At 66.8% G+C, this 46,114-nt stretch carries 44 protein-coding genes; 19 read left to right on the top strand and 25 right to left on the bottom strand.

Annotated elements, in window-relative coordinates; all coding sequences use genetic code 11:
• Positions 1-505: aminotransferase class IV (locus VFQ05_14980; protein HET9328068.1), on the top strand; the 505-nt coding region annotated here is incomplete at its 5' end.
• A 31-nt stretch (positions 506-536) separates the two neighbouring features.
• Here VFQ05_14980 and VFQ05_14975 read toward each other — a convergent pair.
• A complete protein-coding gene (locus VFQ05_14975; GenBank protein ID HET9328067.1) occupies positions 537-1,250 on the bottom strand; it encodes a DUF998 domain-containing protein in 714 nt (237 codons plus the stop codon).
• A gap of 239 nt (positions 1,251-1,489) precedes the next feature.
• Here VFQ05_14975 and VFQ05_14970 point away from each other — a divergent pair, with 239 nt between their 5' ends.
• The 9 genes from VFQ05_14970 to VFQ05_14930 all read left to right on the top strand — a co-directional run bounded on the left by VFQ05_14970 (position 1,490) and on the right by VFQ05_14930 (position 11,468).
• The gene (locus VFQ05_14970) at positions 1,490-2,713 is read left to right on the top strand and encodes a DUF1611 domain-containing protein (GenBank protein HET9328066.1); all 1,224 of its coding nucleotides are present in this window, start codon (positions 1,490-1,492) and stop codon (positions 2,711-2,713) included.
• 30 nt (positions 2,714-2,743) lie between these two features.
• The gene (locus VFQ05_14965; GenBank protein ID HET9328065.1) at positions 2,744-3,613 is read left to right on the top strand and encodes an alpha/beta hydrolase; all 870 of its coding nucleotides are present in this window, start codon (positions 2,744-2,746) and stop codon (positions 3,611-3,613) included.
• A gap of 64 nt (positions 3,614-3,677) precedes the next feature.
• Positions 3,678-4,601, top strand: coding sequence for a PHB depolymerase family esterase (locus VFQ05_14960; protein ID HET9328064.1), 924 nt, complete (start codon positions 3,678-3,680; stop codon positions 4,599-4,601).
• Positions 4,598-5,707, top strand: coding sequence for an efflux RND transporter periplasmic adaptor subunit (locus tag VFQ05_14955; protein HET9328063.1), 1,110 nt, complete (start codon positions 4,598-4,600; stop codon positions 5,705-5,707). Before VFQ05_14960 ends, VFQ05_14955 begins: the two co-directional genes overlap by 4 nt.
• Positions 5,704-7,539: a 7TM domain-containing protein gene (locus VFQ05_14950; protein HET9328062.1), complete on the top strand. Its 1,836-nt coding sequence runs from the start codon at positions 5,704-5,706 to the stop codon at positions 7,537-7,539. Before VFQ05_14955 ends, VFQ05_14950 begins: the two co-directional genes overlap by 4 nt.
• Positions 7,536-8,504, top strand: coding sequence for a phosphatidylglycerol lysyltransferase domain-containing protein (locus VFQ05_14945; GenBank protein HET9328061.1), 969 nt, complete (start codon positions 7,536-7,538; stop codon positions 8,502-8,504). Before VFQ05_14950 ends, VFQ05_14945 begins: the two co-directional genes overlap by 4 nt.
• Positions 8,501-9,478, top strand: a complete 978-nt coding sequence (locus VFQ05_14940) for a phosphatidylglycerol lysyltransferase domain-containing protein (protein HET9328060.1) — start codon at positions 8,501-8,503, stop codon at positions 9,476-9,478. The genes VFQ05_14945 and VFQ05_14940 overlap by 4 nt, the downstream gene beginning before the upstream one ends.
• Entirely contained in the window at positions 9,475-10,647 is a 1,173-nt protein-coding gene (locus VFQ05_14935; GenBank protein ID HET9328059.1) for a YheC/YheD family protein, read from the top strand. The genes VFQ05_14940 and VFQ05_14935 overlap by 4 nt, the downstream gene beginning before the upstream one ends.
• Complete coding sequence (locus VFQ05_14930) at positions 10,644-11,468, top strand: hypothetical protein (GenBank protein ID HET9328058.1); 825 nt, start codon at positions 10,644-10,646, stop codon at positions 11,466-11,468. The genes VFQ05_14935 and VFQ05_14930 overlap by 4 nt, the downstream gene beginning before the upstream one ends.
• Here the strand turns inward: VFQ05_14930 and VFQ05_14925 are convergent.
• Both VFQ05_14925 and VFQ05_14920 read right to left on the bottom strand, forming a co-directional pair.
• A complete protein-coding gene (locus VFQ05_14925; GenBank protein ID HET9328057.1) occupies positions 11,458-12,909 on the bottom strand; it encodes a T9SS type A sorting domain-containing protein in 1,452 nt (483 codons plus the stop codon). The genes VFQ05_14930 and VFQ05_14925 overlap by 11 nt on opposite strands.
• A gap of 291 nt (positions 12,910-13,200) precedes the next feature.
• On the bottom strand, positions 13,201-14,148 hold the full coding sequence (locus VFQ05_14920; GenBank protein ID HET9328056.1) for an NAD-dependent epimerase/dehydratase family protein: 948 nt from the start codon (positions 14,146-14,148) through the stop codon (positions 13,201-13,203).
• A gap of 137 nt (positions 14,149-14,285) precedes the next feature.
• Here VFQ05_14920 and VFQ05_14915 point away from each other — a divergent pair, with 137 nt between their 5' ends.
• Positions 14,286-15,446: a DUF2911 domain-containing protein gene (locus VFQ05_14915; protein HET9328055.1), complete on the top strand. Its 1,161-nt coding sequence runs from the start codon at positions 14,286-14,288 to the stop codon at positions 15,444-15,446.
• A 16-nt stretch (positions 15,447-15,462) separates the two neighbouring features.
• On the opposite strand, the gene VFQ05_14910 is transcribed toward VFQ05_14915, so the two are convergent.
• Complete coding sequence (locus tag VFQ05_14910; GenBank protein HET9328054.1) at positions 15,463-15,906, bottom strand: TerB family tellurite resistance protein; 444 nt, start codon at positions 15,904-15,906, stop codon at positions 15,463-15,465.
• A 140-nt stretch (positions 15,907-16,046) separates the two neighbouring features.
• On the opposite strand from VFQ05_14910, the gene VFQ05_14905 reads away from it, so the two are divergent.
• Positions 16,047-16,733 (top strand): hypothetical protein, encoded by a 687-nt coding sequence (locus tag VFQ05_14905; GenBank protein ID HET9328053.1) that lies wholly within the window; start codon positions 16,047-16,049, stop codon positions 16,731-16,733.
• Here the strand turns inward: VFQ05_14905 and VFQ05_14900 are convergent.
• Positions 16,730-17,377 carry a hypothetical protein gene (locus VFQ05_14900; GenBank protein HET9328052.1) on the bottom strand — a complete coding sequence of 216 codons (648 nt, stop codon included), beginning with the start codon at positions 17,375-17,377 and terminating at the stop codon, positions 16,730-16,732. The two genes, VFQ05_14905 and VFQ05_14900, sit on opposite strands and share 4 nt — an antisense overlap.
• Complete coding sequence (locus VFQ05_14895) at positions 17,374-18,288, bottom strand: SDR family oxidoreductase (GenBank protein HET9328051.1); 915 nt, start codon at positions 18,286-18,288, stop codon at positions 17,374-17,376. The genes VFQ05_14900 and VFQ05_14895 overlap by 4 nt, the downstream gene beginning before the upstream one ends.
• Before the next feature lie 88 nt (positions 18,289-18,376).
• Between VFQ05_14895 and VFQ05_14890 the strand changes: the two genes are divergently transcribed.
• Positions 18,377-19,180 (top strand): hypothetical protein, encoded by an 804-nt coding sequence (locus tag VFQ05_14890; GenBank protein ID HET9328050.1) that lies wholly within the window; start codon positions 18,377-18,379, stop codon positions 19,178-19,180.
• The gene (locus VFQ05_14885; GenBank protein ID HET9328049.1) at positions 19,164-19,691 is read left to right on the top strand and encodes a hypothetical protein; all 528 of its coding nucleotides are present in this window, start codon (positions 19,164-19,166) and stop codon (positions 19,689-19,691) included. The genes VFQ05_14890 and VFQ05_14885 overlap by 17 nt, the downstream gene beginning before the upstream one ends.
• Before the next feature lie 3 nt (positions 19,692-19,694).
• On the opposite strand, the gene VFQ05_14880 is transcribed toward VFQ05_14885, so the two are convergent.
• The 8 genes from VFQ05_14880 to VFQ05_14845 all read right to left on the bottom strand — a co-directional run bounded on the left by VFQ05_14880 (position 19,695) and on the right by VFQ05_14845 (position 28,033).
• On the bottom strand, positions 19,695-20,786 hold the full coding sequence (locus VFQ05_14880) for a YCF48-related protein (GenBank protein ID HET9328048.1): 1,092 nt from the start codon (positions 20,784-20,786) through the stop codon (positions 19,695-19,697).
• Positions 20,787-20,790: 4 nt separating this feature from the next.
• Positions 20,791-21,234, bottom strand: coding sequence for a phosphate-starvation-inducible PsiE family protein (locus VFQ05_14875; GenBank protein HET9328047.1), 444 nt, complete (start codon positions 21,232-21,234; stop codon positions 20,791-20,793).
• A 761-nt stretch (positions 21,235-21,995) separates the two neighbouring features.
• Positions 21,996-23,096 carry a DJ-1/PfpI family protein gene (locus VFQ05_14870; GenBank protein ID HET9328046.1) on the bottom strand — a complete coding sequence of 367 codons (1,101 nt, stop codon included), beginning with the start codon at positions 23,094-23,096 and terminating at the stop codon, positions 21,996-21,998.
• A 167-nt stretch (positions 23,097-23,263) separates the two neighbouring features.
• A complete protein-coding gene (locus VFQ05_14865) occupies positions 23,264-24,040 on the bottom strand; it encodes a LytTR family DNA-binding domain-containing protein (protein ID HET9328045.1) in 777 nt (258 codons plus the stop codon).
• Complete coding sequence (locus tag VFQ05_14860) at positions 24,037-25,098, bottom strand: histidine kinase (GenBank protein HET9328044.1); 1,062 nt, start codon at positions 25,096-25,098, stop codon at positions 24,037-24,039. The genes VFQ05_14865 and VFQ05_14860 overlap by 4 nt, the downstream gene beginning before the upstream one ends.
• An 80-nt stretch (positions 25,099-25,178) precedes the next feature.
• Complete coding sequence (locus VFQ05_14855; protein HET9328043.1) at positions 25,179-26,384, bottom strand: hypothetical protein; 1,206 nt, start codon at positions 26,382-26,384, stop codon at positions 25,179-25,181.
• Between the two features lie 145 nt (positions 26,385-26,529).
• Positions 26,530-27,051 (bottom strand): hypothetical protein, encoded by a 522-nt coding sequence (locus VFQ05_14850; protein HET9328042.1) that lies wholly within the window; start codon positions 27,049-27,051, stop codon positions 26,530-26,532.
• A 241-nt stretch (positions 27,052-27,292) separates the two neighbouring features.
• Positions 27,293-28,033: a hypothetical protein gene (locus VFQ05_14845; protein ID HET9328041.1), complete on the bottom strand. Its 741-nt coding sequence runs from the start codon at positions 28,031-28,033 to the stop codon at positions 27,293-27,295.
• Between the two features lie 104 nt (positions 28,034-28,137).
• Here VFQ05_14845 and VFQ05_14840 point away from each other — a divergent pair, with 104 nt between their 5' ends.
• Complete coding sequence (locus VFQ05_14840) at positions 28,138-28,623, top strand: META domain-containing protein (protein HET9328040.1); 486 nt, start codon at positions 28,138-28,140, stop codon at positions 28,621-28,623.
• 28 nt (positions 28,624-28,651) lie between these two features.
• Here VFQ05_14840 and VFQ05_14835 read toward each other — a convergent pair whose 3' ends face one another.
• The 6 genes from VFQ05_14835 to VFQ05_14810 all read right to left on the bottom strand — a co-directional run bounded on the left by VFQ05_14835 (position 28,652) and on the right by VFQ05_14810 (position 35,096).
• Positions 28,652-29,089 carry a hypothetical protein gene (locus tag VFQ05_14835; GenBank protein ID HET9328039.1) on the bottom strand — a complete coding sequence of 146 codons (438 nt, stop codon included), beginning with the start codon at positions 29,087-29,089 and terminating at the stop codon, positions 28,652-28,654.
• A gap of 88 nt (positions 29,090-29,177) precedes the next feature.
• Positions 29,178-29,705, bottom strand: coding sequence for an SRPBCC family protein (locus VFQ05_14830; GenBank protein HET9328038.1), 528 nt, complete (start codon positions 29,703-29,705; stop codon positions 29,178-29,180).
• A 249-nt stretch (positions 29,706-29,954) separates the two neighbouring features.
• Complete coding sequence (locus VFQ05_14825) at positions 29,955-30,425, bottom strand: universal stress protein (GenBank protein ID HET9328037.1); 471 nt, start codon at positions 30,423-30,425, stop codon at positions 29,955-29,957.
• Between the two features lie 149 nt (positions 30,426-30,574).
• On the bottom strand, positions 30,575-31,552 hold the full coding sequence (locus VFQ05_14820; GenBank protein ID HET9328036.1) for a DNRLRE domain-containing protein: 978 nt from the start codon (positions 31,550-31,552) through the stop codon (positions 30,575-30,577).
• A complete protein-coding gene (locus VFQ05_14815) occupies positions 31,552-34,314 on the bottom strand; it encodes a multicopper oxidase domain-containing protein (GenBank protein ID HET9328035.1) in 2,763 nt (920 codons plus the stop codon). Before VFQ05_14815 ends, VFQ05_14820 begins: the two co-directional genes overlap by 1 nt.
• An 8-nt stretch (positions 34,315-34,322) precedes the next feature.
• Positions 34,323-35,096, bottom strand: coding sequence for a DNRLRE domain-containing protein (locus VFQ05_14810; protein ID HET9328034.1), 774 nt, complete (start codon positions 35,094-35,096; stop codon positions 34,323-34,325).
• A gap of 186 nt (positions 35,097-35,282) precedes the next feature.
• Between VFQ05_14810 and VFQ05_14805 the strand changes: the two genes are divergently transcribed.
• From VFQ05_14805 to VFQ05_14795, 3 genes are all read left to right on the top strand, one after another.
• Positions 35,283-36,053, top strand: coding sequence for a response regulator transcription factor (locus tag VFQ05_14805; protein HET9328033.1), 771 nt, complete (start codon positions 35,283-35,285; stop codon positions 36,051-36,053).
• A 320-nt stretch (positions 36,054-36,373) separates the two neighbouring features.
• Positions 36,374-36,853: a hypothetical protein gene (locus VFQ05_14800; protein HET9328032.1), complete on the top strand. Its 480-nt coding sequence runs from the start codon at positions 36,374-36,376 to the stop codon at positions 36,851-36,853.
• Between the two features lie 169 nt (positions 36,854-37,022).
• Positions 37,023-38,351, top strand: coding sequence for an aminotransferase class V-fold PLP-dependent enzyme (locus VFQ05_14795; GenBank protein ID HET9328031.1), 1,329 nt, complete (start codon positions 37,023-37,025; stop codon positions 38,349-38,351).
• Between the two features lie 22 nt (positions 38,352-38,373).
• On the opposite strand, the gene VFQ05_14790 is transcribed toward VFQ05_14795, so the two are convergent.
• The 5 genes from VFQ05_14790 to VFQ05_14770 form a co-directional block, all read right to left on the bottom strand.
• A complete protein-coding gene (locus tag VFQ05_14790; GenBank protein HET9328030.1) occupies positions 38,374-41,016 on the bottom strand; it encodes a M1 family metallopeptidase in 2,643 nt (880 codons plus the stop codon).
• Positions 41,017-41,059: 43 nt separating this feature from the next.
• The gene (tadA, locus tag VFQ05_14785) at positions 41,060-41,551 is read right to left on the bottom strand and encodes a tRNA adenosine(34) deaminase TadA (protein HET9328029.1); all 492 of its coding nucleotides are present in this window, start codon (positions 41,549-41,551) and stop codon (positions 41,060-41,062) included.
• Between the two features lie 4 nt (positions 41,552-41,555).
• A complete protein-coding gene (locus tag VFQ05_14780; GenBank protein HET9328028.1) occupies positions 41,556-42,284 on the bottom strand; it encodes a hypothetical protein in 729 nt (242 codons plus the stop codon).
• Between the two features lie 175 nt (positions 42,285-42,459).
• Complete coding sequence (locus tag VFQ05_14775) at positions 42,460-44,415, bottom strand: tetratricopeptide repeat protein (protein ID HET9328027.1); 1,956 nt, start codon at positions 44,413-44,415, stop codon at positions 42,460-42,462.
• A 109-nt stretch (positions 44,416-44,524) separates the two neighbouring features.
• Positions 44,525-45,799 (bottom strand): nucleoside recognition domain-containing protein, encoded by a 1,275-nt coding sequence (locus VFQ05_14770; GenBank protein HET9328026.1) that lies wholly within the window; start codon positions 45,797-45,799, stop codon positions 44,525-44,527.
• 112 nt (positions 45,800-45,911) lie between these two features.
• On the opposite strand from VFQ05_14770, the gene VFQ05_14765 reads away from it, so the two are divergent.
• The coding region (locus tag VFQ05_14765; GenBank protein ID HET9328025.1) for a hypothetical protein at positions 45,912-46,114 on the top strand (203 nt) is incomplete at its 3' end.

Here is a 46,114-nt window from a genome sequence, read left to right as displayed (position 1 = left end):
CGGCTCGTACGTGAACTCCGCGCTGGCCAAGACGGACGCCGTGCTCGCTGGGTTCGATGAGACCCTGCTGCTCAACGAGGCCGGCCACGTGTGCGAAGGCTCGGTCGAGAACGTCTTCATCGTCCGGCGCGGCGAGCTGGTGACGCCGCCGATCACCGACGACGTGCTGGAGGGCATCACGCGCGCCACGCTGATTCAGCTCGCGACCGAGCTGGGTTACCGCGTGGTCGAGCGATCGGTCGATCGCACCGAGGTCTATCTCGCGGACGAGGCGTTCTTCTGCGGCACGGGGATTCACCTCACTCCCATCACCCGCGTGGATCACCGGCCGATCGGCAACGGGACGACCGGTCCCATCACGACGGCCATCCGCGATCTTTTCTTCGACGTCGTCCGCGGCCTCTCGGCGCGCCATCGAGAGTGGTGCCGCCCGGTGTTCGAGAAGGCCATTCCGTACAGCGCGTCTGACGTCGTCGGGCTTCCGAACTTGGCGGAGACTCGCTAGAGACTCACCTGGTTCCAGGCGATCCGACGTTCTAGCCGCGCGCGTCGCCTGGATCCTGCGCGATCCGCCGCATGCGCCACGCAATCAGGAACGTGCAGATGAACCAGAACGTGACCATCGCGCGCTGGAAGAGTCCTGCCCAGGGCCGCAGAGGTCCCTCTTCCGCCTCCGCCGTCCCTCCGTAGACGCCGAACATCAACAGCAGCAACGCCCCGGCGCTGGCAGCGAGCATATCCAGCGGTTTCCAGCGATGGTCATCGGACATCGGCCCACGGATCGCGATGAGCCCTGCTCCAGCGCTCAGGATGGTCATGAATGCGGCGATCGTGTGTCCGATCGGCTCGGTGGGCTGGCCGCTGGTGCTGTCGAGCTGCCAGGGGATGACCCCCATCAGAACGACACCGAGTCCCGCCAGGCTATGGAGCCATGGACCGAGGTTGGGGCGTAACGCCCCACTCAATCCCCTCGCGAACAGAATATAAAGAGCCCCGCAGAGCATCATGGTGGCGTTCTGCATCCAGCCCATGTCGAGTGTCGACAGCTCGCCGATGGGCTGGCGGATCTGATCGAAGCCTCCGCCCGACAACATGATCTGGAGATTGTGCAGGGCGATGAAGAGAACGGGCGCCGCAAGCCCCGCATAGGCGCCAAGCCGAATTTCGCCCCGATGGACGGAGGTCTCGGCCTTCTCCGATTCCAGCTCCATCCCCCCGTGCATGGAGGGCTCGGCCTTTTTCATTTCCATGACTGACCTCCTGAGGGAGCAATCGTGCTCTATATAAATCCTAAGTCGTTGGGGTGATCCCTGTCGTCACGACATTGATCTGTAGCGAGTCACCATCTGATTGCTGGAAACACTGTCTAAATCACTCTTCTAAGGTAATTACCTGATGAAACCCGGCAGCCCACCCAGACTAGTGTGTAGATACAGAAAGGGACGTTTACCCGTCCTCCCCAACGTGCACTCACAACAGGTAGACGTCGATGATGAACGAGGCCGCATCCCAGACTTTCACAGGAGCCCCCGAAGGCATCGCGCCCGACTCGCCGCGTCTGCGGCACGCGTCCTGGGCCTCGACGACCCGACGAGTTCGTGGGCCGCTGCGGATCATCCAGAACCCAGCGCCTCCAACGCCCGGGGATCTGTTCCTTGCGCGCGTGGACACGCTGGGTTTCCACAGCGCGCTGCAGCTCCCCGATGGCCGTCGCAAGAAGCTCTTCGTGGGGGACGAGATCGTCGTCGCCTACGCGAACCGGTATGCGCCCAACCAATTCGAAGCGGTCGTGCCCCGGAGCTTCGGCCCCTGCCAGCTCGTCGCGGGAGGTGGCGTCGCTGCCCGCGTGCTGTCGTGGAACGGGAAGATCACCAAGGAAGCCACGCACATCACGCCGCTCGCCTGGGTCGGCGGCGAGAGCGGATCGCCCGCCAACCTGCGGGATTACGCGCTCCCGACCCTCGAGCGCATTCCGACTCCGCGGCCGAGGACCATCGTCGTGTGCGGCACGTCGATGGACTCCGGCAAGACGCAAACCGCGGCATTCCTTTGTAAGGGTCTCTCGCTCGCCGGACTGCGGGCGGGCTACGCCAAGATCACGGGCACCGGCTCGGGCGGCGACACCTGGCTCCTGAGAGACGCGTGCGCCGATCCGGTGCTCGACTTCACCGACGCCGGTCTGGCTTCCACGTACCTCGAGCCCGCGCGGGAAATCGAGCGAGTCTTCACCACGCTGGTCGGCCACCTGGCCCTGTCGAACGTCGATGCCATCGTGCTCGAGATCGCCGACGGCGTGCTCCAGGCCGAAACGGCGGCCCTGCTCAGATCCTCTTTGTTCGCGGCGAACGTCGACGGCGTCATTTTTGCCTGCGGCGATGCCATGGGAGCGCTCGCGGGCGAGAGCTGGCTGCGCAGGAATCGCCTGCCGCTCATCGCGCTAAGCGGTGTGATGTCGAGCTCTCCCTTGCAGAGCCGTGAGGCGGTGAAGTCGACCGGCCTCCCCGTTCTTACACGTGAAGATCTGCTTCGGGGACAGACCGCGCTGGGATTGCTGTCTGCGACCGAGCGGTACATGAGGGCGCACACACCGAGAGAACACCGAGTCAAACCCCGCGCGGTGTCGCCAAACGCGGACGATGCGGGCATCGATCTCCGAGTGGTGGTCTCTGAGCCCTCGTTCGAGGCGGCGCCCCGAAAGGAGATGACCGGCTGATGCGCCCAGCCTGGACAACTGGAGGCTATCGTGATCAAGGAAGCGGCCGTCAAGGACGCGCCCGTCAACCACAACGGAGCGCTACCCACCCGTAAAGTCGTTCACTGCGTGCGGCAGGATGGATCCGCACAGTCCTACTTCATCTACGTGCCGGGCAGCGGCGGCGCCGAGGCGCCGCTGTTCGTCGTCGTGCACGGAATCTCCCGGAACGCCCAGGCCCAGGCGCAGGGTTTTCAGGAGCTGTGCGAGCGGTACGGCGTGGTGATGGTCGTGCCCGTGTTCGGAGTGGAGTCACGGGACTATCAGAGGCTCGGGCGCTCCGGCCGTGGTCCACGCGCCGATGCCGCGCTCGATGCCGTCGTCGAAGAGGTGGCGCTGCGAACCGGGTGCAAGGCGTCGTCGTTCCATCTATTCGGCATCTCGGGCGGCGCCCAGTTCGCTCATCGCTACGCCCTGGCTCACCCGCACCGCGTGGCCGGCCTCGTGGTGGTGGGCTCGGGTTGGTACACGTTCCCGAATCCGCGCGCGCGCTTCCCCTACGGCATCCGCAGGAGTCCAGAGCTGCCGGGAGTCCGCTTCGACCCCGAGGAGTTCCTGCGAGTCCCGATCACCGTGATGGTCGGCGAGAAGGACACGAACACCGAGAAGGTGAGGAACACCCCCCGGGTCAATCGGCAGCAAGGGAAGAACCGCCTCGAGCGGGCGCAGCGCTGGGTCGAGGCCATGCGCGAAGCCGCGACGAGCCGCGGACTGGAACCGCTGGTGAAGCTCGAAGTGATTCCGGACGGACAGCACGACTTCACGAGTCTCATGGCGGGAGGTTTGGGCGAGAAGTGCTTCGGCCACTTGTTCAAAGGGCCCATCCCCTCGCGCCTGACCAAGGCTTCACGACGTGGCTGAGGATCGAGAACAGCAGGAACGACGCGGTGACGGCGCGGCTCTCACGAGCCGGGGGAGCCCATGGGTGACGCGGACGGTCGCCTGGGGCGCCCTGGCCCTGGCGCTCGCTCTGGCCACATCGTGCGCCCAGCAGCGGTCCGCCACCACGGCCGAGTTCACCGCCACGGAGCGCGAACCGGAGCGCGGACGGGTCCTGCGGCGGACTCTGCGGGCGGATCAAAGCCACGAGTACCTCCTGTACGTGCCCGCTCGGGCGGCTCCCGGCGGACCGATCTTCGTCACCGTGCACGGCATCTCGCGGAACGTGGAGGAGCACGCCACGCTGTTCGCGCCACTTGCCGAAGAACACCAGGCGGTCCTCATCGCTCCGTACTTCACTCGTGATCGGGACGATGATTATCAACAGCTGAGCAAGGGCCGCGCGGGCCGGCGAGCCGACGTCACGCTGGACGCGATCATCAAGGAAGTCGCGACGGCGACGGGCGCCAATGGCCAGAGGTTCTACCTGTTCGGATTCTCGGGTGGAGCCCAGTTCTCCCATCGCTACGTGCTCGCACACCCCGAGCGTGTCATCGCCGCCGCGATCGGAGCGGCCGGCTGGTACACGTTCCCCGACGATCGCAAGCCCTACCCGTACGGCCTGGGGCCCAGCGCGGAGCGCTCCGGTCTGCGTTTCGACGCCGCGCGCTTCCTGCGCGTCCCCATCACCGTGCTCGTCGGCAAGGACGACATCGAGGGTGGCGAGAGCCTGAGGCGCAACCCGACCGTCGACGAGCAACAAGGAACGACGCGGCTCGAGCGCGCGCGCCGGTGGGTCGAGGCCATGAACCAGGCCGCGCGGCAGCGCGGACTCACCCCTCACGTGACGCTCCAGGAGGTGCCCGGCATCGAGCACTCGTTCCGGGAGTTCATGCGCGACGGCGAGCTCGGCGAGCGCGTTTTCACCGCCCTCTTCGGATCCTCTTCGTCCGTGGGAGTCAAACCATGAAACCCGACACCGGACTCGAGCCCATCAAGCCCATTCCACTCAAGCCGCCAAAGAGGCGAAAGCGCAGCCGGCGCAAGCGTGAGATCGCCGTGCGGAAGGGGCGTGAGCTCGTCGTGCGGGACAACGTCATGCTGGCGCCGTTCGAGGACCTCGTGCGTCCGCGGCCGCGGCGAGCCATGCGCGGCCTGGTGGCGGTCCTGATCGTGCTCGGCATTGCCGCCCTTCTGATTCCGATCTTCCTTTGGGGCAGTTACGCGTCGAGCTACGTGACGTCGAACAACGCCACGGTCAAGGGATCGATCACCCAGGTCGGCACCCAGCTCGAAGGCGTCGTGGCCAGCGTCGAGGTGGAAGCGGGTGAACACGTCAAAGCCGGACAGGTGCTGGCCCGCTTCGAGGATCGACAGCTCCAGGCCAGCGTGCTCAGGGCGCAGTCGCGGCTGACCGAGGCCAATGCCCGTTCGGTGTCGGCGGACGCCCGCATTGCCGCGGCAACGAGCCAGGCAAATGAAGCCAAGATCCGTCACGATCAGCGGGTCCCGCTCGCCAGGAACCAGGTGATCTCACAGGCCGAGATGCAGGAAGCCGTGACGCGGCTGGAGACCACGATGGCCATGGAGAGAACGGCCATCGCCGATCACCACGCCGCCGCCGCCGAGGTCACCACGGCCCAGGCGGAGCTGGCGCTCGCTCGCGCCGACCTCGAAGCCGCGGTGATTCGCGCTCCGGCCGATGGCTATGTCGTGCGCCGGGTGGCCGAGCCGGGCGCCGCGGTGGTGGTGGGGCAGCCGGTCATCGCGCTCTGGATCGGCAAGCAGGTCTGGGTCGAGGCCTGGGTGGACGAGGACGATCTGGCGGGCGTCGCCGTGGGCAACAAGGCCAAAGTCACCATCAACTCGTTCCGCGGTCGCGAGTTTCACGGAAGGGTGGAATCGATCGGCGTCTCGACCGACTTCGAGCTTCCCGACGTGACCCTGCCGCAGTCGCGAACCGAGCGCATTCGGACGTCTCCGGTCGTCCCGGTTCGCATCCGGCTCGATCAGGCCGAGGGATTGTTCCCGGGGCTCTCCGCCGTCGTCGCCATCGAGCGGACGAGGACGAAATGAAGAGCCTCCCGGTGGCCGCGCGCGCTCAGGCCAGTCCGGGAGCAAGCGACCGTGAGCGACGCATTCTGTCGCACGCGGAGCTGGCGGTCCTGATCGTCATCGCCATGCTCCCACTGCTCTCCATTGCGCTACGGATTTCGGCGCTTCCCGGCGGGTTCGACGGCTTTGCCTGGATCGGGGGCCACCTCAACCAATTGTTGTCCCTGGACGACGTGCCCTCGAGCCAGCGCGATCACATCATCTATCTGCTCCTCATCCCGACCTCCGCGCTCATCGTCACCGTGGCCCGCCTCACGCTGGGGCTCAAGGTGCTGGCGTTTCGCTCGATTCTCATCTCGGTCGCGTTCCACCAGAGCGGCCTCCTCGCCAGCTTCCTGCTGATCGGTCTCGCGATCGTGGCCATCCAGATCCTGCGGCCGTGGCTCCAGCACATCGATCTTCCCAAGTATGCCCACCTGTCCATGATCCTGTGCACGATGTCGGCGTTGATGCTCGTCGCGATCCTGCTGGGCCCTCTGATGCGGGCCGACATTGCATACGGGATGGTCGCGTTCCCCGTGATCGCCCTGGGGTTCCTGGCAGAGGGCGTCGCCAAGACATCCGATCGGGACCATTTCATTCGCGCGTGCTGGATCGCGGCCAACACGATCGCGATCGCCCTGCTGATGGCGCTGGTGTACTGGATCCCGGCGGTGCGGAGCTTCGTGCTGCGATTTCCCGAGATCGTGCTCACCGAGGGCATCGGCGTGGTGTTCATCGCGAAGTACCTCGACCTCCGGCTGCTCGAGCACTGGGACGCGCGCCTGATGAGCACCCTGCGAGCACGAGCCTGGCTGGGAGCGAAGCAGCGCGTGGCGGTGATTCGCAATCGTATCGCGCCGGGGACTCACTCGCGTCACACGCTGCGGTCGGTGCAGAAGATCGTCGATGCGCTGCGCGAGGCCAAGTACCAGGTCAAGGTCATGGAGGGAGACGAATCCCTGCCGCGCGAGCTGCGCCAGTTCTTTCCCGTGAATCCCGCCACCGGCGAGCGGGAGGGCGTGGTGCTCAACCTGGCGCATGGCAGCCGGGGCGACGCCAGCACGACGCACGTTCCCGCCATCCTCGAGGTGTTCGGCGTCGCCTACAGCGGGCCGACCCCGCTCGGCCACGCGATGGCGTTCGATCGCGTGGCGTCCAAGGTCCTCATGCGCCAAGCCGGGATTCCGACGCCCACGTTCCACCTGCTGCCGACGCAAGGGCCGCGGGAAGAGCCGGTCGACCTCGTCTATCCGGCGATCGTGGTCCCTCGCCACGAGCTGGATGCGAAGTCCACGATCGTATCCGACACCAAGGAACTTCGGGCCGCGGTGCGCAACCTCCGCCATGCCGGTGTGGAGGAGGCGTTCGTCGAGCACTACGTGGGCGGGCGCCACATCGCGGTCGCGCTGCTCGGGAATGACCCGGTCGAGTGCCTGCCTCTGGTCGAGCTGGACTCGAAGGGCAGCAAGACTTGTCCGGCCCGGCTCAAGGAATCGATCGCCGCGCGGGTTCGCGACCATGCGCATGCCGCTTTCCGGGCCTGTGGCTGCCGGGACTATGGGCGCGTGGACGTTCGCATCGACGAGGCCGGAGAGCTATGGGTGACCGAAGTGCGCACGCTCGGAATCCTCGCCGGCCAGGGGACCTTCGTTCGCGCCGGAGCCCAGGCCGGCTACTCACTCAGCGCGCTGATGGCCCGCATCGTCGAGGTGACTCGAGCGCGCGCGCAGGCGCAGCGCAGATCCCCCCAGGCGAACCCGCGTAAGGCGTCCTCCTACGCCCACTCATCCGACCCGGTGGAGTCGCCATGATTCAAGCCATCGAGTTCCTGACCTCGGCCATCAAAGGCGGACGCAAGGCCCCCGGCACCCTGGACGGGCTGCGGATGCTCGGCCTCGAAGACCTGCCGCGCTGGAAGAAGGCTCTCGAGCAGGGGCAAGCATCGGGGTATGGCTGCTATTTCCCCTACGTCCTCATCCATCACCGCAAAGGACGGAGCGCCGTCCTGATCACCGAGGATGGCGGCTGCCTTTGCAGTTTCATTCTCCGCCAGAAGGAGCGCGGCAGGCACCTGGATCTCTATCTGCCTCCGATCCCCATGGACGTGAACGTCACCCGTCGGTGCCTCGAACGTGCGAACGACTTCAATGGCGACCGCTCGGCGCGCATCCTGCGAATCGACGCGCGCGACGCCCCTGTCGTCGCGGGCATTCCGGGCCTCCAGGTCCGTAAGCGAAGGTCACAGTACCTCTACGCGCCACGAGACTTCGGCGATTTGCAGGGCAACAAATACCGGGCCGTGCGCTATCACGTGTCTCGGGTGCAGCGTCTGGAGGGTCTTCGGGTCCTCCCCTATGACACCCGCTTCGCCGTCCCATGTCAGGAGCTGCTCGAGAAATGGGCGGAACACCACCGCGCCAGACACGGGACTTCAGGTGACGCAGGAATGTCGAAGCGCGCGCTCGCTCTGACCGGCTTGATCCAGAGTCCCGATCTCCTGGGCCAGGTGATCCTGATCGGCGAACGGGTGGTGGGGTTCGCTTTCGGAGGCGAGCTGCGCCCGGGACTGGGCTGCTTGTTCGAGGCCAAGACCGATCACGACATCCCAGGACTATCGCAATTCCTCTACTACAGCTTTCTCTCCAAGTGGATGGACGGCTTCGATCTGGTCAATGGCGGATCCGATGCCCGCCGCAAGGGGCTCAGGCAACTCAAGGACAGTCTTCGACCCGCCGCGATGCACGTCGAGTATCGCGGCCGCCAGGAGGTGTCATGACCCATGTGGGCGTGCGAGATGGCGTCCTTCAGAGCCTGACGCAGGGTGGCCCCGGCGGCGCGGACCCCGGCCGTCTCGAGGTGCTCCGGGAGATGGATGCCGCGGATCTGCCGCGCTGGAAGAAGGCGCTCGAACAGTGGAAGCCGTTGGGCTTTGGTTATTACTTTCCGTACGTTCTCGCCCATCAGGGCACGAAACGGAAAGCCGTGCTGGTGGCCGAGGATGGCGGATGCCTGTGCAGCTTCATCCTGCGCGAGCGCCGAAAGGGCGCCCACCTCGACGTGTACCTGCCCCCGATGCCGATGGACGTGAAGGTGGCGCAGCGCTGCCTCGAGCGCGCGAACGAATTCAATGGCGACCGCTCGGCCCGCATCCTGCGGATCGACGCGAGGGATGCGGCGCAGGCTGCCAAGATCCCGGGGGTGAGCATCCGCGAGCGCAGGAAGCAGTACATGTATGCGCCGAATGCGTACGCCGACTTGAGCGGCGGGAAGTACCGGGCCCTGCGCCGTCAGCTGGCCAGGACCCAGCAGCTCCAGGAGCTCGAGACGGCTCCCTATTCGGAGCGTTATGCCAGCGATTGCCGGACGCTGCTTCAGCGATGGGCGGAGCGGCATCGCAGCACGCACGGAACTTCGGGAGACGCAGGCCTTTCGAGGCGCGCCCTCGGGCTGGCGGACGTGCTCTCCGCTCCGGATCTGACCGGCGAGGTGTTCCTGCTGGGCGGCCGAGTGGTCGGGTACTGGCTCGGGGGAGAGATTCGGCAAGGCCTCGGGTGCCTCCTCGATGCGAAGAGCGATCTCGACGTACCGGGACTTGCATACTTCCAGCGCTACCGGTTTCTCACGACGCACGGCGGGTTCGAGCGGGTGAACGACGGATCGGATGCCAGGCGCCCGGGGTTGCGCCAGCTGAAGGACAGCTTTCGCCCGGTGGAGATGCACACCGAATACCGCGGCAGGCAGGCGCAATGACGCACATCGGCGTGCTCTGCAATCTCGATACTTCCGCGGACCCGCGCCAGCAGCTCAGCACTTCGGTGCTCAATCGCGCGTATCTCATCAGTCAGCTGCTGGAGCCGGAGGGCATCCGGCTCTTCCTGTACTCGCCGAAGGACGTCACTCCAGACGGCGAGGCGCCGGGTTTCGTGCTCCACGAAGGACTTCCGGTCGCGGGGCATCGGTCCGTGCCACGCGTGAACGCGAACTGGACGTACGCCACGCGCCGGCTGCTGCGAGCGGGGATGGGATATCAGCCGTTCAAGCGGTGGATGCGCGAACGCGGGCTCGAAGCGTACGTCCCCTACGAGTTCTCGGAGCTGGTCTCCAACAAGCTGCGGACTTACGAAGCGGTTCGCGCCTGGGATGAGTCCCTCCATCCGCACACCGAGGAGTTCACGACCTCGCCGGCGCAGATCGAATCCTTCCTGGAGCGGTCGAAGCTCGTCTTCATCAAGCCCCGCGCGGGACACAAGGGCAATCGGATCTTCGTGCTCCGGAACGGCGGCGCGCGGCTCGCGCTCGAGTACTACGACAGCAGGGGACGCAGGTCGTTCCCGTGCATCACGCTCGACGCGGTCCTGACACTCGTCGATACCGTGACCCGCAAGGAACGCTATGTGGTGCAGGTGGGCATCGAATCCCTGCGTCACGCGGGCGCGGTCTTCGACGTCCGGGTCGTCATGATCCACGACGGCCGGGGCTGGCACGACCTGTTCGAGACGCGACTGGCGCCCCCTGGCAGCGTGCTCTCGAACGTCTACCAGGGCGGCACCATCCATGCGACCCCGGAGCTGCTTGCGTCCACGGTAGGCCCTCGCAATGGCCGCTCGGTGGAGAATCGGTTGCGGCAGATCGCGCACGGCCTGGCCGCCCACTTCGAGTCGCGTTACCCCGGCGCACTGCCGGAGATCGGCTTCGACTTCGTGCTCGATCCTGATCACGTGCCGCATCTCGTCGAGGTCAATGCCAAGCCGGGGATCGCCGGCATCGGCTCCGAGCGGAGGGTCTTCGACTGGACCCCGGACGAGAAGCCGCTGCACGAAATGTGGACGCTCCCTCACATGAAGCATCTGGCGGATTTCCTGCGTCACCGGGTCGACCCTGGCCGGCCGGTTCCCGACTTCCAGGAGGCGAGGTCATGACTCCGCAGACGTCCTCAGGACCTGGCCTCTCCCGTCACGTGCTGCGGTCCGACCCGGGCGTCTCCTATCTGCTCCACGTGCCTGCCGTGCTGAGTCCCGAGCCGCGGCTCGTCGTCTCGATTCACGGCGCGTCGCGCAACGTGGACGTGCATGCCCGGCTGTTGTCCGTGTACGCCGAGATGCACGGAGCGGTGCTCGTGGTCCCGTACTTCCCCGAAGCGACTTTTGGCGACTACCAGCGACTCGGACGAATCGGAAGAGGCAAGCGCGCGGACCTGGCGCTCCACCGCATCGTCGCGGAGGCCGCCGCGTTCACGGGGAGCCTCGCCGTGCGCATCCACCTGTTCGGGTTTTCCGCGGGAGCGCAGTTCGCGCATCGCTACGCCATGGCCTATCCCCAGCGCGTCGCGTTCGCCGTCATCGTCGACGCGGGGCGATACACCATGCCGAACCCTGCGGAGAAGTTCCCGCGGGGAATTGGGTCGACCCGGAAGCTGCCGGGCCTGCTCTTCGATCCCGGCGCGTTCCTGCGCGTCCCGATGAAGGTTTACGTCGGCGCGGATGACAGCGCCATCAACGGCTCGGGCCCGCGCAGGAAACCCAGGCCCGACCGTGAGCCGCGCGCGATGCGCGCGCAGCGCGCACGGCACTGGGTCGACGCGATGAACGAGGCCGGCCGGGCGCTCCACTTGGAGTCGCAGATCGCCTGCGAGGAGCTGCCCGACCGCGTCCGCTCGTTCCGAAGCTCGGTGCTCCGCGCCGGACTCGCGGAGCGGGCATTCGAGGCGATGTTCGGCCCGCCCCTGGTCACTACCGAGTGACCAGCACCTTCTGCTCCACCTGCCGCTCGCGGTCCCGGGCCCTGACGAGGTAGAGGCCGCTCATACTCCGGACGCCCAGCGCGCTCCAATCGAGCCGCCAGGCGCCGGCGCTCACCATCGCCGTTCGCGCCGCGAGCTTGCGTCCAGCGATGTCGTAGACCTCCACTTCGACTTCCTCGCTGTTCCATCCCTCGCCGGACAGCCGGGCATTTCCGGCGAGCGGGTTGGGATGAATCCGGAAGCTCGCACCCCTCCTGTCCGGCCGTGGAAGAGGTGACGCCTGGACCGGCGCGCCCTGCAGGACGCTCTGCGCCGCAACCGCCATGGGTTGTGCGCTGTGGCCGACGTTGGGGACGTCGATTCGCCGCCATCTGGACAGCGGGTTGGTGGCGAGACCCTTGCTGATCATGTAGCCCGCCCGCTCGTAGCGATTGAGTCCTTGTGCGTCCGCGCGAGCGGTGGTGCGCAGGTCCTCGTCGCGCACCGTGTCCGCCGTTCCGACCATGATGATCATGTTCCGATTGGTCCACGTCATCAGATCCTGGTGCGTGAACGACAGCGGGGCGTTATCGACTCCGTATGGACAATCGATCACCAGGTCGGGGGCGGTGTACCAGCCGGAGCCCGCCGCGATGGCCGTCCGCACCGGCGCATTCGGCTCGTACAGCATGAAGCGGTGGACGTGCTGGCCGCCCCCCGAGAATCCCCACATGTCGAACAGGGGATCCGCGATGACGAACCCGCCGCGAGCGCGCTGGTGGATCGCCAGGTCGATCGAGAAGGTCCAGCGCTCCTGCGGATTCAGGACGCCGTCGCAGTCCTCGCCGCTGAACACGTTACCCATGTGGTACATGCCCTCGGTCGGCCAGTTGACCTCATCGTAGTAGGGACAGAGCACGATGTAGTTGTGGCTGCTGGCCCAGCTGCGCCAGTAGTCGGCGTAGCTGGACGCCGTGCGGCTGTTGCCGTGCATCGCCAGGAGGATGCGGGTCGAGGGGCTCAGCGTCGACGGGATGACGGTGTACACACGAACGTCCGGATTGCCCGCGCTGCGATAGGTGAACCACGTCTTCGTGTTGGCGGGAAACACCTGGACCGTGGCGACATCCTGGACGCCCTGGTCCGCCGCGTTGACGTAGTAGATGGTCTCCGAGCCGCTGACCGAGGTCAGTGAAAAGCTCGCTGTGAGCCCGGTCCTGGACGCGATGCCGTTCGTTCGCGTCCGTGTGCCGGTGCTGCTGATGGTCTCACGGTCCAACGACCAGGTGATCGTTCCTCCCACAATGCTCGAGTTGAACGTGAACGTGTGAGTGCCGGACAGGCGCATATCCGGGCCGTCGACGATTCCTGGGAGGATCGGCGCGGCGGTCAGGGGGGCAGAATGCAATGCGGCGAGCGTGGAAATGGCAAGCATGAGCCAGCTGCGTTCGGGAGTACGCATTGGGGGCTCCTTGCGAATGGTGCAGCCGCGGCCGTGGTGGGATTCGAAACGGCGGCCAAAGAGGGACCATGCGGCTCGAAAGGCGCGCGTGCGACCGGCACACGCCTCGGGGGTGTTTACAGGAACCTTGGTGCTCCTGGCAAGTCGCTTGCCGAAAATTGACCGGGGAATTGTCGCGACGTGAGGTGCGGTTGACGCACGATGATCAGCTTCTTGACCGGCTCTCGACCTCTCGCGCTCGCTTTCACGAAGTAGATTCCGGTCTCGGCAAAAGGTTTCGAGAGTTTGCGCTCACCGGGCCTGAGCGGAGTAATGCTGCATGGCCCACTCCACGGTCGCGCGCACCCCACTTTCCAGCGGCGTGGCCACCGCTTGCGCGCCAAATCGCTCGCGGAAGCGCCGGTCGCTCACGACGAACGGCTCTTCCCACTGATAGCTCATTTCCGCGAGCTCGCGCAGCAGCGGCACGAATACGCCGAGCGCCGAGAGCATCCAGCCCGGCATGCGCTGAATCTTCAGCTCACGTCCCAGGACCGCGCCGATGCTGCGCACCATGCCGGCCGTCGTGTCGGCGGGCGCGCACGGCAACATCCACGCGCGGCCCAGCACATCGTCCGGAGCCTCGCCGAGCTGGGCCAACGCAAGCGCAACATCCGGGAGGTAGTGATAGGTGTGCGGCGTATCCGTGCGGATCAGGAGCTGCGCCAGGCCCTTCGACAGCGCCTTCGGCCAGAATGGATCGCCGAAATGCGACATGGTGGCGCCAGGCCCGTAGAAGTCGGAAGCCCGGCCGATCACGACGTGCGCATTCCCCTTGCGATGCGCATCGAGGTAGCGCTCGCCGATCTTCGCACGGATCTCGCCCTTTCGGCTCGATGGCGCGATCGGTGACTCCTCGTCCAGCTCGCGACCCTTGGGTCGGCCATACAGGTACAGGTTGTCGATCGCCACGAGCCGCGCGCCCGAGCGCGCCGCCGCGCCAATCAAGCCGTCGGCGATGCGCGGAAGCTCACGGGCCCAAACCGATGTGAAGTAGAGCGGGTTGACGCAGTGGTAGATCGCAGCCGCCCCTTCGGCGGCCTTCGCGGTGAAACCCCCGTCGGTGACGTCCCCCTTCAGCGATTCCGTTCCATCCGGCGCGCTGCCCGATCGATGAGCCAGCCGCACGCGATGGCCGCGCGCCAACAGCGTGCGCGCCAACGCGGTGCCGACCTGACCGGCCCCAAAGACCACGTGCATGGGATCCTCCCTTCCGCTCTCAGTCTGGGGGGGCGAGCCAGGGAACGGTAATCGCCGTGATCCCCCCGGAGGATCGGTGTATCCTGTCCGGCGCTTTTCCCATCCGCACTCGTCATCCCATTGTGAGGCCCTCGACGATGTCGATCCGTACGTCCTTGACTCCGCTCGCCCTGCTCCTCCTGGCCGCACCAGCCTTCGCCCAGCAATCCGGAAGCTTCGTGGTCCGCCTCGGCACCGATACGACCAGCGTCGAGCGCTACACGCGCACGGCCAAGCGCATCGAGGTCGAGCAGGTCGGCCGCGTGCCTCGCGTTCTTCATCGCCGATTCATCTACGATCTCGGGCCTTCGGGTGAGACCACCAAGGCTTCGCTGACGGTGACCGTGCCGGGATCGGCCGCGGGTGCTGCGCCATTCCAGCAGATGGACGCCAATCTCGTGGGCGATTCGGTGATCACCGTCATCCGCCAGGACACGACCACACGCACGGTACGCGTTGGGGTGCCGAAGGGCACGATGATCGCCAGCAATGCGGTGCCCTGGGGACTCTACGACGGCGCCACCATGAAGCTGGCCGCCCAGAAGGGAGACAGCCTGCGGGTGCCGCTCTATCAACTCGGCTCCACGAGCATGACCTCGCTCTCGGTGCGGCGGCTCGGCAAGGACTCGATGATCGTGGAGACGATGAACGACCGTTACCACGCGCGCGTCGATGCCCAGGGCCGGATCCAGGGCGTGCGGTTCATCAGTGGCACGCAGGGGTACGGCGTGACTCGCATCCAGAAGGCCGACGTGCCGGCGATGGCCAGCGCCTGGGCGGCGCGCGAGAAGGCCAGCGGACCGGTGGGCCAGCTCTCCACCCGCGACAGCACCGTGGCCACGGTGGGCGGCGCCTCCTTGTGGGTCGACTACAGCCGCCCGTCCAAGCGTGGGCGCAACATCTTCGGTGAGCTGGTGCCCTACGGGAAGGTGTGGCGCACCGGCGCGAATGCGGCCACGCAGTTCCGCACCGACAAGAGTCTGCAGTTCGGCAGCGTGACTCTTCCGGCCGGGATGTATTCGCTGTTCACGATCCCGGGGCCCAACGAGTGGACGCTGATCATCAACAGCGAGACCGGCCAGACCGGCACCGCGCACAAGCCCGAGCGCGACGTCCACAGGATTCCGATGAAGGTGAGCGCGACGTCATCGCCAGTCGAGCGATTCACCATCTCGGTCACGCCGGCCGGGAGCGGCGGCGTGCTGGCCATGGAGTGGGACTCCACGCGCGCGGAGGCGCCGTTCACGGTGGTGCCGTAAGACGCCGACCCGGCGCTCAGGAGCCGGCGCGCTCCACGCGGCGCCGCGCTTCGGCGAGGTATCCGGGCTTGAGGTCGAGCAGGTTGGCCAGCTTGCGAGCAAGCTGGCTCTCCTGCTCGGCGAGCCGGCCGTCGGCGTGAATCACGCGCCACATCAGCTCGGCCAGCACCATGCGCTGTCCTTCGTCGTAGTGCTGGACGACGACGCTCGTGAATTGGTGGAGGTCGACGGCTTCGCGGCGCGCCGCGTCGGCCTCTGCCATCAGCGTGCGGGCGGTCTCGACCTCGATGTCGAAGTGGCGGATCGCCACTTCCTCGATGTGACTCCGTTCCTCGGCGGTGAACTCCTGGTCTGCGTGCGCCAGCTCGAGGAGCAGCGCGCAGGCGGCGACCTGGAGCCGTCGAGATGGATCTTGCGGGGGACCGGCGCTCTCCGCGCGGCCCGAGAGCAGGGACTTCAAGGCCTCGAGCATCGCCGAACAGTCTGCCTGCTCGAGCCTTGGACGCCAAATCCGGCCATTTCCGAGTGAGCGGACGTGGACTAGAATCCCTGCCGCCTTTCGATTCCACACGTCTTGTCGCCCCTCATCGGGAGATCCGAATGCGCCGCCTCTCATCGCTCCTCGCCGCCATCCTCGCACTCTTCGTCATGACCTCGAGCGCCCTCGCCGGGGCCCGTTTCGGCCTCTCCGGCTTCACGGGGTTCCAGGGCTATCAGATGGGTCAGATCAACGACGCCATCAAGTCGATCGAGGAAGCCTTGTCCGAGACGGCTGACCGAGCCGAGATCGACAATCTGACCGGCGCCTGGAGCTATGGCTTCGCGGCCCACGCCGACGTCACACCGAATTGGCGCGGCTACATCGAGTTCGAGCGCCTGGCCGACAAGACCGGCTTCGGAAACAACCTCGGCGCGTTCCATCTCGAGCCGGATGCCAACGTGATCATCCTCGGCGCCACCTATTTCTTCCCATCGATGACCAAGCAACGCTTCGGGGTGGGTGGAGGTGTGGGTCTCTATCAGTTCGGCGGTGATGCGAACGCCACCCTCAGCTGGTACACGAGCACCGCGACCGGCTCCGTCGATCTCGGCGGCAGCACGACCGGCTACCACGCGCGCGGCGAATACGAGCTGGCGCTCTCTCCCGCCTGGATGCTCGACGCGGCGCTCGGCTACCGCTGGGCTCAGGGCGACATGCAGGTGAACGGCCAGGATTCGGGGAGAGATCTCGACTGGTCCGGTCTCATGACCCGCATCGGGTTCACGCTCATCGTGGCCGGCAATTAGAACTCGTAGCCGGCCGCGAACGCGAAGGTCTCGTCTTCGGGACGGTCGAGGTTGAACCAGTAGAAGCCGAGCCATCCCTTGGCGCGCGACAGCTCGATCATAGGTCCGCGCTGGATGTCGAGCCCGGTCTCGTACGTCTTGGCGCGCTGGGCGACGAAACCCAGCCTCCATCCCTCGGTCACGCCGAAGGTCCCTTCGACCCATGTGTAGACGAAGCTCGCTTCCGAATCCTCGAGGTCCACGATGACCTCGGACTCGGTGGAGAAGGCGAGCCCGCGCCAGGCGAGGTCCAGCTTCAGGCCCGGAGCGATGGCGTCCGTTCCGCCCAGGACCAGCCCGATGACGGGCACGACCGTCGCCGACTCGTCGCCGCCGAGCTGGAACGTCCTTCCGACGAAGATCGAGCCCGTGTCGAGATCTTCGTAGTTGTATCTGGCTTCGAGATGCAGGGCGCCGCGATCCGCCTCGAGGATCGGAGAGAGGAACACGTCGTCATCCGGTGGAGCGAAGACGAACGCCGAGGCGCCAACGGTCCATGCGCCCGCTTCGGCGCCGGTGGCGAAGAGCAGCGTGAGAAGCGCGAGTGCTGCTCCGCGGCACGATCGAAGCGATCCGTGCGGCTGGGCCGCAGAGGGCAGCATCACGCCGGGCGGCTGCTCCCCTGGAGCTCCGCCCATGCGCCTTCGACGTAGTCTCGAAACGAGTGGAGCTGCACGGGCTCGGGCATGCGCGCGAGAAGCGGGCCCATGTCGATCCTGTCCCCTCGGGTGGCGCCTTCGTGAGCGATGATCAGGAGAGAAGAGAAGCTCGGATTGAACGGCCGCAACCCGGACGCGAGCAGCGTCATCACCGCCGCCGGCATCCGACGCACCGCGAACTTCCGTCCCGTCACCTGCTCGCACACTCGCAACGCGTCCAGGGGCGTCATCGCCTCGGGGCCGCCGAGGACCATGTCGGTTCCTCTGAGCGCCTCGTGCTCGAGCGCAGCCACGGCGAAGCGCGCCACGTCTCGAAGATCGATGTAGGTCTGCTGAACGGTTCCCGAGCCGAAGATCTGGGCCTTCGCGGCGGCGAGATCCCAGCCCACGGCGGGCCCGAGATGGATCTGCATGAAGGCGCTGGGTTGCAGGATGGTCCACGCCATGCCGGAGCCACGCACCGCGTTTTCCACTTGCCGCTTGAATGCGACGAACGGAGCGCGCGAGGAGAGGCTCGGGCCGACCGAGGTGTAGACGAAGTGCTGAACGCCGGCTTCCCGAGCCGCCTCGACCAGAGCCAGCGTGCCGTCCCGGTCGACTCGGACGAGCGAGTCTCCGGAGCGTCTTGGAACGATGGCATTGGCCGTCGTCACCGCGGAGGCGACTCCGGCACAGGCCGAGCGCAGCGAAGCCGCGTCCCTGAGATCGCCATGTGCGATCTCGATGCCGAGCGTCCGCAGTTCCCGCTCCCCCGGTGAGCCCTCGCGCACCAGCCCGCGGACCGCATGGCCTCGCGACCGCAGCTGGCGGCAGATCTCTCCACCGAGAAGGCCGGTCGCTCCCACCACCAGGATCATGTGGCGTCACGCTAAGCAAGACTGGCCCTGACGGCAACGCCTTCGTCAAGAGCCTTGGGTTCCAGGTCGAATCGACCGACAACAGGTCATGCCCAAGCTCGTCCATTCCAGCTTCACCTGGCTCGCTCTCACCTTCGCCGTCCTCGGGTGCGGCGGCGTCTCCCAGAAGGAGCCGCTCCTGCCGGTCGAGACTTTCTCCTGGTGCCCGCAGCCCATCTCGTTCGCTCCGCCGCCCAAGCGTTGGTATCGCCAGGGCGACAACGGCGGAGGCACGCTCGGCGTTCGGTTCATCCTGAGCCATGGCGGCGGCCAGTGCATCAGCCTCGCGGGCTACAGCTCGTTCGCCGAGCGCAATCCCAAGCAGGCGATCGCGCGGCTGATCGGGCGCCGCGACTCGCTCGGCGAGCGCGAATTCCTGCGCGAAGTGTCGAAGCTTCGCGCGCGCACCGATGACCCGCTCTCCCACCGGGAGGCCATGGTGGCGGCGTCCATCAACGACGCCCTCGATCGTGTTTCGGCGGACCACTTCGCCGGCCAGCCAGGGTTCGTGCTGGCGGACCTCGAGAGCGCGCTGCGCGTGGCGTCGAGCTACGAGATGACGCTCGAAGAGATCCTGCCGCGCATCCGGCTCCATCCGGAGCGCATGCGCGAGCCGGAGCGCTGGCGGCTCGGCTATCAGCGGGACACGGTGATCGCGGGCCATCCGGCCTTCGCGGCCGACGACACGCTGATCACCGACGAGCGGCCGCTGCTCTATCACCAGATCTTCTGGGTGGTCGACGGCTACGCGTTCAACGCGATCTACCAGGGCACGCCGGAGAACCTGGCGACCTTCCACCGCGTGCTCGACTCGGTCGCTTTCCCGGAACCGGCTGGTGCATCGCCGCGCTGAGGCCATCGCGGCGCTCGGCCTGGCCCTCACGCTGAGCGCGTGCGCGCCCCGGGAGGAGCCGGTGGCGCGGGACTTTCAGATCGGCGCGCATCGGGTGCGCGTGGTGCCGCCTGGAGGCTGGGAGGTCATCGAGCACGGCCGGCAGCATCTCTTCCGCAACGGCGAGTCGCAGGTCTCGCTCACCGATGTGGTTCAGCCGGCGCCCGAAGACACGACTCGAGAGCAGTCCTCCGACGAAAAGGTGGCCTTCGTGTTCGGCACCTTCTCCCAGTCGGGTCGCAGGGAGATCGCCCGCCGCGACGAGCGCCCGGTGAATGGGCGCCTGTGGACCGAGGTGCACACGTGGAATCGCATCAGCCACATGGATCCGGCTCGGTTCGCCTATACCGAAGCCGGGCGGCGCTTCCTCGTGCTGGCGACCGACCGCGGGCCGATCGAGGTGACCGGACCGGCATTCGACACCCTGCTCGCCACGATCGAGGCCGAGACCGACACGTCCGGGACGCGCTGACCGCTACAGGTCGGCGCCGGTATACCGGAGGACGACCTGGGGTGCCATGCGCGCGCGATCCCCCGCCGCCCAGGCGTGCGCGGGATCGAGCACGAAGATCGAACGCAGGTATTCCCCCGGCTGGACGCGCTGCACCTGCCAGGTTGCACCGCCGTCGCGGGTGCCGATGACCACCGACTCGGCGACGTCGTTGTAGTAGCCCACGGCGTAGCCCCGCTGGCGATCCAGGAACCGCACCGAAGTCAGCGTCAGCCGGTCCGGCGGCGTTTCGAGCTCGGGGACGACCTCGCGAGGCCGGCGCGGCTCTCCCTTTGGAATCACCCGCTCGATCGGGACACCGTGGGTCTGCCGTGTCCAGGTCGATCCGCCGTCCTCGGTGTGGAAGATCACGCCTTGCTCGCCCACGATCCACCCCTGTGCCGCATCCGTGAACGTGATGTCCCACAACGTCGGGCGCTCGTCCTTCGCCAGTGGCAGCGGGACCTGGGTCCAGGTGCGGCCGCCGTCGCTCGTGGACCGCAGCGCGCCGCCGTGCGACACCACCCACCCATGCCAGTCGTCGAGGAACTGCACGGCATTGCCGGAGAAATAGTCGTCGTCGGCCATGACCGGGGCCCACGTTTCGCCGCCGTCCTGGGTGCGAAGCAACGTCGATGGCCCCACCGCCCAGGCGTTCCGGGAGTCGAGAAAGCGGACGTCGGACAGCATCGCGCCGCGCGACCCACGGGCTTCATTCCAGCTCGCCCCACCGTCTGCGGTCACCAGGATCCTGCCTCCGGACCCGACCGCCAGGCCGTTCAGCGTGTCGCGGAACTGGATCGCGCCGAGCGCGAAGCCAGTGCCTGCACCGGCAACGACGCCGGTGGTGAAGTGCCATGACCGCCCGCCGTCCCGCGTGCGGCCAACGATGCCGCCCTCGATCTGATAGTTGCCGCCAGCCACCCAGCCGTTCAGGGAATCGGCGAAGAAGATGCCGTCGAAGATGGCGTCGGTCGGCACCGTGACGGCCTGCCAAGGCTCGGGCGGCGCGGCGGACCTGGAGCCGCAACCGGCGATCAAGAGCGCGGCGATGAGACTCGCGCTCCGTTTCATCATTCGTTCACTCGGCCGTGCCCCGGCGTCCCGCGCGTTCTCCCATCTCGTTCCGGCGCACGGCCACCCACAGAGCACCCACCACCAGCAGCACGGCGGCCACCCCCATCTGCTCCTGCCACGGGGCGGTCCCCTCGAACAGCATGATCCAGATCTCCCGGACCACGATCGTGATGGTGAGAGTCAGGATGTTCAGCACGGAGAGCCGCTCGTTTCGCCGGTAGTCGCGGAAGAGGTTGAAGATCTCGACGAACACGAAGACGGTGAGGACCCGGAGGCCAATCTCCTTCAACACGCCGGGTTCGTAATGGAGGTAGGCGTTGAAGGTGTCCATCACGAGCATGACGATCGCGCGCAACAGGATGGCGAGCACGATCAGGCCCAGGGCATCGAGGACCAGCTCGCTGGCCCGGCGGGTCAGTCGTGCGTAGGGCGTTTCAGAGGATGTCATCGCAGCTCATCGAGCGCTCATGGGCAGCGGGCGGGCTAGGCGCCCGCCCGCTGGAGATACCCGAGGACCCTAAGGTCCTACATCTGCGGCATCTCTCCGCCCGACTCCATCATCTTCTTGACCACCCGTCTGCGGACACGGCGCCGGACGCGGCGAACCTTGCGCTTCACCTTGCGGACAGCGCGGCCCACCTTGCGGCGAGCACGGCGGACCTTGCGGCGGACCTTGCGCCCGACCTTACGCCGGACGCGGCGAGTCTTACGAGCGACTCGGCGAACCTTCCGGCCGGTACGGCGAACCTTGCGCCGCACCTTACGGGTCGCTTTGCGCTTTACTCTCCTCACCTTCCGTGCCGCCCTCTTCCTAGCTGCCATTTGTTCCTCCCTGCGGATAGTCCGCATGAGCGTTTTCGGCTCGACATTCCGTCAGGAACACCTGACGTGAGGACCGGAAGGGAAGCACCGCCCGCGAAGAGGATGGAGCGAGGACGAATGCGGCGGCGATCGATCTACCTGGAGCGAGGTCCAGCGTCTGGGCGAGGCACATGTGCAATGCCTAGTCTCCTCGGTGTCGACGCATGTCAGGCCTTCGACACCGTAGCACACGCGCAACACTCGTCAAGCATCATTGTCGCGGATTGCACCATTTTTTTGTCGGTGACACGTTCCGGTGTCACCGTCCATCGCGCAATGGTGACGATGTGCACCGCGCACACCGGGCAGTGTCACCGTCCGATGTGCGCGGGTCGACAAAATGCCACGCTACTTCTTGGCCATCAGCTGGCGCACTCGCGGATCCGACGCGACCGCTGCCAGAGCGGGCTCCGACTGGATGGCGTCCGGGTTGAAATGTCCGGGGACCGCGGCGGCCTTCTCCAGCGAGCGGACGGCGTCTTCCTTGCGGCCGGCCTTGGCGTACTCGACCGCCGCCGTGTACCACGTGTAGCCCGACATCTCGTCCTTGGCGATCTCCGCCTGGCGGGCGAACGCATCGGCGGCCGGTGCGTGCTTCTCCTGAGCACGCAGAGTGAGCGCCAGGCTCCGCCATGCCTCGGGGTCCTTGCCGTTCTCAGCCACCATGGCCCGGTAGGTCTTCTCCGCCTCGACGTAATTCTTGCCGCTGTAGTGGATGTCGCCCATCTGCATCCGGCGGCCGCGCTCATCCGTGCTGGGATTGAGGTAGGAATACCCCTGCGCCAGGGATGCCTCCGGCGACCACGAGTACTCCATGTAGGTTGCCACGTCGTCCGCCACTCGCCGGCCGAGCAGGCGGGCCACGATGTGCAGCGAGCCATCGATGCCGGCGGAAATGCCGGCCGTGGTCACGACCTTGCCGTTGTCCACGAACCGCCGCCCGCGCTTCACGGACGCCTTGGGGTAACGCTTCTGCAGGCCGTCGATCGCGCCATGGAAGGTCGTGACTTCGAGCCCGTCGAGGAGGCCGGCCTTGCCCAGCACGAAGGCGCCGGTGCACACCGACTGGGCGATGTCCGCCTCGAGCGATGCCTTCCTGGCCCATGCGAAGAACGCCTCGTCGTCGGTGATCTTGCTCGACGGCCCACCGGGGAATAGCACGATGTCGGGCTTGGGGGCGTCCTGGATGGAGTAGCTCGGCACCACGTGAAGGCCCTGCGCGTTCACCGGATCCTTGGTCTTGGAGACGATGTAGACGTTGAAGGCCCGCTCGCCGTTCACGCGCCCGAACTCGGCCGCGTCGTTGTACACCTCGTACGGGCCGGTCCAGTCGAGCGGCTCGGCGTTCTCGTAGACCACGATGGCCACGTTGCGGGTATACGGCTTGGCGCAGGCCGCGGCAGGAGCCACGACCAGGCCGGCGAGAACGGTGCAGACGAACATCTTCATGGGACCCTCCTCGGAGAGATGCCAGGCGTCGCGCTCGACGCCGCACGCCGCATTCTGGCAGCGCATGGATGGGCCAAACCGAGTCATGCAGCCGAACCGCCCCGCCACGCAGTGAATCGGCTCGGTGGGTTCCCAGCGCGGCAATGCCGGCGCCGAGCGTCCGGGGGTCAAACCGAACGGCGCGGTGAAGCTCCCAGCAGGCGCTCGAATGCCTCGCGGCGGCTCCGCGAGAGACGCACGCGCGTCCCGTCGGCCAGCAACAGCAGGCGGTCGCCGCGCACCAGGGGGCGGATCTCGCGCACCCGATCGACGTGAACGATGGCCGAGCGATGCACCCGGAAGAAGCGCGCCGGATCGAGCCGCTCCGCCAGCTGGTTCATGGTCTCGCGCAGCAGGTGCGACTCCCCGCCCGCGTGGATCATGGCGTAGTAGTCGGCGGCCTCGATCCAGTCGATGGTGTCGACGTCGATGATTCGCGTCCGGTCCCGATCTCGGACGAGTATCCGGGACGTCTGCCGAGAGCGCTCGCGCAGGAGCGAACCGACTCCGGTTTCCGCTGGCACCCCCTGGCGGCGGCTCCGCACCTGTTCCTTGGCCCGCGCCAGCGCGTGGGCGAAGCGCTCGTCATGGACCGGCTTCAGCAGGTAGTCGACGGCGTGGACCTCGAACGCGCGCAGCGCATGCTCCGAATAGGCGGTGACGAAGACCACGGTGGGCGCTTGCTCGACACCCAGCGCCTCGATCAGGTCGAAGCCGTCGACCTCGGGCATCTGGACGTCGAGAAAGATCAGCTCGGGCCGGGTCCGCTCGACGGTGGCCACGCCTTCGACCCCGCTGCACTCCCCCACCACCTCGACGCCGGGGTCGCCGGCGAGCATCATCCGGATGGCCTGACGAGCGAGCGGCTCGTCGTCGACGATCAGCACCCGCACCGGATCGCTCATCGCGCCTCGCTCCACGGCAGCATGACCCGCGCCATCACGCCAGAGTCGTGCTCGGCCAGCTCGAATCGAGCTCGGTCGCCATGGAGCTGGGACAGCCGCGCCATCGTGTTGGAGAGCCCGATGCCGTTCTTGCGCGCGCCATCGAGCCGTCCGGTATTGAAGATCTCGATGGCCACCTGCTCGCCCCGGCGCTCGGCCGTGAGCGCGATGCGGCCCGGGGCATCGCTGCGCGAGAGGCCGTGGCGCACCGCGTTCTCGACCAGTGGCTGGAGCAGCAGCGCCGGGACCGCGGCGCGGGCCGCGTCGGGGTCGACCCGAACCTCGAACGAGAGGCGGTTTCCGAACCGAAGACTCTGGATCTCGAGGTAGCGCTCGACCGTCTTCACCTCTTCCGCGAGCGGCACCGTTCCCCCTCCCGCGCGGTCCAGCGCATAGCGGAGCAGGTCCGACAGACCGCCGATCATCGTGAGCGCCTCTTTGGGCTGACCCGCCCGGACGAGCGCAGCGATCCCGTTCAGCGTGTTGAAGAGGAAGTGCGGCTGGGTCTGGAGCTCGAGCGCATGGAGCCGAGCCTGGGCGAGCGAGGTCTCGAGCTGCGCGGCCTTGCGCTCGTTCTCGCGCGCCCGCTCCGAGGTCTCGTCGACGGAGTACGCGAGCACCACCAGGCTGTAGAGCACCATCTCGATCGGCACCTGGAAGAAGGCGACGCGATAGAACCGTGGCAGGAACGACGTCGGGTTCATGAAGTCGTAGGGCACGAGGACCAGCTCGGCGGCGATCCAGGCGGCGACGTGCGCGATGCCGAACGCGAATGCCGCCGCGGCATGGAGCATCAGGCCCGCCGGCGACAACCGGCGCAACGGCACGCGCCGCAGCAGCGCCCCGATCGCGAGGGTGATCGGAATCCACAGGCTCCACACCAGCACCTGGTAGGAGATCACCGCCAGCCACGAATGGTGGTGGCTGAGCATGCTGATCTGGATCTGGAGCCCGGAGAAGGCTCCGAACAGAGGCCAGCAGACGGCGGTCAGCAGAGCTCGCCGCGTGGTGCGGGTCATGGTCGGGCGATCATGCCCCACTTCGAGCGCCAGAAGGCGGCAAAATGCCGCGAATGGTGACTCCGGTGCAGCGAACCGGGCTAGCGGAAGCGGACCTCGGTGACGTCCCGCCACTCGACGTACGACGGCTTCTGGCCACCCGCGAACACCAGCAGCCCGTCGTTGTCGCGCGTGACGTCCTGGCTTTCCTCGAGCTCGATGTTCAGGCCCATCCTGAGCTGCACGACGGAGCGGCGGCTGCCCTCCGGACGGATGCTGGCGATCTCCCGGAAGGGGATGAGGTATTCGGTGACGCCGTTCGTCCCGTGGAGCAGCTCGAAGTCACGGGACTCGTCGAGGTCGAAGACGATCTGGCCGTCCAGCCGTCCGTCCCGGGTGACCACCGTTCCCACCAGCGGCTTTCCCTTGGCGTACTCGGCGTAGCTCCGTCCCGAGTTGGGCGCGCGGCTGAACGTGACCTCGTCGAAGTCGTCCCACCCGATCTTCACCGAGCCGAGGCGCGGCACGATCACCACCACGCCGCGATTGCCCGAGTTCACGTCATTGGTGCCCCTCAGGTACACCTCGTCTCCCGATCTCAGGCGCACCATCACGCCGCTGCGGTGCTTGCGAATGCCGGCGATCTCGCCGAACTCCACGTGCGCCTTGCCGTCGGGACTGTCGCCGTCGAGCTTGTCGGTGGTCAGCGTCTCGTCGTTGTCCCACTGGATGCGCCCGGTGAAGTCGTAGCGACCGGACTTGACGGTGCCATAGATCGGCTCGCCCAGCTTTTCTTCCAGCGCCGTGGGCGTGTCCATGAATTCCACCGTGCGGATCTTGTCCCAGGGGATCTCGCGCTTGCCGCTCCTCTTGTCGATCACCGTGATCTTGGCGCCGACGTCGTTGGAGCCGCCTTTGAGCTGCAGCTCCTCCCCGTTCCGGAACTCGGCAACGACGTTTTCGTGGCGGCGGACCTCGAGGCGCTTCAGATCGCCGAAGCGAATGGCGAAGAGATGAGTGAGCTCGGGCTCACCCACCCCGAACACGTCCCAGCCCTTCCAGTGGCGCGCCTTGATGTCGTCGACGATTCGGGGGTCCAGATCGGCGAGGTTTTCGTTCTCCGCCTTGGTGGCGTTGAAGATGTCGTCCCAGAAGGCCTCTTCCGTCCCCCAGCGAAGCTGGCCGGTGTACTTGGAGCCGCTCTCCGTCTCGACCCGTCCATAGATGTAGCCGACGTCCGAAGCGAGGGCGGGCCCCGCCAGGGTCAGCCCCAATGCCATCACCGCGATCGAGTCCCGGATGCTCACGACACCTCCCGTGGAAGAGGGAACCTGCCCGGATAGGCAGCCGACGGGGAGCCTACAGTTCCTGTAACGGCGGGAGGTGGGATTTTGTTGCACGCCAGAGCCCTCGAGCCGTCCAAGGCCCGAGGGCTCCATTCAGGCGGACGAGCTAGCGATAGACGTGGACGCCGGTATTGCGCCACTCATTCTCGAAGTAGGTCGCGTCGTCCTCGTGCTTCGGCCGCACGCCCACGACGACCGAACCTTCCTTGAGGTCCTTCTCGTAGACCTTCGCCCGCTCCTCGGGAATGCCCATGCCGACCAGCGTGCCGACCAGCCCGCCACCCGCGGCGCCCGCGGCGCCGCCGACCAGCGCGCCGGCCAGCGGACCGGCGACGACCAGCCCGATACCGGGGATGGCCACCGTCGAAGCAGCCGCGAGGACTCCAAGGATCGTGGCCCCCACTGCCCCACCGACTGCACCACCGACGCCTGCGCCCTCCATCGCCTTGTTGCCGTGCTCGATCTTGATGTCCTTGCCGCCGAACTTCTTCCGGGTCTCGTCGGACATCATGATGTGGATGTCCTTGTCCGAGTAGCCCCTGGCTCTCAGATCGGCATAGGCGCGCTCCGCAGACTCACGATCACGGAAAGACCCCGTGACCAAAGGCGCCTTGTCATGGTCCTTCATGGGAAACCTCCTTGGCGTGTGCGACTTGCGGCCATGTGGTTTGAATGGATGGCTCGCGATGCGATGAGGCGAGCCGTACCAGCAGTCGCAAGAGCGGGGCCACGGCTCACCCGCCTCTCGTGTCGCGAATTTCCCTGGGATTCGACGTGGTGCCGAGAGCGCCGGCCGCGCCCAGATGGCAAGAATTTCCGGCCGAGCCTCCGAAGAGGGGCCTGCCTGACGAATCGTGGCGATTCTTACGTCACGGTTTGATCGCCGTATAACCGTCGGGAATCTTCCAGGCGACCGAAGGGACTTGTCCGGACTTGAGGCGCACCGCTTCGAACTGGAAGTTTCCGGACGAGCCATGGGTCCGGAACGTCGCCCGACCCGCCAGAGGCAGGCCGTCCTTGGTGCGCGCGGCGATCAGCAACCGCATGAGCTGGCGGCCGAGCGGATCCTTGATGGAGGCCATCACCACCTTCTCCAGCTCGGGGCCGTAGTTCGCCACGTCGACGCTGCGTGCGATCCAGCGCACGTTGGTGAGGTAGCTGCCCGCGGTGAGCACGTACTGGTCACAGGTGATGCCCGCGATCTTCTTCTGCTCGTAGGTTCGGACGACGCGGATCGAGTCGTTGAATGCGGTCACCATCGCGTTCCACTTGGCGGTGTCGGCTGCCATCTCGGCGACGCCGATCCGGTTCCCCTTGATGATCCGGTGGGCGATCGTGTCCGCCACCGCTCGCTTGCCGGTCCAGTAGGTGCGCGCCTTGTGGTTGATGACGGTGACGCTGTCGCTCTTGCGATCGAACATGAACTCCCTGCCGTCCGGAGACGTCACGCGCATGCGCCGATTGGTGTAGTAGTTGGCCCGCGTCAAGGTGTCCCCGCCGATCAGCGTGTATTTGAAGACCACGGTGTAGTCCGCGGCGGCAGGGAATGCCACGCCGAGGGCGAAGCCGATCGCCAGCAGGGTCACTCTGAAGCCGAAGCGCGTGAACACGGGAGAGCCTCCTGGTGGAGAATGCCGGGCGGGACTACTGTGGCGCGGGATGGTTTCGTAAGCATGTAGCAGCGTCAAGGTCTTTTGGCCGCCTGGAGGTGGGAATGCCTGCTCCGCAAGCAATGCGCAAGAGCCTGTTCTGCGTGGCATGGATGGCCGCGATCTGCGGCTGCGGTTCCAGAGAGCCCGCCGTATCGAGCCAGCCTTCACCCGCGGCTCAGATCCAGGCGGAGAGCGGCAAGACAACCGTGTCGCTGGCCGGGACCGAGTGGCTCGTCGCCGACATCGGTGGCAAGGCGGTGGCGAACCCGTCCCAGACCTCCGTGAAGTTCGCGGCCGAAGGCAACGTCTCGGGCACGACCGGCTGCAACAACTTCACCGGCACCGCGAAGATCGAGCAGGACCGAGTCTCGTTCGGTCCGCTCGCGACCACACGCAAGGCCTGCGAGGGAGATCTGGCGACCCAGGAGCAGATCTTCCTCAAGGCGATCGAAGGCGTGCACCGCTTCACGGTCGACTCGAGCGGTCAGCTCCAATTGCTCGGGGCCGATGGCCAGACGCTCATGACGCTGACGCCCGCGACCCTGTAGCCGCATTCGCCGCCGTGGCCGCGTGACTTCAGGCGGTCGCCGTGGCGGGGACGGCCTGCCGCTCGAAGTGGCGGCTCAGGTCCGAGAAGTAGACGAGTCCCAGAACCGCGCCGCCCACCACGGCCTCGACCGTGCTGAACATGGAGCCGAGCGGGGTCATCACCGAGGGACCGGAGAGCAGGAGCAGCACGAACCAGGCGATCCACGCTCCAAGATAGAGGCGGCGAGCGAACCACCAGAGGTTGAGCAACCCGATCCAGGCCACGACGGTGGAGATGATCGTCAGGGACCACAGCGGCGTCAGGATCAAGCCGCTTCCGCTGAAGATGGCGAGGTTCCTGGTCAGCGTGAAGTCCTGGAGCTCTGCGGGGAGCGTCCAGCTGAAGAACAGCTCCGATCCGATGGTGCTGAAGGCCGTGACCACGTCGGCCAGGACCAGGATCATGAGCCATCGACCGCGATTCATGGGGGCCTCCTCGGAATGCGTACCGCTTCTGCCAGTGCGCTACGGAACATGATGCGCGAGGGTTGCACCCGCTTCGACGCGGCGAATGTCAGTTGTCGTCCCGGCGGCGAAGCATCTCCGCCCTCACCTGCTCCAGCAGCTCGCGCGTGGTCTTGCGGAGGGCGCCGCGACAGAAGGCACGGGCGATCGCGCCATGAGGCTCGGCGGTCAGCCGATAGGTCACGTAGACCGCCCCCGTATCCGGCATCGGGACGATCAGCCACTCTCCGACATAAGAGGAGAAGTCCTTACCCAGCACGTCCGTGAACGCGATGCGCCGTGGCGGCTCTTCGCGAGTATCGAGCTCCACGTGCACCCGGCGACGCACGACACCCGCCATCACGCTCCCCGTCGCGACCTGGTGGACCCGCAGGGACCCGTCGCTCCGGCGCTCGGCCCGGCTCGAGACCATCGAGGTCACGAATCCGGCGATGTGGTCGTAATCGGTGAGGACGACCCAGGCGACGACGGCCGAGACCGGGACGATGAAACTGCCTTGAACTCCGCAGGCGCGGGTGGAGTCGTCGAGCTCGACCGTGACATCGCCGGACTCCGCCGCGCCGGAAAGGAGAACCATCGTGAGCACCGCCAAAACGCAGCGGGCGCGATTGCTCGCGCCCGCCTCGTTCCTCACTCGAAGAAAGTCGAGAAGCATGGTGCTTGCTCGATCCGGTCGATCAGAACGACACCTCATTGTCGTGCATCGTCGACGTGCCCTCGAGCTACAGCGTGCTCTTCGGTCCCAGCGTGACCGCAACCGGGGCATCCGCGGCCGCGATCGCCGCGGTGAAGCCAGCAACGGCCAGCAAGGTCAGCCGGACTGCCTTCATGCCCTCCTCGTCGTTCCGGAGGGCCCTGCCGCCGCAGCCGTCTTGACCACCAGTACGCTGCAAGGAGCGTGGGTGACGAGATGGCTGGATACACTGCCGATCATCAGCTTCGCGATACCGGTACGGCCGTGAGAACCCGCGACGATGAGATCGGCATGGGTGGCGAGGGCTTCCTGGACCAGCGTTTCCCGGGGGTCCCCGCTCAGCACCCTTCCCTCGGTCGAGAAGCCGCACTCACGCAGGCGGCTCTCGGCGTCGGAAACCAGCTCCTCCAGCTGCCGGCGCTGCTCGGCGAGCACGTCGACGTCGATGGGCGTCGGGTCATAGGGCATCGAGACCGCATGAGCGACCGGCTGCAGGACGCTCAGCACGATCACCCGGCTCCCGGCCGGCCACCGCATGCGGGTGACGAATTGCAGCGCCTGCTCCGAGTGGGGCGAGGCGTCCAGCGCGATCAGGATCTTCATGGCTACCCTCCGTTTTCTGCTTCACCTGCAGTTTCGCCCGGTGAAGCCGCCCGTTCTATGAGTCGCTCGGAGGGGAGGGCATAGTCCTTTGGTATACCGGCACCCAGGCGTCCGAAACGGCGTAATCGCGCTTCGGACGCCGACCTGGCTCACTTCAGCCGCACCACGGGAGTGGTGGCGACGGTGTGACCGTCCACGGTGAGCTGGAAGTAATAGATGCCCGCCGCCAGGGAGGCCGTAGAGGCCATGTTCCAGACCGCGGAATGGCGGCCGGCGGCCAGGAATCCCTCCACCAGCCGCGCCACCTCCCGGCCCGCCACGTCGCGGACCTCGAGCCGGGTGGCCGCGGCGCGCGGCAGCGAGAACGCGACCACCGACCGGTGGCTCGCGGGGTTGGGCGCGGCGCGGCCGAGGGAGAATTCCACGACCGATGGTGCGGAGACGCCGACGCTGCGGTGATATCGAACCACGAGCACGGGCCGGGTCTCGGGAACCACGTTCTCGCGCGAATCGAAACGGCGCGCCGTATTGAGCGTCACTTCGTCGCCCAGCACCAGCCAGCCGTGGTTGGTCGATGGATCGTCGAGCCAGGCTCGAATGTCGCCGGCCATGCGCGGATCGGTCCAGGTGTAGAAGCCGATGTCAGCCACCGAGCACGTCGCGCTCTCGGTCTGGAGGAACGTTCCGCCCGCGATCGACCACGCTTGATCGGGCCAATCCGTGTGGATCCAGGTCGCGTCATGGGTCGTCGCGGCAGTTCCCGAGCCGCTGGTGGTGGACGAGACCCCCTCCCCCCATGCCTCGAGCACACGGTGGAGCGCAAAGGTGCGCGCGATGGCGTTGGGCGCGTTGGAGACGTGCACCGCCAGCGTCGCCTGCTCGATCACGGCATCGTTCGGCAGCGCGGAAGCCACGTCGAACCGCATCAGACCACGGCGCGCCAGGCCCTGGCCGTTGTTGCCGGCATACAGCACGGGCCCGGCGCCGTTGCTGAGCGAGCCGTTCGCATCCTCGAAGAGCGTGTTGTCCCGCGAGCTCGGGATGGCGACCTCGGCCGCCGGCGCCGTGGTTGCGAGCCACGACGCCAGCAGCACGGAAACCGCCAGCAACCGCAACGCAATCGCCATCACTTCACCACCAGCCGGCGAGCCGTCGAAGGCTTGCCGTCCACGACCAGACGATAGAAGTAGACGCCTGCCGCGGCCTCCCTGCCCGCCACCAGGCCGTCCCACAGCACTTCGTGGCCTCCGGCGGTGAGCTTCTGGTCGATGAGCGTGGCGATCCGACGCCCCGCGACGTCCTCGATCACGAGCTTCACCCGGGCCGCGGCCGGGATCTCGAACGCGAAGCGCGTCACGCCGGTGGTTGGATTGGGGAAGTTCTGGCGCAGCTCCACTCCCGGCGCCGTCGCCACCGGTCCCACCCCGGTCGGCTGCACCACCTGGAACTGACGCATCATCTCGTGCTCTTCGTGCTCGAGGATGTGGCAGTGATAGGGGTACTTGCCGAGGTAGTCCTCGAAGCGAGCGATCACCCGCACGATCTCGAGCGGCCGGACGGGAGTCGTGTCCTTCCACCCCGCGTCGGCCGAATCGGGCGCCACGCGGGGGCCGGTGGTCTGGATCGCCCCGTCCACGATCACGAACGGCTGGCGGTCCAGCACGTGGAAGGCCACGAGGTGCATGTGCATCGGGTGAATGTATCCCGACCGGTTCACCCAGCTCCAGATCTCCGCGGTGCCGAGTCCTGGGAACTCCGTGATGTCGGCGAAGCGCAGGCCATTGATGGACCAGCGCTGGCCCGTGCACTCGTCCGGCACCTTGAAGAGCTCGAGGGTCCTCGTGCGCGCGGCTTCGGACTCGGGGATGGGCGTGAAGGGGCGCAGCGTCGCGGGCAGCGGAGCGGTGTGGGTCCCGCCCCCGTTCACGACCACGAACTTCATGACCTCGGGGATGACGCCCACGCCCGGCGTGCCCGGATAGGGAGCGGGCGCGCTGTTCTGCAGCAGAATCTGGGTGCCGTTCGTGTACGGCTGGAAGTCGATCACGACATCCAGCCGCTCACCGGGAGTGATCGTGATGCTGGTCCGGTGCAGCGGCTTGGGCAACAGGCCGAGCTCGTTGCCGATCACCCAGAAGGGAGCGCCGTTCGACAGATTGAGCGTGTAGACCCGCGACGTCGAGCCGTTGAGCATCCGGAAGCGGTACTTGCCTTTCTTGACGTTCAAGTACGGCCAGACCTTGCCGTTGACCAGGATCTTGTCGCCGAAGAAGTGCTCGTCCCAGACCGCCGGATAGCGGAACGATCCGTCGCTGTTGAAGGTCCGGTCCTGGATGGCGAGTCCCATCTCGTACTGACCCGACGGCAATCCGAGCGCCGTCTCGGTGGCGTCGGTCAAGAGGTAGTAGCCGGCCATGCCCATGATCACGTTGAGGCGCGTGATGCCCATCGCGTGGTCGTGGTACCAGAGCGTCCCCGCCGGCTGATTGTTCGGGTAGACGTAGGTGGTCTGTTGTCCGGGAAGCAGCGTGTTCTCGGGATAGCCGTCGGACTCGGGCGGCACGTGACCGCCGTGCAGATGCGTGACGATTCGCGCGGTGGGCCCCTCCATGTCGGGTCCCTTCATGCACAGGTCGACGGGCAGGTAGTGCGTGGTGCGCAGATTCCCCTGGGCGTCCCGCAGATCATTGACCCACGTCACCGTGACCGGGTTTCCGGTCGAGGCCAGGATCGTCGGCCCCGGATACGTGGCCCCGGTCGCCGTCGAGCCGTAGCCCCACACGCGCGTCGGAGGAAGCTGGCTGTGGAGCTGCTGGCTCACCTCGCGCACGCTCATCGTGTAGGACGCCACGCCTCCGGCCGTTCCCGAGGTCGGCGTCGCCAGCGCGGGGATCGGCAGCGGATCCAGGTACGGCGTGAGCACCACTGGACACGGATTGGGCGAGCAGGCGGTGTTGTCGCCCTGGTAGGTCCCGCCGGCCGTCGCACACCCCGCCGCGGTGTGGACCGCGCAGGTGCCGTTGGTCATGCAGCAGGCCCCGGTCGGGGTCACGCACGGATTGGGGCTGCAGACGGTCCCGTCGCCGTGATAGGTGCCTGCGGCCGCGGCGCACTGGGCCGGCGTCAGCTCCTCACAGCTGCTGCCGGTGCAGCACGCTCCGGTCACGGTTCCGGTGGTGTAGGTCACCCGCAGGACGGGCGGCGTCGTGCCGCTCCTGCCGTGAAAGCGGCGGGCCGTCGCTTTGACGGTTTCGTTGCCGATCAGGATCCAGCCGAAGTTGCTGGAGGGCGTCGTCACCCACTGCTGAACGTCGGCCACCAGCTGACTCGATGTCCACGAGTACGCAGCCGAGTTGCCGACCGGAGTCGTGGCGCTGGCGACGGCGACGAAGTCCCCACCGGGTGTCGTCCACGTCGGCGAAGGATAGAGGCGGTGCGCCCAGGTGGCGTCATTGAGGGTCGCGGGCGCGCCTTTGCCCGGGTCGCTGTTCGAATTCGACGTGCCTTCCCCCCATTCCGCGGTCACCCGGTGGAGCGCGATCGCCTGGGTTCCGGCCTTGCCGCGGTCGTTGGTCATGGTGAGCGTGACCGCGGTGATGACCGCCGTCGAAGGAATGCCCGAGAGGTCGAAACGGATGAGCGCGCGACGGGGTTGCCCGCTCGCGCCTTGATTGTTGTTGCCGGCGATCAGCCACGACCCCGCCCCGTTGCTGTTGCCGACGTTCTCCTGAACCATCATGTTGTCCATGACAGGATTGAGGTCGACCACCGCGGCGTTCGACACCGGAACGAAGAGACCGAGCAGGAGCGCCAGCAGGATCGGCCCGGCGAGCCCCGGTCGCGTGCACCGGGGGCGGGCAGTGACGGGAGTCCACAGGCGGGTTTCCATCTTGCACCTCATCGGTAATCCGCCTTGACGCTTCCCCACGATTGGGTGCGCGTCACGGCGGCGGGTGTGTAGTGAATCGTCATCGTGGGATGGGAGAAGGACTCGCCCGCCTCGCGCGACGCGAATCGCCGCGCGGTGCGGGCGCCCGTCTCTTCTCCACACAGGATCCATCCATGATTGGCGCCAGGGTCGGCCAGCCAGCGCGAGACGTCGGCCATGAGACCCACGCCACGCCAGGTGTAGGAGCCCAGGCCTTCCACGGTTCGCATCGAGCTGGCGATGGGATCGAAATCGCCGCCGGGTGACGACCAGCGCTGGCCGGGATAGAGGGCATCCCGCCACGTGGCGTCACCCATGTCGGCCGCCGCTCCCGTGCCGCCGGTGGCGATGGAGCCACTCTCTCCCCAGGCGGCGCCGAGCCGGTGGAGGGCGAAACGGCGCGGCATGAGGTCAGGGGCGTTGGTGACCTGGAGAGTGATGGCGACGCTGTCGATCCGAGCCCCGGCGGGAAGGCGACCGGACACGTCGAAGAAGATCAGAGCCCTTCGCGCAAAGCCGGAGCCGGTTTGGCCCGCGAAGAGGGCGTCTCCTGCGCCGTTGGCCAGGTCGCCTTCCTCGAAGATCGAGTTGTCCCTTGCCGCGGGGATCTCGATCGATGCCGCGCGGGCCACCGCGGTGAGGCAAGCCGCGCCGCACAGCGCCATCAGGATGCGCCGCGATGTCGCGCCGTAACGGAACGGCTTTCTGAAGGGCTCCCTGGGCGTTCGGCTCCGAGACTTCATCGGTCCCACCCCCGGCTCCGCGCTCTCGTCGAGCCGCGGCTCACCCGCAACCTGCGCTTTTCGGGCAGCGCTAACTATGGGACGCATGGAGACTTGCGACTGGACCTTTGGTACCATGTCGCGAGCATGCGTGGAGTCGCAGATCGTCGACCGGAGTGAGCGAACCGGATGCCCCACCAAAGGCCCATGCCAAAGCGCCGTCCCCGCGCCGTTCGTCGCGAGGCGAACCACCGGAAGCGCGCGCGCCTGATCGTGGCGGACAGCCAGGCGATCGACCGCGGCGGACTGGTGGGCTTGCTCGACGGCGAGCCGGATTTCGAAGTCGTGGGTGAGGCGGCCACGGTGGACGAGACGATCCAGGAGTGCCGGGCGTTGCGGCCGGACGTCCTGATCCTCTCGCTCAACCTCCTCGGCCAGGACAAGACGCCGGCCATACCGGCGCTGCGCGCCGAGCTGCCGCAGCTCAGGATCGTGGCACTGTCCGAGCGCGGGGCGGACAACTGCCTGGTGCTCAACCCTCCCTCACGGCGCCTGGGCGTTCCGGCCCCGAAGGTGGCGTGCATCATCGGCATCGATTGCCTTCAGCTCGCGGTCACGCAGGGCGCCATGGCCACCCTGCGCCGCAGCGCCGATCCGGAAGACCTGTTCCGCGCGGTGCGTGCCGTGATGGAAGGGCATGCCTGGTACGACCCGACCACGACCAACGGGCTCATCAACGCCGACCAGCGGGATCGCGGCGCCGACAACCTCTCGACGCGCGAGCTGGAAGTGGCCGCGATGATCGCCGAAGGTCAATCGAACAAGGAGATCTCGACCTCGCTCAAGATCAGCGAGCCGACGGTGAAGAAGCACGTCGGCCGCATCCTCGAGAAGCTGGGGCTCGCCGACCGCCTGCAGGCTGGTCTCTTCCTCGCGCGAAACCCCGCCATCTTCAAGAAGCGCCCGGTCGGCTCCTGAAGCTCACGCCGTCGATCGACGGCGTGCCCGGCCAATGCAGCCGCCGCTCTTGACTCTTCCCTGGCAATTGAGCGGTTGTACCAACTACCTGCCATCAGGACCGGGTTTCAAGCGTGTTCGGATGCGAACGGCTCTGTAGCCCGAATGATCTCAGCATGTTGAGCCGTTCGACCCCACGTGGCACATCGACTGCAGTTCCACCCTGCAGCAAATGATCACGCGAGGCAGGAGGCCGATGTTCCCTCCGAGGGCGAAGCTGCTCCACCGCCTCGAACCATAGGCCCCGCGGCAAGCGCCAAGGCGCCCCGCAGGAGACCCTCATGCGAAGCCACAACATGCGTCGCTACGTTGCAGGTATCGGCACCGCCGCTCTGCTTGGCTTGATCTCGATCGTCGCGCCCCAGATGGCGCGCGCTGGAGTGGACGGCGACGTCCGCGCCGGTGTCACGGATGGCGATCGAGTCGCTGTTGGCGGCGGTCTGCTCACCCAGGTCGGGTCCAGTCGACACTGGTACTTCAATCCCAATGTCGATCTGACGGTCGGCGACAGCCGGGATCAGTTCGCCATGAATGGCGACTTCCATTACGACCTGAACACGTCGGGCCCGGCCTTCTGGGTGGGCGGAGGACCAGCGCTCATGGTGGTGGACCGGGACGGTCGAGACAACGATACCGACGTCGGACTCAATGTCCTGACCGGCATCGGTAAGAAGCACGGCGACGTTCGCCCGTTCGCGCAGTTGCGGGGAACGATCGCGGATGATAGCCAGGTGCAGATCGCGGGCGGAGTTCGATTCTAGGTAAATCGAAAAAGCCGCTTGGATTCATCTGGCTGCCCGTCGGGCCCTTCGACAGAGGGGCCCGACTCGGCATTTGGAGCTGCGCAAGGACGCCTGTCCATCGATCGGAAACGCCGGAGCGTCTCGCGTCCTCCGAGGTGCTAGTCTGCGGCGCCAAGGAGGGCCCTCGATGCTCACTCGCCGTGAGTTCATCAACACCGCCGCCGCCGCGACCGCCGCTGTTCTCACCCCCGGGCGTCTCCTCGCGGCCCTCGAGAAGCAGACCGCGCCGCTGCCGGACTTGTCCCAGTGGTCCACGGTGCGCGCCCAGTTCGCGCTGACCAAGGAATACCTCCACTTCGCCAGCTTCTACATCGTCTCGCATCCGAAGCCGGTGCGGGACGCCATCGAGGATTTTCGCCGGGTGCTGGACGCCGAACCTGTCCTCACGGTCGAGCACCGCATGTTCCAGCAGGCGGACAACATCCAGTACAAGATCCGCGACGACATGGCCGGTTATCTGGGCGCCAGGCGCGACGAGCTGGCGATCACGAGCAACACCACGACCGGCTTAGCACTCGTTTACCACGGGCTGCCTCTTTCGCCGAGCGACGAGATCCTGACGACGACCCACGATCACTACTCCCATCACGAGTCGATCCGGCTCGCGGCCGCAAAGGCCGGGGCCACGGTGCGCCGGGTGCCGCTCTTCGAGAAGTCCTCGATCGCGACGACGGACGAGATGACGGGCCGGTTGCGATCGGCGTTCAGGCCGAACACCCGCGTGGTTGGACTGACCTGGGTTCACTCGAGCACGGGGATGCGCCTCCCCATTCCGGCGCTCGCCGCCGTGGTGCGCGAAGCCAATCGCAATCGCTCCGAGAAAGACCAGATCCTGCTGGTGGTCGACGGCGTGCATGGACTCGGCGCGGTCGACGAGACGGTGGCCGAGCTGGGCGCCGACTTCTTCTGCGCCGGCACCCACAAGTGGATGTTCGCTCCGCGCGGCACCGGGATCGTATGGGGCAAGGCCGGCCAATGGGCGAAGCTGCGTCCGACCATTCCGACCTTCGCCGACATGGGCGCTTTCATGGCGTGGATGAACGGGGACACGACACCGCGGCCGACCACGGCCTACGACATGACGCCGGGCGGCTTCCACGCCTACGAGCACCAGTGGGCCATGAGCGCGGCGTTTCGTTTCCACGAGAAGATCGGTCGCGCTCGGGTCGCGAAGCGGATTCGTGATCTCAACGATCAGTGCAAGGCCGGACTGGCGGCGATGAAGAACGTGACCCTCCACACGCCGCGCGATCCGGCGCTGTCGGCCGGCATGGTCTGCTTCGAAGTGGCCGGAGTGTCACCCGAGGACACGGTCAAGCGCCTGCTCGAGCGGAAGATCATTGCCAGCACGACGCCCTACAAGCCGACTTACGCCCGACTCGCGCCGAGCCTGGTGAACACACCGGAAGAGGTGGATGTCGTGCTCAAGGCGGTTCGCCAGATCGCAGGCGCCTAGCCGGCTGGACCGCTCCGGCCGGTCACGGCGAGCCGGTGCTGGCCTGGCGTGCGGAGCCGGAGGCGAGGCCGCGCAGGTAAGAGCCCACCGCCGCGCCCTCGCGCTGGCGCAGGCCGAGGCAGTCGCCGACTTCCTCGACGACCTGGGACAGCTCCTTCTCCGTGCCTTGCACCTTGTGCGCCGGATCGGAGAAGAACTGCCTGGCGATGCTGATCCGCTGCTCGGAGCAACCGTTGGCGTAGTAGGGCAGTGATGCCTGGAACTCCTCCGGGATCTTGGCCGTCACCTGAGCATAGTGCTCGCGCAACCAGGCGAAAGCCCGGTCGTGAGCCTGATCGGATTGCGCGCGGATGGAACCGGTGATGTTGCGCATCTCGTTGACCCGGACCGGTCCTTCGAGCGCGTAGCGCAGCGCTTCGTCCTGCAGCGCCGGATCGTGGAACGCGCCCAGCGCGGAAAGGTACCGCTGGCGCGCCGTGGGCGTCTTGGCCTCTTCGAAAGCCTTGCGGTAACGATCGAATAGCGCGCGGTCGCCGTGCATGGCGCGCAGCTGGAGCGCGGTGCCGACCAGCGACGGATCCGGCTTGGCCGGATCGGACATGTACTCGGTGGCGATGCGGTCCGCCAGCGAGAGCGCGGCCGGGTCCTTTCCTTCGTCGCCCAGCCAGCCAAAGAGCCGTGGACGCATGAGCGAGACCACTTCCGGCTCGCCGGCCTTTTTCTCGAGACCGAAGCGCTTGGCCATGGGTTTCAGCGTGCTGCGCACGTAGACCGCGAATACATCGCGCAGACCATCGGGAATGAAGGCGTCCTTGGCGCTCGACAGACCGTCGAGCACCGCGGAGGCAACGAGCGGGTCCGGATCGTCGGAGAACGCGGCCAGCAGGCGCAGATAGGCGTCGCCGCGAAGCTCTCCCGCCTTGAGCAGCGCCAGCGCATTGCCGATGAAAGCGATTCTCTCGGCCGGATTCATCGCCGTCACCGCGGAGCGAGAGAGCGCGAGCATCATGCTCTGGGGCGCGGTCCACCGGTAATAACCGCGCCCATCGACGTTCGCCATCACCCACACCGGCTTGCCGTCACCTTCGAGCGCGAGCGTCGCCGTCTCGCTCTCGAGCACCAGGCGCTGCGTGCGCACTTCGGAGCCGTCGGACCACTTCAGCGCCACCGGAATCTTCCAGAGCAGCGGATCGGCTTTCACGCCGTGGTGAAGAAATCGCTTCTGCGTGAGCTTCAGCTGGCCAGGCTCCGCGGGCTCGACCGTGATCAACGGCACTCCCTGCTGATCGATGTAGCCGGCCATTGCCGCCGTCACATCCTTGCCCGAAACCTTGCCCAGCGCCGCCCACAGATCAGAGGCCTCTGCGTTCTTCCAGGCGTGCGCGCGCAGGTACTCGTGGACGCCCTGCCGGAACACCTCGGGGCCGATCCAGTGCTCGAACATCCCGAGCACGGCCTTGCCCTTGTAATAGGCCAGGCCGACTGCCCGCATCGCGTCGTTGCCGCTGGCGGCGCGGTTGCGGATGGGATCGGTGGTCGGGCGCGCGTCGGTCTCCATGATCTCCTGAACGGTGGAGATCTCACCGAGCTGGAGCTGGAATTGCGGCGCGACCTCCTCGGAGATCTTGTCCCCCATCCAGTCCGCGAAGGACTCGTTGAGCCACAGGTCGTCCCACCACGCCATCGTGACGTAGTCGCCGAACCACATGTGCGCCAGCTCGTGGGCGAGATACCGAGTGAGCCTTCGCCGCGCCTCCGTGCTGGCCGAGGCCGGGTCGAGGAGCAGCGCCGACTCCGTGAAGGTGATCGCCCCCGGGTTCTCCATCGCGCCGAACCAGTATTCCGGTACGCCGATCAAGTCGAGCTTCGCGTACGGGTACGGCATGTCGAAGTACTTCTCGAGCGCTTTGAGCACCGGCGGAGTGGCTTCGATCGCCAGTCCGGCCAGATGACTCTGCCCCTTCACGGTCACCACACGCGTCGGAATCCCGGTGCCTGGAACGTCCACGAACTCCAGCCGGCCGGCCGCGACGGCCAGCAGGTAGCTCGGCATCGGCGGCGTCTTCTGGAAGGTGATCGTCTTCCAGCCCTTGGCGCTCGTCTCCTTCTCGACCGGCGTGTTGGTGATCGCGTGCCGGCCTTCCGGAATCTCGATCGTGAGCTGATAAGGGAACTTGAAGCTCGGCTCATCCCAGCAGGGGAACGCCTTGCGCGCGTCGGTCGCCTCGAACTGTGTGAAAAGGTAGCCGTCGGTTCCGCGCATCACCTGATAGAGCCCCACCGCCTTCCGGTTGTAGGGATTCCTGAAGCGGATCTCGAGCGTCGCGGGGCCTGCGGTGAGCGGGCGAGATGCCGTGAGAGTGAGCGCGCCTTCATCTCCCTTGCTGCGTCTTACCGTGATCGGCTTGCCCTTCTGGATGAGGGCGATGTGCTCGAGGCTCTGGCCGTCGGCGTGCAGCGTGACCGTCGAGGTCGGCTTGCGAACTTGGAGGTCCATCTTCACCCGGCCGGAGTAGGAGGCGCTGTCGGGGTGGGTGCGCAGGTGCACCTGCTGGAACACCGGCAACACGTCGGTCGAGAGCCGAGTCGCGCCTTGCGCGCCGGCTGCGGCGAGCAGACCGGCGGCGAGCCATGCGGCTCGTGCGAGGTGGCGAGTCTTGCGCATACGGGCCTCCCGGTCGGGTGAGATGGATGGAGCGAGAATGACGCTACGCGTGTCCGGGCTCGGCCTGCTCGGCGGCCTCACGGCGCTTGCGCTGAAAGAACGCCTTCAGCAGAGCGCCGCACTCTTCCGCCAGCACGCCGCTTTCGATCTCGACACGATGGTTGAGGCGCGGCTCGTGGATGACATCGAGCACCGATCCGCATGCGCCTGCCTTGGGATCGATGGCGGCGTACACCAGACGGCCGACCCGCGACAGGATGATCGCCCCCGCGCACATCGCGCACGGCTCGAGCGTCACGTACATGGTGCACTCGTTGAGCCGCCAGGTGCCGAGCGTGCTCGAGGCCGCGCCGATCGCGACCATCTCGGCGTGCGCGGTGGCGTCCTGGAGGCGCTCCATTTGATTGCGGCCACGGCCCACGATGAGCCCTTCGTGGACGATCACACAGCCGATCGGGACCTCGTCGTCGTCCGCGGACGCCTGCGCTTCGCGCAGGGCGGCGCGCATGCCTTGCTGGTCGTCGCGAATCAGCACCGGATCACTTGGCGGGCGCCGACTCGGGGGCCGCCGCTTCCGCCGGCTTGAATGCCGGGAAGTGTGTCGCCCAGCGCGTGAACAGCCGTGTGGTCACGTCCTGGAAGCTCGGCGCGCCACTCTGCCCCTTGATGGGCTCGTTGGTGAGACCCGACCCCTTGACGCCGAGCGTCGCGGCGTTCGCGTCATGGTATGGACCTTCGGCCGTCTCGCTGCCCGAGGCGGTCCACAGCAGAAGGCCGCTGGAATCCACCACGGCCGATCGCACATGAACGGTGGTCGATGGCTTGCCCGACTGGTTCCACTCGACCTCCACCTGCTCGAAGAGATCGATGCGCGCCGAGAGCAGCGCCGTCACCCGAAGCGCGCGGCAAAGCCGCCTGGCGGCGAGCGAGTCGACGCGGCCGTGAGTCAGGATCCCACGGTCGATGACGCCGAGCGCGCTGTCGCCGATCGCCGAGCTGAGCATCGACTTGGTGGTGGCCGCTGAGATCCACCGGTAGCCGCTCCCGCGCAAGGCGGCGCTCAGCTGTCCCTCGACGATCTTCTCGTTCTGGAAGTTGTTGTCGTACGCGGCGACCGGCATGAACGCGATGCTCTGGATCTTGAGGCTGTCGTAGCGTGGATGGACCCAGATCACGTCGCCGCGCTTGTTCTTTTCCTTGGGAGCGGCCATGGCACCGGCCGACCCCAACAGGATCAGCGCCGCCAGCAGGCATCCGAATCTGGGCATGTCCTCGAGTCCTTTCCGGGAGCGTGCAGGCGCGGGTATCGCCTGGGGCGAAAAGTGGAGCACAGAACGCCCCCGGAACGCCAGACCCGGTGCTCCTCCTTCAGCTCGGACGCGGCTCCCATGGCGGGCCGGACCGCGCCGCCGGCATCCCTGGCTCTGGGCGACAAGCCAATTCTCATGGGATAAGTGCTGGTCCCTCCGCACTCGTAACGGTGGCCGAGGAAGCGCTCTCGTAGCGCCAGACACTGAGTCGGTTGGCAGGCGGGCGAGATCGATCGCGCTCCGCGGCCGGGATATACCCCTTCGAGAACTGAGCTGCGGCGACGGTCTCGGCGCCCGTGACCAGATCCTTCACCCGAACCCTCGCTTCGTAATACCCGGGACCGAGCGACGAGACGGGCACGGTGACGAACTGGCGCCGATGGGTGCCGGCGTTCTCCTCTTCGCGTGTGGCTTGGTAGACGGCCGCCATCGTTGCTTCCTTACCTAGCCGCTCGATCGGGTGCACCGTGCAGGTGTAGGAGAAACGACCCTGCCCGTCTTCTCCGAGACCCAAGCCCTCGAGCTCGTAGTAGAAGGCGACGGAGCGCGGATCGTCGATGTGCTTCTCGACGTTCGGGCTCAGGCGAACTTCCGCGGCACCTATGGAGGTGAGCGCATCGTCACAGACCAGCACCAGGTCGCTCATCACCAGCGGTCCGGGCGGTCCGTTCACCCGGATCCCGAGATGAGCCACTCCCCGACCACGCGAGCCCTTCCGGACGGCGACGTCGACTCGGTAGTCGCCCGGCGGGAGCACGGTCGCGAACTCGATCAGCTGCTCTCCGGCCGGATCGCAGGCTGAGACGGACAGTGGCCCGGAGTCGCGATGGACCACTCGGCCGTGCTCGTCGGCGACCGCCCATGAGCCCCACAGCGACTCGGCGGGTGTGCCGGGGGAAAAGAGATGAGTCACCACGCTCATGGCGTCTTTAGTCGGGAAACGATTCACGATCGCCTTGAGCGAGAGCGGCTCCGCTCCGGGGGGAAGTGCTCGAAAGACCCCGCGTCCACCGTCGAGGGCGATCAGATCGGCGCGTGAGTCCACGAGCGCCAGGTCGGGAACGGGGTCCATGCTTCGGTCGTTCGCGTAGGGGAAATCGTAGGAATAGCGCAACGACCGATCCCAGAGCACCGCGTTGATACCGAGCTGCGGGTAGTGCCAGACCTGCATGTGGAACGAGAAAGGAATCGGATCGGGCGCGTACATGATCTTCGCGTGCCGTGGATAGACGAACTCGAGCGCCGCCCAAACCGGATCGAGCTCGATGTGCGCCGGGGGTCCGTAACGAACGAACAGCTCCGCACGCTGGTCCCATCGCACCCGATCGCCTTCGCGAAAGAGGAAGCGCGCCAGCGCCCAGCGCGTCAGCCCATCCAGCTCGGCCTCGTTCTCGGAAGTGGTGAGATCCGGATCGGTGCCCTCCCACCGGAAGGATTCCAGCCAACCATCGGAAAACCGGGCGCGGACGAAGCGGAATGCGCTGTCCGCCTCGGTCACGAGCCCGAGCCGGTACAAGGCCGCGGCGGCGACCAAGGCCGGTTCGCGACCTTCAAGGTCGATGAGGCGTGCGCGCCCCGCAGCCAGCGCCGCGTCACGGGCCTGCCCGCGGAGGAGCGCGATCGACGCGGCCGCGGTCCAGCCCTCCGCGCGATCGGGAGCGACGCGAGTGGCGCGATCGTAGCAATGGCTCGCCTTGTCGAGCGACACGCGCTCGACCGTCCGCAGCCAATCCCCTTTCCACGCTTCTCCAAGCGTGAACCAGGTCTCGAAATCATCGCCGCCCATACGCACCAGCCGCGAGAGACAGGAGCGACCTCGTGCGGTGCGGCCACTCTCGAGGCATGCCTTTCCCAGAGCGAGCCAAACGTCCTTGCGTCGAGGCGCCAGTCGGGCGGCTTCCTCGAGATCCTCCAGGGCCGCGCGCTGGGAATCGGCCGACGCTAGAGTGAATCGCTCGACCCCACGTCGATAGAGCGCTTCAGCCCGCGCTTCACGACTCATGGCTTCGGCCGCCACGGCGCCGAACACCGTGAGAAGAAGAACAGCCAGGAAACCCGCGAGACGGCTTCGAAACGCGCTCGGGACCATGGGGGACCTGCGCGGCCAAGGTGCGAGAGGGGAGCTCGAACGCCCCTGGCGACGACTCGGCACGGTACGCGCCGGGTCTTGCCAATTCAATCTTGATCGGTAGCTGGGGTCAGCGAACCGCGCCGAAGAACAGGTAGGTGACCCCGATCGCCGCCAGCACGCCGAAGACCTCGGAGGCCAGCGCGCAGGGCAGCGCGTGCCGGGTCTTCTTCACCCCCACCGAGCCGAAGTACACCGCCAGCACGTAGAACGTCGTCTCGGTGCTCCCCTGGATCACGCAGGAGAGACGTCCGGCGAATGAGTCCGCGCCCAGGGTCTTCATCGTCTCCACCATCATGCCGCGCGCCCCGCCGCCGGACAGCGGCTTGATGAGCGCGGTGGGCATGGCGTCCACCCAGCGCGTATCCCAGCTCAGATTGGCGGCGCCGGTCTTGATGGCGCCCAGGAAGGCCTCGAGGACGCCGCTCGCACGCAGGCAACCGACGGCGACGAGGATGGCGACCAGGTAAGGGATGATGCCGACCGCGACGGTGAAGCCTTCCTTGGCGCCATCGATGAACGTCTCGTACATCGGCAGCTTGCGCCACGCACCCATGATCAGGAACGAGGCGATGAGCCCGATGAGGATGGCGTTGGCGAGGATGGCCGACTGCACCGCCACGGCATCGTGCGGGAGCTGCGCGAAGTACCAGACGAGGCCGCCCACCGCGAGCGTGAGCGCTCCGAGCCAGGCGAGCACCACACCGTTGAAGAGGTTCAGCTTCTGGATCGAAGCCACGAGCAAGAGGCCGGAGATGTCGGCAATGTACGTGGCGATGAGGATCGGGACGAACACGTCGGCAGGATTCGCGGCGCCGAGCTGCGCGCGAAAGGTCATGATCGATATCGGAACGAGCGTGACCGACGACGCGTTCATCACCATGAACAGGACCATGTCGTTGGTGGCGCGCTCGGGCTCGGGGTTGAGGCTCTGCAGCTCCTTCATCGCCTTGAGGCCGAGCGGTGTGGCGGCGTTGTCGAGCCCAAGCATGTTGGCGGACCGGTTCATCACGATCGCGCCGCTCGCGGGATGTCCTTGGGGGATGCCGGGGAACAGGCGGCGGAAGAGCGGGCCCACCGCGGCCGCGATCATCTCGGTGATGCCGGCCTTCTCGGCGATCTTCATGAGCCCGAGCCACAGGGTCATCACGCCGGTCAATCCGAGGGCAATCTCGAAGGCGGTCTTGGACGAGTCGAAGAGCGCCGCCACGACCGCCTGCATCACCTCGGGCTTCCCGCCCACCGCGGCCTGCCACACCGCGACCGCAAACGCGATGAGGAAGAACGCAGCCCAAATCCAGTTGAGCATGGCGCGCAGGATGGGAGCCGCTGCGCGAAGGGTCAAGTAGAAACCCGCTCTTCGAGTAGCCGGCTGCCTACGACCCGGGTAGACTCCCGCCACGAGCCATTACATGCCTGACCGCTCGGTTGCAGTGAGAACTTCCAGGAGGTGCCCCATGAAGCTGGTTCGTTTGGGCTGGGTTTCGTTGGTCCTGCTCGTCCTTGCCACTGCCCTCATCGCTCCGAACGTCGTCGCGGGCGATTATGGAAAGCACAAGGGGCAATCCCCCGAGGAGATGGCCAAGAAGGCGCTGAACAAGTGGCAGAAGACCCTGAAGATCACTCCCGAGCAGGCGCCGCAGTTCGAGGCGGCGATGAC

The organism is Candidatus Eisenbacteria bacterium (genome assembly GCA_035712145.1).
Lineage (GTDB): Bacteria > Eisenbacteria > RBG-16-71-46 > RBG-16-71-46 > RBG-16-71-46 > DASTBI01.
This window is presented reverse-complemented; position numbering and strand designations above follow the sequence as displayed.

Excerpts from the sequence above, each read along its gene's own strand:
- VFQ05_14955 (HET9328063.1), top strand. The coding sequence starts at position 4,598 with ATGAAACCCGACACCGGACTCGAGCCCATCAAGCCCATTCCACTCAAG.
- VFQ05_14790 (HET9328030.1), bottom strand. The coding sequence starts at position 41,016 with ATGCGCAAGACTCGCCACCTCGCACGAGCCGCATGGCTCGCCGCCGGT.
- VFQ05_14820 (HET9328036.1), bottom strand. The coding sequence starts at position 31,552 with ATGGCGATTGCGTTGCGGTTGCTGGCGGTTTCCGTGCTGCTGGCGTCG.
- VFQ05_14925 (HET9328057.1), bottom strand. The coding sequence starts at position 12,909 with ATGCGTACTCCCGAACGCAGCTGGCTCATGCTTGCCATTTCCACGCTC.
- VFQ05_14780 (HET9328028.1), bottom strand. The coding sequence starts at position 42,284 with ATGCCCAGATTCGGATGCCTGCTGGCGGCGCTGATCCTGTTGGGGTCG.
- VFQ05_14945 (HET9328061.1), top strand. The coding sequence starts at position 7,536 with ATGATTCAAGCCATCGAGTTCCTGACCTCGGCCATCAAAGGCGGACGC.
- VFQ05_14950 (HET9328062.1), top strand. The coding sequence starts at position 5,704 with ATGAAGAGCCTCCCGGTGGCCGCGCGCGCTCAGGCCAGTCCGGGAGCA.
- VFQ05_14810 (HET9328034.1), bottom strand. The coding sequence starts at position 35,096 with ATGAAGTCTCGGAGCCGAACGCCCAGGGAGCCCTTCAGAAAGCCGTTC.
- VFQ05_14975 (HET9328067.1), bottom strand. The coding sequence starts at position 1,250 with ATGGAAATGAAAAAGGCCGAGCCCTCCATGCACGGGGGGATGGAGCTG.
- VFQ05_14870 (HET9328046.1), bottom strand. The coding sequence starts at position 23,096 with ATGAAGATGTTCGTCTGCACCGTTCTCGCCGGCCTGGTCGTGGCTCCT.
- VFQ05_14825 (HET9328037.1), bottom strand. The coding sequence starts at position 30,425 with ATGAAGATCCTGATCGCGCTGGACGCCTCGCCCCACTCGGAGCAGGCG.
- VFQ05_14875 (HET9328047.1), bottom strand. The coding sequence starts at position 21,234 with ATGACATCCTCTGAAACGCCCTACGCACGACTGACCCGCCGGGCCAGC.
- VFQ05_14835 (HET9328039.1), bottom strand. The coding sequence starts at position 29,089 with ATGAATCGCGGTCGATGGCTCATGATCCTGGTCCTGGCCGACGTGGTC.
- VFQ05_14805 (HET9328033.1), top strand. The coding sequence starts at position 35,283 with ATGCCAAAGCGCCGTCCCCGCGCCGTTCGTCGCGAGGCGAACCACCGG.
- VFQ05_14880 (HET9328048.1), bottom strand. The coding sequence starts at position 20,786 with ATGATGAAACGGAGCGCGAGTCTCATCGCCGCGCTCTTGATCGCCGGT.
- VFQ05_14840 (HET9328040.1), top strand. The coding sequence starts at position 28,138 with ATGCCTGCTCCGCAAGCAATGCGCAAGAGCCTGTTCTGCGTGGCATGG.
- VFQ05_14905 (HET9328053.1), top strand. The coding sequence starts at position 16,047 with ATGCGCCGCCTCTCATCGCTCCTCGCCGCCATCCTCGCACTCTTCGTC.
- VFQ05_14860 (HET9328044.1), bottom strand. The coding sequence starts at position 25,098 with ATGACCCGCACCACGCGGCGAGCTCTGCTGACCGCCGTCTGCTGGCCT.
- VFQ05_14795 (HET9328031.1), top strand. The coding sequence starts at position 37,023 with ATGCTCACTCGCCGTGAGTTCATCAACACCGCCGCCGCCGCGACCGCC.
- VFQ05_14920 (HET9328056.1), bottom strand. The coding sequence starts at position 14,148 with ATGCACGTGGTCTTTGGGGCCGGTCAGGTCGGCACCGCGTTGGCGCGC.
- VFQ05_14890 (HET9328050.1), top strand. The coding sequence starts at position 18,377 with ATGCCCAAGCTCGTCCATTCCAGCTTCACCTGGCTCGCTCTCACCTTC.
- VFQ05_14935 (HET9328059.1), top strand. The coding sequence starts at position 9,475 with ATGACGCACATCGGCGTGCTCTGCAATCTCGATACTTCCGCGGACCCG.
- VFQ05_14970 (HET9328066.1), top strand. The coding sequence starts at position 1,490 with ATGATGAACGAGGCCGCATCCCAGACTTTCACAGGAGCCCCCGAAGGC.
- VFQ05_14930 (HET9328058.1), top strand. The coding sequence starts at position 10,644 with ATGACTCCGCAGACGTCCTCAGGACCTGGCCTCTCCCGTCACGTGCTG.
- VFQ05_14915 (HET9328055.1), top strand. The coding sequence starts at position 14,286 with ATGTCGATCCGTACGTCCTTGACTCCGCTCGCCCTGCTCCTCCTGGCC.
- VFQ05_14800 (HET9328032.1), top strand. The coding sequence starts at position 36,374 with ATGCGAAGCCACAACATGCGTCGCTACGTTGCAGGTATCGGCACCGCC.
- VFQ05_14865 (HET9328045.1), bottom strand. The coding sequence starts at position 24,040 with ATGAGCGATCCGGTGCGGGTGCTGATCGTCGACGACGAGCCGCTCGCT.
- VFQ05_14895 (HET9328051.1), bottom strand. The coding sequence starts at position 18,288 with ATGATCCTGGTGGTGGGAGCGACCGGCCTTCTCGGTGGAGAGATCTGC.
- VFQ05_14815 (HET9328035.1), bottom strand. The coding sequence starts at position 34,314 with ATGGAAACCCGCCTGTGGACTCCCGTCACTGCCCGCCCCCGGTGCACG.
- VFQ05_14940 (HET9328060.1), top strand. The coding sequence starts at position 8,501 with ATGACCCATGTGGGCGTGCGAGATGGCGTCCTTCAGAGCCTGACGCAG.
- VFQ05_14775 (HET9328027.1), bottom strand. The coding sequence starts at position 44,415 with ATGGTCCCGAGCGCGTTTCGAAGCCGTCTCGCGGGTTTCCTGGCTGTT.
- VFQ05_14850 (HET9328042.1), bottom strand. The coding sequence starts at position 27,051 with ATGAAGGACCATGACAAGGCGCCTTTGGTCACGGGGTCTTTCCGTGAT.
- VFQ05_14830 (HET9328038.1), bottom strand. The coding sequence starts at position 29,705 with ATGGTTCTCCTTTCCGGCGCGGCGGAGTCCGGCGATGTCACGGTCGAG.